This window comes from Pseudogulbenkiania sp. AW2-16 (assembly GCF_056824575.1).
The window spans coordinates 2,464,019-2,521,027 of record NZ_CP157668.1 but is presented as its reverse complement, the minus strand read 5'-3'; the positions used below and the strand labels follow the sequence as shown (position 1 = coordinate 2,521,027).

Annotated in this window: 47 protein-coding genes, 3 tRNA genes, 3 rRNA genes and 1 pseudogene (2 of these 54 only partly in view); 15 read left to right on the top strand and 39 right to left on the bottom strand. The window is 62.8% G+C overall.

Annotated elements, in window-relative coordinates; all coding sequences use genetic code 11:
* Positions 1 to 631 (top strand): annotated as a pseudogene (locus ABKF58_RS12320) (IS3 family transposase) (it extends 504 nt beyond the left edge of the window).
* Positions 632 to 1,140: 509 nt separating this feature from the next.
* Here ABKF58_RS12320 and ABKF58_RS12315 read toward each other — a convergent pair.
* A complete protein-coding gene (locus ABKF58_RS12315) occupies positions 1,141 to 1,584 on the bottom strand; it encodes a winged helix-turn-helix transcriptional regulator (protein WP_482580961.1) in 444 nt (147 codons plus the stop codon).
* Between the two features lie 185 nt (positions 1,585 to 1,769).
* Between ABKF58_RS12315 and ABKF58_RS12310 the strand changes: the two genes are divergently transcribed.
* The 4 genes from ABKF58_RS12310 (at position 1,770) to ABKF58_RS12295 (ending at position 5,637) form a co-directional block, all read left to right on the top strand.
* Entirely contained in the window at positions 1,770 to 2,627 is an 858-nt protein-coding gene (locus ABKF58_RS12310) for an alpha/beta fold hydrolase (protein ID WP_482580959.1), read from the top strand.
* A 25-nt stretch (positions 2,628 to 2,652) separates the two neighbouring features.
* Complete coding sequence (locus ABKF58_RS12305; RefSeq protein ID WP_482580957.1) at positions 2,653 to 3,654, top strand: NADP-dependent oxidoreductase; 1,002 nt, start codon at positions 2,653 to 2,655, stop codon at positions 3,652 to 3,654.
* Between the two features lie 53 nt (positions 3,655 to 3,707).
* Complete coding sequence (locus ABKF58_RS12300; RefSeq protein ID WP_482580955.1) at positions 3,708 to 4,502, top strand: SDR family NAD(P)-dependent oxidoreductase; 795 nt, start codon at positions 3,708 to 3,710, stop codon at positions 4,500 to 4,502.
* Between the two features lie 67 nt (positions 4,503 to 4,569).
* Positions 4,570 to 5,637 (top strand): alkene reductase, encoded by a 1,068-nt coding sequence (locus ABKF58_RS12295; RefSeq protein ID WP_482580953.1) that lies wholly within the window; start codon positions 4,570 to 4,572, stop codon positions 5,635 to 5,637.
* 502 nt (positions 5,638 to 6,139) lie between these two features.
* Here the strand turns inward: ABKF58_RS12295 and ABKF58_RS12290 are convergent.
* The 8 genes from ABKF58_RS12290 to ABKF58_RS12255 form a co-directional block, all read right to left on the bottom strand.
* A complete protein-coding gene (locus ABKF58_RS12290) occupies positions 6,140 to 6,757 on the bottom strand; it encodes a hypothetical protein (RefSeq protein ID WP_482580951.1) in 618 nt (205 codons plus the stop codon).
* Between the two features lie 85 nt (positions 6,758 to 6,842).
* The gene (locus tag ABKF58_RS12285; RefSeq protein ID WP_150105023.1) at positions 6,843 to 7,217 is read right to left on the bottom strand and encodes a hypothetical protein; all 375 of its coding nucleotides are present in this window, start codon (positions 7,215 to 7,217) and stop codon (positions 6,843 to 6,845) included.
* Between the two features lie 63 nt (positions 7,218 to 7,280).
* Positions 7,281 to 7,565, bottom strand: coding sequence for a hypothetical protein (locus ABKF58_RS12280; RefSeq protein WP_482580949.1), 285 nt, complete (start codon positions 7,563 to 7,565; stop codon positions 7,281 to 7,283).
* Between the two features lie 753 nt (positions 7,566 to 8,318).
* Positions 8,319 to 8,394, bottom strand: a tRNA-Ala gene (locus ABKF58_RS12275).
* Between the two features lie 779 nt (positions 8,395 to 9,173).
* Complete coding sequence (locus tag ABKF58_RS12270) at positions 9,174 to 9,830, bottom strand: nucleotidyltransferase family protein (protein WP_482580947.1); 657 nt, start codon at positions 9,828 to 9,830, stop codon at positions 9,174 to 9,176.
* The gene (locus ABKF58_RS12265) at positions 9,785 to 10,789 is read right to left on the bottom strand and encodes an XdhC family protein (protein ID WP_482580946.1); all 1,005 of its coding nucleotides are present in this window, start codon (positions 10,787 to 10,789) and stop codon (positions 9,785 to 9,787) included. The genes ABKF58_RS12270 and ABKF58_RS12265 overlap by 46 nt, the downstream gene beginning before the upstream one ends.
* Positions 10,790 to 10,791: 2 nt before the next feature.
* On the bottom strand, positions 10,792 to 13,002 hold the full coding sequence (locus ABKF58_RS12260; RefSeq protein ID WP_482580944.1) for a xanthine dehydrogenase family protein molybdopterin-binding subunit: 2,211 nt from the start codon (positions 13,000 to 13,002) through the stop codon (positions 10,792 to 10,794).
* A 13-nt stretch (positions 13,003 to 13,015) separates the two neighbouring features.
* Entirely contained in the window at positions 13,016 to 13,474 is a 459-nt protein-coding gene (locus tag ABKF58_RS12255; protein ID WP_008953530.1) for a (2Fe-2S)-binding protein, read from the bottom strand.
* Positions 13,475 to 13,617: 143 nt separating this feature from the next.
* Here ABKF58_RS12255 and ABKF58_RS12250 point away from each other — a divergent pair, with 143 nt between their 5' ends.
* Both ABKF58_RS12250 and ABKF58_RS12245 read left to right on the top strand, forming a co-directional pair.
* Positions 13,618 to 14,112: an AraC family transcriptional regulator gene (locus tag ABKF58_RS12250; protein ID WP_482580942.1), complete on the top strand. Its 495-nt coding sequence runs from the start codon at positions 13,618 to 13,620 to the stop codon at positions 14,110 to 14,112.
* Positions 14,061 to 14,621 (top strand): AraC family transcriptional regulator, encoded by a 561-nt coding sequence (locus ABKF58_RS12245; RefSeq protein ID WP_482584369.1) that lies wholly within the window; start codon positions 14,061 to 14,063, stop codon positions 14,619 to 14,621. Before ABKF58_RS12250 ends, ABKF58_RS12245 begins: the two co-directional genes overlap by 52 nt.
* 70 nt (positions 14,622 to 14,691) lie before the next feature.
* Here ABKF58_RS12245 and ABKF58_RS12240 read toward each other — a convergent pair whose 3' ends face one another.
* The 4 genes from ABKF58_RS12240 to ABKF58_RS12225 all read right to left on the bottom strand — a co-directional run bounded on the left by ABKF58_RS12240 (position 14,692) and on the right by ABKF58_RS12225 (position 17,144).
* A complete protein-coding gene (locus tag ABKF58_RS12240) occupies positions 14,692 to 15,024 on the bottom strand; it encodes a hypothetical protein (RefSeq protein ID WP_482580941.1) in 333 nt (110 codons plus the stop codon).
* Positions 15,021 to 16,070 (bottom strand): NAD(P)-dependent alcohol dehydrogenase, encoded by a 1,050-nt coding sequence (locus tag ABKF58_RS12235; protein WP_482580939.1) that lies wholly within the window; start codon positions 16,068 to 16,070, stop codon positions 15,021 to 15,023. Before ABKF58_RS12235 ends, ABKF58_RS12240 begins: the two co-directional genes overlap by 4 nt.
* 110 nt (positions 16,071 to 16,180) lie before the next feature.
* Entirely contained in the window at positions 16,181 to 16,549 is a 369-nt protein-coding gene (locus ABKF58_RS12230) for a carboxymuconolactone decarboxylase family protein (protein WP_482580938.1), read from the bottom strand.
* A gap of 49 nt (positions 16,550 to 16,598) precedes the next feature.
* On the bottom strand, positions 16,599 to 17,144 hold the full coding sequence (locus ABKF58_RS12225; RefSeq protein WP_482580936.1) for a flavodoxin family protein: 546 nt from the start codon (positions 17,142 to 17,144) through the stop codon (positions 16,599 to 16,601).
* 136 nt (positions 17,145 to 17,280) lie between these two features.
* Here ABKF58_RS12225 and ABKF58_RS12220 point away from each other — a divergent pair, with 136 nt between their 5' ends.
* Entirely contained in the window at positions 17,281 to 18,234 is a 954-nt protein-coding gene (locus ABKF58_RS12220) for a LysR family transcriptional regulator (RefSeq protein WP_008953523.1), read from the top strand.
* A gap of 102 nt (positions 18,235 to 18,336) precedes the next feature.
* On the opposite strand, the gene ABKF58_RS12215 is transcribed toward ABKF58_RS12220, so the two are convergent.
* From ABKF58_RS12215 to ABKF58_RS12150, 14 genes are all read right to left on the bottom strand, one after another.
* Positions 18,337 to 19,335, bottom strand: coding sequence for a transketolase family protein (locus ABKF58_RS12215; protein WP_008953522.1), 999 nt, complete (start codon positions 19,333 to 19,335; stop codon positions 18,337 to 18,339).
* Positions 19,336 to 20,190: a transketolase gene (locus tag ABKF58_RS12210; RefSeq protein WP_482580934.1), complete on the bottom strand. Its 855-nt coding sequence runs from the start codon at positions 20,188 to 20,190 to the stop codon at positions 19,336 to 19,338.
* A gap of 54 nt (positions 20,191 to 20,244) precedes the next feature.
* Positions 20,245 to 21,573 (bottom strand): MFS transporter, encoded by a 1,329-nt coding sequence (locus ABKF58_RS12205; protein ID WP_482580932.1) that lies wholly within the window; start codon positions 21,571 to 21,573, stop codon positions 20,245 to 20,247.
* A gap of 82 nt (positions 21,574 to 21,655) precedes the next feature.
* On the bottom strand, positions 21,656 to 22,408 hold the full coding sequence (locus ABKF58_RS12200) for an SDR family NAD(P)-dependent oxidoreductase (protein WP_482580930.1): 753 nt from the start codon (positions 22,406 to 22,408) through the stop codon (positions 21,656 to 21,658).
* 186 nt (positions 22,409 to 22,594) lie between these two features.
* Positions 22,595 to 23,485: a LysR substrate-binding domain-containing protein gene (locus ABKF58_RS12195; RefSeq protein WP_482580928.1), complete on the bottom strand. Its 891-nt coding sequence runs from the start codon at positions 23,483 to 23,485 to the stop codon at positions 22,595 to 22,597.
* Between the two features lie 122 nt (positions 23,486 to 23,607).
* Positions 23,608 to 23,757, bottom strand: coding sequence for a hypothetical protein (locus ABKF58_RS12190; RefSeq protein ID WP_236261557.1), 150 nt, complete (start codon positions 23,755 to 23,757; stop codon positions 23,608 to 23,610).
* Positions 23,758 to 23,874: 117 nt separating this feature from the next.
* Complete coding sequence (locus ABKF58_RS12185) at positions 23,875 to 24,615, bottom strand: 4'-phosphopantetheinyl transferase family protein (RefSeq protein WP_482580926.1); 741 nt, start codon at positions 24,613 to 24,615, stop codon at positions 23,875 to 23,877.
* Positions 24,616 to 24,691: 76 nt separating this feature from the next.
* The gene (locus ABKF58_RS12180) at positions 24,692 to 25,933 is read right to left on the bottom strand and encodes an NAD(P)-binding domain-containing protein (protein WP_482580924.1); all 1,242 of its coding nucleotides are present in this window, start codon (positions 25,931 to 25,933) and stop codon (positions 24,692 to 24,694) included.
* 53 nt (positions 25,934 to 25,986) lie between these two features.
* Positions 25,987 to 26,196 carry a YgaP family membrane protein gene (locus tag ABKF58_RS12175; RefSeq protein WP_294866255.1) on the bottom strand — a complete coding sequence of 70 codons (210 nt, stop codon included), beginning with the start codon at positions 26,194 to 26,196 and terminating at the stop codon, positions 25,987 to 25,989.
* A gap of 68 nt (positions 26,197 to 26,264) precedes the next feature.
* Positions 26,265 to 27,689 carry an efflux transporter outer membrane subunit gene (locus ABKF58_RS12170; RefSeq protein ID WP_482580923.1) on the bottom strand — a complete coding sequence of 475 codons (1,425 nt, stop codon included), beginning with the start codon at positions 27,687 to 27,689 and terminating at the stop codon, positions 26,265 to 26,267.
* 31 nt (positions 27,690 to 27,720) lie between these two features.
* Complete coding sequence (locus tag ABKF58_RS12165) at positions 27,721 to 29,316, bottom strand: DHA2 family efflux MFS transporter permease subunit (RefSeq protein ID WP_482580922.1); 1,596 nt, start codon at positions 29,314 to 29,316, stop codon at positions 27,721 to 27,723.
* An 8-nt stretch (positions 29,317 to 29,324) separates the two neighbouring features.
* Positions 29,325 to 30,458 carry an HlyD family secretion protein gene (locus ABKF58_RS12160; RefSeq protein ID WP_482580920.1) on the bottom strand — a complete coding sequence of 378 codons (1,134 nt, stop codon included), beginning with the start codon at positions 30,456 to 30,458 and terminating at the stop codon, positions 29,325 to 29,327.
* A gap of 145 nt (positions 30,459 to 30,603) precedes the next feature.
* On the bottom strand, positions 30,604 to 34,602 hold the full coding sequence (locus ABKF58_RS12155; RefSeq protein WP_482580918.1) for a non-ribosomal peptide synthetase: 3,999 nt from the start codon (positions 34,600 to 34,602) through the stop codon (positions 30,604 to 30,606).
* 754 nt (positions 34,603 to 35,356) lie between these two features.
* A complete protein-coding gene (locus tag ABKF58_RS12150) occupies positions 35,357 to 36,940 on the bottom strand; it encodes an ABC transporter substrate-binding protein (RefSeq protein ID WP_482580917.1) in 1,584 nt (527 codons plus the stop codon).
* A gap of 465 nt (positions 36,941 to 37,405) precedes the next feature.
* Between ABKF58_RS12150 and ABKF58_RS12145 the strand changes: the two genes are divergently transcribed.
* On the top strand, positions 37,406 to 37,885 hold the full coding sequence (locus ABKF58_RS12145; RefSeq protein WP_482580916.1) for a hypothetical protein: 480 nt from the start codon (positions 37,406 to 37,408) through the stop codon (positions 37,883 to 37,885).
* Between the two features lie 144 nt (positions 37,886 to 38,029).
* Here ABKF58_RS12145 and ABKF58_RS12140 read toward each other — a convergent pair whose 3' ends face one another.
* Positions 38,030 to 38,257 carry a hypothetical protein gene (locus ABKF58_RS12140; RefSeq protein WP_482580915.1) on the bottom strand — a complete coding sequence of 76 codons (228 nt, stop codon included), beginning with the start codon at positions 38,255 to 38,257 and terminating at the stop codon, positions 38,030 to 38,032.
* A gap of 575 nt (positions 38,258 to 38,832) precedes the next feature.
* On the opposite strand from ABKF58_RS12140, the gene ABKF58_RS12135 reads away from it, so the two are divergent.
* Positions 38,833 to 39,507 (top strand): glutathione S-transferase family protein, encoded by a 675-nt coding sequence (locus tag ABKF58_RS12135; RefSeq protein ID WP_482580913.1) that lies wholly within the window; start codon positions 38,833 to 38,835, stop codon positions 39,505 to 39,507.
* A 133-nt stretch (positions 39,508 to 39,640) separates the two neighbouring features.
* Here ABKF58_RS12135 and gcvA read toward each other — a convergent pair whose 3' ends face one another.
* Positions 39,641 to 40,549 carry a transcriptional regulator GcvA gene (gene gcvA, locus ABKF58_RS12130; RefSeq protein WP_482580911.1) on the bottom strand — a complete coding sequence of 303 codons (909 nt, stop codon included), beginning with the start codon at positions 40,547 to 40,549 and terminating at the stop codon, positions 39,641 to 39,643.
* Positions 40,550 to 40,735: 186 nt separating this feature from the next.
* Between gcvA and ABKF58_RS12125 the strand changes: the two genes are divergently transcribed.
* Complete coding sequence (locus ABKF58_RS12125) at positions 40,736 to 42,055, top strand: NAD(P)/FAD-dependent oxidoreductase (protein ID WP_482580909.1); 1,320 nt, start codon at positions 40,736 to 40,738, stop codon at positions 42,053 to 42,055.
* A gap of 475 nt (positions 42,056 to 42,530) precedes the next feature.
* On the opposite strand, the gene rrf is transcribed toward ABKF58_RS12125, so the two are convergent.
* From rrf to ABKF58_RS12090, 7 genes are all read right to left on the bottom strand, one after another.
* Positions 42,531 to 42,644, bottom strand: a 5S ribosomal RNA gene (rrf, locus tag ABKF58_RS12120).
* 118 nt (positions 42,645 to 42,762) lie between these two features.
* Positions 42,763 to 45,653: ribosomal RNA gene (locus ABKF58_RS12115) — 23S ribosomal RNA — on the bottom strand.
* Between the two features lie 304 nt (positions 45,654 to 45,957).
* Positions 45,958 to 46,033 (bottom strand) — tRNA-Ala (locus ABKF58_RS12110).
* A gap of 11 nt (positions 46,034 to 46,044) precedes the next feature.
* A tRNA-Ile gene (locus ABKF58_RS12105) sits at positions 46,045 to 46,121 on the bottom strand.
* A 92-nt stretch (positions 46,122 to 46,213) separates the two neighbouring features.
* Positions 46,214 to 47,748 (bottom strand): 16S ribosomal RNA (locus ABKF58_RS12100).
* The 16S, 23S and 5S rRNA genes sit together here with 2 tRNA genes alongside, the layout of an rRNA operon.
* A 441-nt stretch (positions 47,749 to 48,189) precedes the next feature.
* Positions 48,190 to 48,330 carry a bifunctional ornithine acetyltransferase/N-acetylglutamate synthase gene (locus tag ABKF58_RS12095; RefSeq protein ID WP_482580907.1) on the bottom strand — a complete coding sequence of 47 codons (141 nt, stop codon included), beginning with the start codon at positions 48,328 to 48,330 and terminating at the stop codon, positions 48,190 to 48,192.
* A gap of 13 nt (positions 48,331 to 48,343) precedes the next feature.
* Complete coding sequence (locus tag ABKF58_RS12090) at positions 48,344 to 49,336, bottom strand: bile acid:sodium symporter family protein (RefSeq protein ID WP_482580905.1); 993 nt, start codon at positions 49,334 to 49,336, stop codon at positions 48,344 to 48,346.
* 120 nt (positions 49,337 to 49,456) lie between these two features.
* Between ABKF58_RS12090 and ABKF58_RS12085 the strand changes: the two genes are divergently transcribed.
* From ABKF58_RS12085 to ABKF58_RS12070, 4 genes are all read left to right on the top strand, one after another.
* Positions 49,457 to 50,368 carry a LysR substrate-binding domain-containing protein gene (locus tag ABKF58_RS12085; protein WP_482580904.1) on the top strand — a complete coding sequence of 304 codons (912 nt, stop codon included), beginning with the start codon at positions 49,457 to 49,459 and terminating at the stop codon, positions 50,366 to 50,368.
* A gap of 379 nt (positions 50,369 to 50,747) precedes the next feature.
* Positions 50,748 to 52,343, top strand: coding sequence for a phospholipase D family protein (locus ABKF58_RS12080; RefSeq protein ID WP_482580902.1), 1,596 nt, complete (start codon positions 50,748 to 50,750; stop codon positions 52,341 to 52,343).
* Positions 52,344 to 52,369: 26 nt separating this feature from the next.
* Positions 52,370 to 52,711 (top strand): YfeK family protein, encoded by a 342-nt coding sequence (locus tag ABKF58_RS12075; RefSeq protein ID WP_482580901.1) that lies wholly within the window; start codon positions 52,370 to 52,372, stop codon positions 52,709 to 52,711.
* A 167-nt stretch (positions 52,712 to 52,878) separates the two neighbouring features.
* Complete coding sequence (locus ABKF58_RS12070) at positions 52,879 to 53,772, top strand: transporter substrate-binding domain-containing protein (protein WP_482580899.1); 894 nt, start codon at positions 52,879 to 52,881, stop codon at positions 53,770 to 53,772.
* A 173-nt stretch (positions 53,773 to 53,945) separates the two neighbouring features.
* On the opposite strand, the gene tcuB is transcribed toward ABKF58_RS12070, so the two are convergent.
* From tcuB to ABKF58_RS12055, 3 genes are all read right to left on the bottom strand, one after another.
* The gene (gene tcuB, locus ABKF58_RS12065; protein WP_482580898.1) at positions 53,946 to 55,103 is read right to left on the bottom strand and encodes a tricarballylate utilization 4Fe-4S protein TcuB; all 1,158 of its coding nucleotides are present in this window, start codon (positions 55,101 to 55,103) and stop codon (positions 53,946 to 53,948) included.
* Entirely contained in the window at positions 55,090 to 56,493 is a 1,404-nt protein-coding gene (gene tcuA, locus ABKF58_RS12060; protein ID WP_482580896.1) for an FAD-dependent tricarballylate dehydrogenase TcuA, read from the bottom strand. The genes tcuB and tcuA overlap by 14 nt, the downstream gene beginning before the upstream one ends.
* A 78-nt stretch (positions 56,494 to 56,571) precedes the next feature.
* On the bottom strand, positions 56,572 to 57,009 hold the end of the coding sequence (locus ABKF58_RS12055; RefSeq protein WP_008954562.1) for a LysR family transcriptional regulator. Its footprint extends 489 nt past the window's final position; only the last 438 of its 927 coding nucleotides appear in the window; its start codon lies beyond the right edge, outside the window; its stop codon occupies positions 56,572 to 56,574.

The following is a 57,009-nucleotide window of genomic DNA, read 5'->3' as shown; positions in this document are numbered from 1 at the left end:
GCGAGCTATGTGGCAAACACCGTGTCGCCAGAATCATGCGGCAACACAGTATCAAGGCCCAGCGCGGTTATAAGGCGCCACGACCTATTGCAGGTCGCCCTTCCTTGTTGGCCCCAAACCATCTAAATCGCGAGTTCACGACGTCACAGCCTGACCAAGCCTGGGTGACGGACATTACTTACATCCGTACCTGGCAGGGCTGGCTTTATCTGGCGGTGGTGATCGACTTGTTCTCACGCAAGGTGGTGGGCTGGTCGATGAAACCGACATTGAGCCGCGAATTGGCGTTGGACGCTCTGCTGATGGCACTGTGGCGGCGCAAACCTACTGGTCGCGTGCTGGTCCATTCAGATCAGGGCTCGCAATATGTAGTGATGATTTGCGCCGTTTCTGCCTCTCCCACGACCTTGAACCCAGCATGAGCCGACGTGGCAATTGCTGGGATAACGCCGTGGCAGAGTCCTTCTTCAGCAGTCTGAAGAAGGAGCGTATCCGCAAACGGATTTACAAAACCCGCGACTTGGCCAAGTCAGATGTATTCGATTACATCGAAGCTTTTTACAATCGAACCCGCCGCCACAGCTACCTGGGCGGCATCAGCCCCGATGCCTTTGAACGGGCGTCGGCGTGAGGCGGGAATTTGTCTACGGTACCCAGGGCAGTCCACTTTCGTATCGGAAAGCAGCCATTCGTTATAGAAGGAACGAACGTCCGCTTCGGCCGAGTTGCACGCGTAGGCGGTCAGGCAGGTGTCTGACCCAAGCAGTCATCCGCATGGCGGCTCCAACTGTCCCGGTAATGTCTGCTCCTGGCCGATAGCAGTCATGCTATCGCAATGGCATGAACGTCCGCTTCGGCCGAACTTCTGCCTGCGTAGCTAACGCATCGGCTATTGGTCGGCCGAAGCGGTCTGTCGCCCCATCGGGCCTGAGCGTTTGTTCAGGGCCACATACCGACCATTCCCTTGCTCCGTTGCTGGAGGACTGCTTTCTGGCTTGGGAACGCGAACAGGCGACCCAAGGCGGGATTTGGGCCGCCAATAATTCAATGCGTAATTGCATATACTTGCACGCCCAATTGCATCATCTCTGAGCAGTCAGCTGTAGTGGCTTACACACCTAGTCGTAAGCTTCTCACCTGTCAGCTTTCATCAGGCGTGACCATGCGTATGGGGCGAGTCCCGATCTTCGCCCCGGTGACCTCATCCACGGCGACAGCTTTAATTTCCGTGCCTGTTTCCGCGTCGAAGAAACGAATCAGCTTGCCGCCGCCCCGGTATTGACGCCCCCACGCACCAATCATGAACAGCACCGGCAGAAAATCGCGACCGGCAACGGTCAGCAGATACTCCTCTCGCGGCGGGTGCTCCGAGTAGCGCCGTTTCTCCAGCAATCCCTCCTCCGTCAGTGTCGCCAGCCGGCGGGTCAGCATCGTTGGTGCAATGCCCAGGCTTTTCCGGAATTGGTCAAAGCGCGAGAGGCCGGCATGGGCATCCCGCAGGATCAATATGCTCCACGCGTCACCAGCGACAGTCAGGCTGCGCTCGATCGGGCATGGGTTATCGCAACTATTTTCGCTGTCCATACTGTTTTGATAGTGACTTACCAGGAAATTGGTAGTATTGTTAGTATCACTTTGATACTAACACTTCGGCGACCAGCAATCCACTCGCCACGGAGATTTCATTAATGGGCACGAACAATACAGGTATCGCTCCGGTAACCGGGGCACCCTCAAGCATCGGCGGAGCCGCCGCCGCGAGGGGGGCGATGGGCAATGTGAAATGGAGAGATGTACCGACCCGCACGATTGACGTTGGCGGGGTGGCTTTCGCCTATCGGGAGCTCGGCCCCGATTCCGGCGTGCCGGTGATCTTCCTGCACCACCTGATGGCCGTACTCGATGACTGGGATCCGCGGGTTATCGACGGCATCGCCGCACAGCGCCGGGTCATCGCCTTCGACAATCGCGGGGTCGGGGCTTCCGGAGGCGCGGTCCCGCACACCATCGAAGAGATGGGGCGCGATGCCATCGCCTTCATCCGCGCCCTGGGGTTCACGCAGGTCGATCTGCTCGGGTTCTCGATGGGCGGTGGCGTGGCACAGACGGCGGCTCTGCAGGCGCCTGACCTCGTACGGAGGATGATCCTCGCAGGAACAGGCCCACGGGGTGGCGGAGGCATCGACGAGGTCACCAAAGTCGCTGTCCTTGCCTACATCAAGGCGGCGTTGACCTGGAGCGACGCGAGGAATTTCCTGTTCTTCCCCCGTACCTCGGAAGGCAAGCGCGCGGCGCGGGATTACTTCGCCGCACTGAACGAGCGCACCCAAGGCCGTGACAAGCCCATTTCCCTGCAGGCCCGACGTGCGCAACTGCAGGCGATTCGTCACTGGGGCTTGACCCCCCCCATGATCTCTCCGCCATCAAACAACCTGTATTCGTGGCTAACGGCGACAACGACCTCATGGTCGACAGCAGCCTGTCCGCCGATATGGCGCGCCGGTTGCCGAATGCCCGACTCACGATCTACCCCGATTCCGGTCACGGCGGCGTGTTCCAGTACTACCGGGCCTTTGTCCCCGCCGTGCTGGACTTCCTCGCCGACTGATCCGCTCCGACCAGAATGAAAAACCAAGGATGGAAAATCACCATATGAAAGCCCTTATTTTCAAACGCTACGGCAAGTCACCTGAGATCGGGCTCAGCGAGGTGCCGCACCCCACGCTCAAGGACGACGAACTGCTGGTACAGGTTCACGCTGCCGGCCTGAACCCGATCGACTACGTAGTTCCGACCGGGATGTTCAAACCGGTTCTGCATTTCCAGCTTCCGGCCACATTGGGCAGCGATCTGGCCGGCGTGGTGACCGAGGTTGGCCGCAACGTGACTCGCTTCAAGCCAGGCGATGCCGTCTTCGCCAGCATATTCGACCTTGGCACGGGGTCGATTGCCGAATTCGCGGTGGTACCGGAGCGCGCTGCCGCGCTGAAACCGGCCAATCTGGACTTCGTGCAGGCTGCCTCGATCCCGATGGTCGGCCTCACCTCGTGGCAAGCGTTGAAGGAGCGCGCCAATCTTCAGGCCGGCCAGAAGGTGTTCATCCCGGCCGGCTCCGGCGGGATCGGCACCTTTGCGATCCAGCTGGCCAAGCACCTTGGCGCCAGGGTGGGCACCACCACCAGTACCGGCAACGTCGAACTGGTGCGCAGCCTTGGCGCAGACGAGGTGGTCGACTACAAGCAGCAGGCATTCGAAAACCTGCTGCATGGGTACGACGCGGTGTTGGGCACCGTGCGGGGAGACACCATTGAAAAATCCCTCACCATCCTCAAGCCGGGAAGCAAGGTCGTCTCGCTCATCGGCCCGCTGGATGCCGCATTCGCGCGCGCCAGAGGCTTGAACGTCGTGCTGCGCTTTGTGTTCGGGCTGATGAGCCGCAAGATCATGCGCCTTGCCAAGCAGCGGGGCGTTAGCTACTCGTTTCTGTTCGTGCGCCCGGACGGCGGCCAACTTGGCCACATTGGCCAGCTCCTCGAGACGGAACGCATCCGGCCGGTGATCGACAAGGTGTTCCCGTTCGAGCAGGCCAAGGAGGCGCTTGAGTACCTTGCCCAAGGACGATCCAAGGGCAAAGTGGTCGTCAAGATGCGCTGAACCGTCGCTATTAACCCCCCAGTTTTCCCCCACCAGACAGATAGAAGAAAACCATGAACGCATCCAGAAAAATTGCCGTTATCACCGGCGCGTCATCCGGCATTGGCGCCATCTACGCTGATCGTCTGGCCCGGCGCGGCTATGACCTGTTGCTCGTCGCCCGCCGTGGTGAGCGCCTGCAGACACTCGCCGCACGGCTGGAGCAGGCTTACGACGTCAAGGCCGAAACGCTGGTGGCCGATCTTGAGCAAGACGCCGGCCTCACTGCGCTGGAAACCATTCTCGCCACCAACCCTGCCATCCGGGTGCTGGTGAACAACGCCGGTATTGCCCGACTGGCCCCGGTTACCGATGCCCCGTCGCAGGACTCGCTGTCGCAGATCGCGTTGAACATTACCGCGCTGACGCGCTTGACCCATGCGGTACTGCCGGCATTCAAGGCACGCAACGATGGCGTCATCATCAATATCGCCTCGGCGCTGGCGCTGCATGCGCTGCCGGTAAGCGCGGTCTACAGCGGCACCAAGGGCTTCGTGCTCAACTTCAGCCGCGGCCTGCAGCAGGAGCTGGCGGAGACCGGTATCCGGGTTCAAGTGGTGCTGCCTGCCGCCACCGCCACCGATCTTTGGGATATCTCCGGCGTGCCGCTGGCGGCGTTGCCGCAAGAAACGGTGATGTCTGCCGAGCATCTGGTGGACGCGGCGTTGGCCGGTTTCGACCAGGGCGAGTCGGTTACGTTGCCGTCCATGGCGGATACCGGCCTCTGGGCGCGATACGACACGGCACGCGCCGAACTGTTTGCCGCGATGCAAACCGGCCAGCCAGCGCCGCGACTACTTGCCCTCTGAGCGCTGCCGGTCGCTGCGCCCTTGTTGCAACCCGACTTGATCCAAATCCGACATCCTGGAGATTCTCATGAGCAGCCCGCTATTCACCCCCACCCGACTCGGCAGCCTGTCGCTGAAGAACCGCATCGTCATGGCACCGCTGACGCGCAGCCGCGCGACCGGCAACCTGCCCAATGAACTGATGGAACAGTATTACCGCCAGCGGGCGGAGGCCGGCCTGATCATTACCGAGGGCACCTCGCCATCGCCCAACGGCCTGGGCTATGCGCGCATCCCAGGACTGTTCGACGATGCGCAGGTGCAGGGCTGGCGGCGGGTGACCGATAGCGTCCATCAGGCTGGCGGCAGGATTTTTGTGCAGTTGATGCACACCGGGCGGGTGAGCCATCCCGCCAACATGCCGGACGGCGCCAGCGTGCTGGCACCCTCGCCGATTGCCGTTCCCGGCGAGATATGGACCGACAGCGATGGCATGCAGCCCTATCCGGTACCCCGCGAAATGAGCGAGGCGGATATTGCCCACAGCATCGCCGAATATGCGGCGTCGGCCAAACTGGCGATAGCGGCCGGTTTTGATGGCGTCGAACTGCATGCGGCCAACGGCTACCTGATCGACCAATTCCTCAATACCGCTTCCAATCAGCGCCATGATCGCTGGGGTGGCTCGGTCGAGAACCGCATCCGCTTCGCGGTCGAAGTCGCCAAGGCGACCATCGCCGCCATTGGTGCCGAGCGCGTTGGCATACGTATCTCGCCGTACGGTGTCTTCAATGCCCAAGCGCCGGATGCCGAGATGGATGCGCTGTACCTGCGTCTGATCGACGAGTTGAATACGCTCGGCCTGCTCTATATCCACACCGTGGATCACAGCGCCATGGGGGCGCCTGAAGTGAGCCCCGAGTTGAAAGCCAAGCTCCGTGCCGCGTTCAACGGGCAATACATTCTCTCAGGTGGCTACGATGTCGCCCGAGCCGAGGCTGATCTCGATGCGCAGCGTGGTGACCTGGTAGCTTTCGGTCGTCCGTTTATCTCGAATCCGAATCTGGTAGCCAAGCTGAAGTTGGGACAGGAACTGGTGGCACCTGATTTCTCTACCTTTTACACGCCTGGAGAAAAGGGCTACACCGATTATTGAAGTCTGACATAGGTTACATACCTGCCATTGAGGCGACGGGTGTGAAACTGTCGGCGTTAGAGTCGGAAGTGGACAACTAGCCTCTCTGGGGAAGTTGACCGCTTTGGCCGAAGAGCACTCAGCAAAGATAACAAGCGGTGATTCAGAGCTGAGTGGCGGCATTCCCACGCGAATGCGTTGCGGATTTGAAATGCGTGATGGCGATGGCCTTCAGGTGCGAAGGCATGCTGGTTTTGAAGTAAGAATTACTGGCGGAATTCATGCGAATACTCAGCCAGATAGGCCACGTTGGTCGCACCGGTGGAAAATCGAATGACCGCTGCCGGCAACGCCCATCAATGGGTGCTCCCGGCCAATTGCGGACATACCAAAGCTCCAACTACTCAGTAGCTGAACGGCCGTTGTTTATCGCAAAGCTGCCATAAACATTTAAGGTAAGTGGCGCCGAAAAAGCGGAGCTTTTTTGGCGTCCCGCTTGACCACAATGTTAGGTGTGCAGCTCTCAGTTTGTGGTCGAGTGATTTGCATAAAGCTCCGTAACTTTGTTTTTGTGAATCCTCAAAGCCAGAATACTGCTTATATCAGACTCACCGTCTTTCCCTTCATACAGATAGTAAATTACCGATGCAGACGCTCTGTTTGGAGCACCCAGTATGCTTTTTATTCTCTCAACGGTCTCGTCAAGCCAGATGCCGTTGTCTATGGAGGCGACCGCCGCTTTGTTGGCTGGAATTGGGCACAGAGAATTTTCTGTTTCTGCACGTTCGAGTTGTTTTGCAACCATGCCGTCAATGTACTCTTGCCCACCAAGCTCACTTGATGTAAGCCAAATACGCACATGCGCAACCGGCACTGTATAGCAGACCCACATTAGAAATTCGCCGGCATCACCTTGCTGTCCGATGGGGGCCTTGCCCAAAGCGCCGAGGATGTCATTGAACGTGGTTTTTTCAAAAGTGACGTGAAATGAGCCTAGCGTTACACCTGTGACAGGCTGAATTCGCGTTCCGCTGGACTTGATGTCCGGTACTGGCCACGCTGGAGGTGGGAGAGAACTTTCGCCTTGGGCCGCACCCGCGACTAGTAGGATAAACGCTATGGCGGTTTGAGAAAGTTTCATGTGCACCTAACGTAGAGCTAACCGGCTCGCCAAAGCACAGCTTTGGCGAGTCCAGCGACCGAAGGGAGCGAGGTTAAGCGCCATGTTAGGGTCGCTTTTTAACCTGAACATTTGAAACTTCCTCCACACACACCAATTGCATTTGCCCAGGCTTTGATTTGGTAAATGGGCAAACCAAGAAGTCTCCGGAAATGTCTTTGCCAAAGCCAACTTCGTTTCTAATGCTCTCAGGAATAGCCAAAGGGTCTTCGTCTTTAATAATCCCAAGTAATCGATGCGGACCTATTGGCCAGATGCGTAAGCCGGGCGTGCCATTGTAGGCAGACAACCGACCATGCACGGTAAAACAGGCCGCGACAAGCTGTGGGTTGCTTTTACAACCAGCCTTCATATCTATTTCAGCACCAAAACTCTTGGTGCTCGCAAAAAGAACGATGAAGGTCACAAGTGCGAAACGCATACGCCCCTAACGTTGGAATTCAGCCGCGCCGAAGGCGTAGGCTGCAATGCACTGTTAGACCGATTAACGCCACTGGTAAGATGCGGCCCTAACGATTGCTTCAATTGTTTCTATTTTTAACTGAGGAAAATTAGCAGCCAAATCTGCTTTCGCAATTTGAGAGCAGGCGGAAAGATCTGCATCTTTCCAATACTTTTCCTCAAGTGCTTTATTCCAGACATCCAACAGGACGTCTATTGCTGCGACAGACAATGACGGATTACTTAAAATATTTTCCATAAACAACCAAGGCATACTCCATTCAGAGAATTCTTCAACAGCCAGGTTAGTTTCTTCAAACGCATCCATATACCTGTCTAACAGTGTATATACAGACACACGGGCCCGTATATTAATAGTTATTGCTGACATCCATTATTGTACTCAAACACCATATTTTTCAAGGTGTTCGTCATAGGCTTGTCCGTATATCAACCCGCAATACGCTGGATGCCTTGGCCGTGTCCCCGTCGACCGCTACAACGGCGGCATGATAACTCTAAGCTGTCGTTTCCGTTATGACCAGGAAACGGCAGCTTGGGGTCGGAAGTTCGCGTTCGCTAGATTGAGAGCTGTCGTTCAGCACAACTTGGCCTTGAATGGCAGGTAACCGGTCCATTGCAGACCAATCAGGTCGGCAAGCCGAAGGGCGGGAATGGCCGAACTACTGTCCGTAGGTAGCCGAGCCAGGCGTCTGTTCCACTCAGATGCCGGCCACAGAACCTTTAGCAGATTGACCTGTAGCAGTGGGTCGGGAGCCATCGTCGGTTTCCTTGAAGGGAAATGGCCGCTCTGGTCGAACTTTCATCCATGGGTAGCAGTACTGGGCGACTACTCCACTCGGATAAGCGTGCAATAGAAACGACAAACCCGCCATTCGGCGGGTTTGCATTGATGGTGATACGCAGTTCAGTGTTATGTGCATGGCTCTTGGCAAACGCTTACGAAGCAACACGTGTAGGGCCCGATAGCATATCTTTGCAGTTTGTCTGGGTAGCATATCTTTGCAGTAGCTGCAAAAAAATGCTTCCTGTTTCACAACAAAACAGGAAATCGGGGGAATGGTGGACCGAAGGAGGATCGAACTCCCGACCTCTGCATTGCGAACGCAGCGCTCTCCCAGCTGAGCTATCGGCCCTTTGGATTGTCATGAGCAGGTGTGACTTCGCTTGTATTAAAGGCGAAGGGTCACGACATCAAGGTGTCCCGTTATTATGTGATGTCTCGTTTTGCGCGGCAAGAGGGGCTTGGCAAGTTATGACTTCGCAATAAACGCGGGCCGTGGATGCGTAACGGAGTTCCGTTCTTCAGCATATCGGGTACGAGGTGCCGGCTATGCGGCCGCCGGTTTCTGGTATCTGCTTCAAGGCGTGCGCCCACCAGGGATATCAGGAAACGGCTGACAGTGAGGGGGCAGCCTGGCTGGGCCTATCGGATGAAGCCTCCGAGACTCTCCCGTCTTGCTGCCGTGCCCGCGTTCTCATGGCCCGAACCGGGCGGTTATGGGCCGCACAATCAGGGGCTCGGCGCGACATCTTTCCATGCCGGAGCCGCAAGCGGCTGTGTGACCGGCAGCATAAAGTGGCCAAACGGCCAGCTTATGCTTCCGATGAGCGGCGGATTCCATCGGTTTTTCTGATCGACTCCGGCCGTTTGAGTTTTCCCATCGCCTGAAACCCTTGCCACGCAAGGATTTGATCCGCCAATTCGTTTGACGCAGCCACCCCAGATCGAGGCCCGCTTATGCCTCCTGCCTTGCTTTGCTTGTGTTTGCGCACCTCCAGCCATCATGCCCCGCCTTTGCCTAGACAGCAGCCCAAGAGCAGAGGGCCGGGCTGTTCGTTATCCGCTTTCAGCGATAATGACGCCATGCCGAAATGCCTTCCTGAAAGCGGTGACGTGCTTGGCACGATCAAGTCATTCACAAGGGCTTGTCCCCGAACCGGCATCGATCAGGTCTCGCGGATAATCGATATCCCGGACCACGCCAGGATCATCGACGGGGCACAGGGTTAGCTTCTGATGGTGCTGTTCCAGCAGGGTTTTGCCCCCTTGGTCACCGGTCAGTCCAGCCAATGGGTTCTGCCAGGCGCGGGCAAAGCCTACCGGGTGGCCGCGTCGCCCTCGGTATTGCGTGGCGGCCAGGCTGGCGCCGGCCTGCAGGGCGGCGGCGACGGCGGCATGGCTGCTGCTGGCGATGAACGGCATGTCGGCCAGCGCGACGATCCAGCCGGCCGCCTCGGCGGTGGCGCGCACGCCGGCGGCCAGGCTATACCCCATGCCGCCCTCGGCCTCCGGGCAAAGCACGATTTCGCAACCTACCGCCGTCAACACTGCGGCCAGTTCGTCCCGGCCGGGCCGCAGCACGGCGACGACTCGTGCACACACCGGCAGAAGACTGGCGGCGGCAGCGACTGCCATCGGCGTGCCGTCCGGCAGCCTATGCGATAACTTGTCGCTTCCGAATCGACGGCTGGCCCCGGCCGCCAGCAGGATGCCGACGATCGGGTACGACTTGGGCGAGGCGCTCATGCGGCGCGACAGCCGGCTTCGGCGGCAGCGCGTTTCGGGCACAAGCCATCCGGCGACCACACGCCGTTGCGCACCGCGGTCATTTCAGCCAACACGGCCAGGGCAATCTCGGGCGGCGTGCGGCTGCCGATCGGCAAGCCGACCGGCCCGTGCAAGCGGGCGACTTCGTCCGCCGCCAGGTCGAAATGCTCGAGCAGCCGTTCGCGCCGGCGCCGGTTGTTGAGGCTGGAGCCCAGCGCGCCGACGTAGAAGGCCGGCGCCTTGAGCGCCTCCAGCAAGGCCATGTCGTCCAGCTTGGGGTCGTGCGTCAGCGCCACCACGGCGGTGTGCGCATCGGGGTTGAGTTCCAGCACCGCGTCGTCCGGCATGCCGGGCAACAGCCTTGTACCCGGCACCTGCCATTCCGCCGCGTACTCGCTGCGCGGGTCGCAGATGAACACCTGGTAATCCAGCGCCTGCGCCATCTGCGCGAGGTAACTGGAAATCTGTCCGGCGCCGATGATCAGCAGACGCCAAGCCGGGCCGTGCACGGTGCTCAGCGTGTGGCCATCCCAGCTCAGCGAGTCCGCTGCCGAAGCCGCAGTGATCGTACAGCCCTCCTGGCCCATGACGACGGTGCGTCGGGCCAACTCTCCACGCTCGACCACAGCACTCAAGGTTTCAAGTGCGGCAAGATCGGGCCAAGGCTCGATGACCAGTTCCATGGTACCGCCGCAGGGCAGGCCGAAGCGTCGCGCCTCGTCCTGCGTGACGCCATATTTCACCGCATAGGGCTCACTCGAAACGAAGCCTTCCCGCAGCAGGCGTTCGATCAGGTCCGCTTCGATACAGCCGCCGGACACCGAGCCCTGCACCTGCCCGTCGTCACGCAGCGCCATCCAGGAGCCTGGCGGGCGCGGTGCCGAACCCCAGGTGCGGGCCACGGTCACCAAGGCGAAGCGGTGCCCCTCCGCCGCCCACCTCAGGGCCGCGTCCAATACCTGCCGGTCGGTGCTGTTCATGGCTACACCTTCAGCAGTTCGGCGCTGATCGGCAGCTTGCGGGCGCGCTTGCCGGTCGCTGCCGCGAGCGCGTTGGCCACCGCCGGCGCCAACGGCGGCACGCCCGGTTCGCCGATGCCGGTCGGCTTGTTGGCGGAGGGTACGATATGCACCTCGACGCGTGGCATGTCCGCCATGCGGATCGGCGGGTAGTCGTGGAAGTTGGACTGGTCCACCTTGCCGTCGCTCAGCGTGATGGCGCCGTACAGCACCGGGGCCAGAGCGAAGCCGATCGCACCTTCCACCTGCGCCCGCACCACGTCCGGGTTGATGGCGATGCCGCAGTCCACCGCGCATACCACGCGGTCCACGTGGAAGCTGCCGTCCGGCTGTACCGTCACTTCGGCCACCTCCGCCACCACGGTGTTGAACGACTCATGCACCGCTACGCCGCGCCCGCGCCGTTCGCCCGGCTTGCCGGGGGCCAGCGGCGTGCCCCAGCCGGCCTTGTCGGCTGCCAACTTGAGCGTGGCGGTATGGCGCGGGTGTTCGGCCAACATGGCCAGGCGCCAAGCCACCGGGTCGTGCCCCGCCGTATGCGCCAGCTCGTCGAGGAAAGTCTCGGTCGAAAACGCGGTATGGGTCGAGCCGACCGAGCGCCACCACAGCACCGGCACGCCGATATCGGTCGGGGTATGCAGATCCACCAGGATATTGGGGATGGTATAGGGCAGATTGGCCGCCCCCTCCACCGAGACCGGGTCGATGCCGTCCTTGACCATGGCGGCGAAGGGCGAACCGCCCAGGATGGACTGCCCCACCAGACGATGCTGCCAGCCGGTCAGACGGCCCTGGCTGTCCAGCCCGGCGCGCAGGCGATGGTGGAACATGGGGCGGTAGTAGCCAGCACGCGTGTCGTCCTCGCGCAGCCAGACCAGCTTGACCGGAACGCGCCGGTTGAGCGCCTTGGCGATATGGGCGGCTTCCAGCACGTAGTCCGCGTCCTTGTTGGCGCGGCGGCCAAAACTGCCGCCGGCATACAGCGTGTGGATGCGCACCTGCTCGGGCTTGAGGCCGAACAGCTTGGCCAGCGCCATCTGGTCGCCGGTCTGCATCTGGTCGCCGTTCCACACTTCGCAACCGTCCTGGCTCCAGTGCACCACGCAGTTCATCGGCTCCATCGCCGCATGAGCGAGATAGGGAAAATCGTAGGACGCTTCCAGCGTGTGGGCGGCACCCGCCAGGGCCTGTTCGGCATCGCCGGCCTTGCGGGCGACGGCTCCGGGCTGGCCGGCCAGTTCGTGGTAGCGCGCCAGAATCTGCGCCGAGCCGAGCTTGAACGCCTGGCTTTCGTCCCATTCGACCACCAGCGCATCGCGCCCCTTCTTGGCGCTCCAGGTATCGCGGGCGAGCACCGCCACCCCGGTGGGGATGGCCAGCACGGCCACCACGCCCTTGACGGCTTTGGCCTTGGCGGCGTTGAACGACTTCACCTTGGCGCCGAAGCGCGGCGGGTGGGCCACCACGGCGGTGAGCATGCCCGGCAGGTGGATGTCCTGGGTGTACACGGCCTTGCCGGTGGTTTTGTCGATGTTGTCCTTGCGCGGGATGCGCTGGCCGATCAGCTTGAAATCCTTCGGGTCCTTGAGTTTCACCTCTGCCGGTGGCGTCAGCTCGGCGGCGGCACGCGCAAGTTGGCCGAAGCTCGCCTTGCGGCTCGATGCGGCATGCCGTACTTCGCCGTTGGCGACGGCAATCTCGCCGGCCGGCACGTTCCACTGCTTGGCCGCCGCCGCCACCAGCATGGCGCGGGCGGTGGCGCCGGCCTTGCGCAGTTGCTCCCACGAGTTGGCGATGGCCGTGCTGCCGCCGGTGCCCTGGGCGGGCCCCCAGAACAGGTTGTTGAAGCGCTTGGCGTCGGCCGGTGCGCTTTCCACCCGCACCTGGTTCCAGTCTGCGTCCAGTTCTTCCGCCACGATGGTGGCGAGCCCGGTGTAGGTGCCCTGCCCCATTTCGAGATGCTTGGAGATGACGGTGACGCTATTGTCCTCGCCGATGCGCAGGAAGGCGTTCGGTTCGAAGGCGGCATGTGCCGCATTGGCGCCGGCCGTGCTTGCCTTAGCCGCTGGGGCGGCGCTGGCGGCCTTGGCTGCCGGCAGGTAGATCGCCAGCGTCAGGTCGGCTGCGCCTTGCAGGAAGCGGCGGCGGCTAACATTTTCGATACTGCTGGTCATGGTGTTCTCCCGGTCAGGCCAGCAGCTTGGCTGCTTCGTGGATGGCGGCGCGGATGCGCACGTAGGTACCGCAGCGGCACACGTTACCGCCCATCGCATTGTCGATATCGGCGTCGCTCGGGTTGCGGTTACTGTGCAACAGCGCCACCGCGCTCATGATCTGGCCGGACTGGCAGTAGCCGCACTGGACCACGTCGAGCTGCTGCCAGGCTTGCTGCACCGCCTGGCCAACCCGGTCGTGGCCCACGCCTTCGATGGTGGTGATCTTCTTGCCCTTGGCGGCGGAAACCGGCGTGCTGCAAGAGCGGATCGGCTGGCCGTCGAGGTGCACGGTACAGGCGCCGCACAGCGCCATGCCACAGCCGAACTTGGTGCCGGTCATCTGCAGCGTGTCGCGCAGCACCCAGAGCAGCGGGGTGTCCGGTGCGGCGTCGACACGCATCGCCTGGCCGTTTATGTTGAGAGTGATCATGACGTGGCTCCGAGTGAACGCAAACAATTCAAGGTATTGTCCTGACTGTCCGCAGGCGGGGGATAGTCGGATTCTGTGACTTTCTAGCCTAATCCTCCGTCCTCCATGCAGAATGAAAGATAGTACGAAACAGCTGATGTAGCATGGCCGCCAACAGCGTTGAGGAGTGGAAATTGAAACAGCAGGCCCGCGAACAGGAACAGCTCAAAGCCGTACGTCAGGAACTGGCCGCCGCCATCGCCAATTGGGTGGACAGCGACGCGGCCCCCTACGTCACCCCCATCCAGAGGCTGACGCTATACCGGCTGCAAATGCCGTCCGAACCAATCCGCTGCATTTTCGAACCCGGCATTGCGCTGATCGTCCAGGGCAGCAAGCGGGTATTGCTCGGCGAGGAAACGCTCTCGTATCACGCGGGCCAGCTTCTGGTCACCGCGGTAAATGTGCCGACCATTGCGAACATCACGACAGCAAGCCCGGAGCAACCCTATCTGGCGCTGTGGATGCCCATCGATCTGCAGGCGATGGCCGAGTTGATGGTGGAGGGCAATCTGTCTCCCCGCGCCCACAGCCGACCTCGCGCGGCATCGCGGTCGGCCAGGCCAACACGGCGATTCTCAAATCGTTTCTGCGCCTGATCGAATTGCTCGATGAGCCGGAAACCATCCCGGTGCTCTCTCCGCTGATTTTGCGGGAAATCCTGTACCGCCTGCTGATGAGCGATTTTGGTGCCCATCTGTGGCAAATCGCCACGGCCGGCAGCCAGAGCCACCGCATCGCGCGCGCGATCGACTGGCTGCAGGCCAATTTCGCCAAGGCCTTGCGGGTCGAAGAACTCGCCGCCTCGGTACAGATGAGCGCCTCGACCTTCCATCACCACTTCAAGGCGCTGACGGCGATGAGCCCGCTGCAATACCAGAAGAAACTGCGCCTGCACGAAGCGCGCCGGCTGATGCTCAACGACCGGCTGGACGCGGCGACCACCGCCTTCCGCGTCGGCTATGAAAGCGCGTCCCAATTCGGGCGCGAATATCACCGGATGTTCGGCGCGCCGCCGGCTCGCGACATCATGGGCTTGCTCCAGGCCATGGGTGTGGAGGCCTCGGCCGACGAAAACATGCAACGGATCGATACGCTTTCGGCGTGAAACTACGGCGAGCAGGCGGCCTTCCCCGCCTGCTTCGCGGCAATGATTACGTCAAGCCATACAGATAGCGTTAGATCAGCGCCGTGGCCCCATGCGTGCCGACGACGCCGGCCGTGCCAAGGGCCAGCATCATCCCGGTCAGCGTCATCAGCACATGACGGCGGTCGAAGCGCCCGACGATGCTGGCGATCAACAGGCTGGTGACGACGGCAAACAGGCCGGAGATCGAGATCGCCTGTCCGGCCATGCCTTGGCTTGCGTGCAAATCGGCCGCAATCGGGGTCAGCAGGCTGACCGGCATGAACTCCGCGGCGATCAGCATCGCCACGCACAGCGCCATCGAGCCGACGGCGCTCCACACCTGCCGCCGCGAGACGGCAGGCGGCATCGCCAGCGACGTCATGCCAGGCTCGCCATGTCGATCACGAAGCGGTAGCGCACATCGCTCTTGAGCATCCGCTCGTAGGCCGTGTTGATATAGGCCATCGGAATCTGCTCGATATCGGAAGTGATGCCGTGTTCGGCGCAGAAATCCAGCATCTCCTGCGTCTCGCGGATGCCGCCGATCAGAGAACCGGCGATGCGGCGCCGCTTGAAGATCAGCCCGAACACGTTCGGCGCCGGGTGCGACTCGGCCGGCGCCCCCACCAGCGTCATCGTGCCGTCGCGCTTGAGCAATTCCACATAAGGGTCCAGCGAGTGCGGTGCGGCGACGGTATTGAGGATGAAGTCGAGCTGGCCGGCATGGCGCGCCATCTGCTCGGGATCGGTGGAGACGCACACGTCATCCGCGCCCAGGCGCTTGCCGTCGTCGATCTTGCCGGCCGAGGTGGTGAACAGCACCACATGGGCGCCCATGGCATGCGCGATCTTGACGCCCATATGGCCGAGGCCGCCCAGGCCGACAATGCCGACCTTCTTGCCCGGGCCCGCACCCCATTGGCGCAGCGGCGAATAGGTGGTGATGCCGGCGCAAAGCAAGGGGGCGACTCCGGCGAGATCCTGCTCCGGGTGGCGAATGTGCAGCACGAAGGACTCCTTGACGACGATGCCCTGCGAGTAGCCGCCGTAGGTGTTCTCCCCGCCTAGCAGCGGACCGTTGTAGGTGCCGGTGAAGCCGTGGTCGCAGAACTGTTCCTCGCCGTCGTGGCAGGACGGGCAATGCCCGCAGCTGTCGACCATACAGCCGACACCAGCCAGATCCCCGACCTTGAAGCGGCGCACCTGCTCGCCCACCGCGACGACGCGGCCGACGATCTCGTGGCCCGGCACGGACGGGTACAGGGTGTTGTGCCATTCGTTGCGCGCGGTATGCAGGTCGGAATGGCAGACGCCGCAATACAGGATCTGGATCTGCACGTCGTCCGGACCCGGGGCGCGGCGCTCGATGTCAAAGGGCACCAGTGCGCTGTGGGCGTTCAATGCGGCATAGGCTTTGGCTTTGCTCATGGCGATTTCTCCGTTGAGTGGCTGAGGTTGCGATGCCCGCTATTGTCCCGAGTACCGAGTGCCCACCCATAGCCGGATCCGGCGGATTGCTTGCCTAAAACTCTGGAATTTTACTCGCCAAAGCCGGCAACCGTGCCCGCGGCAAGGTCAAAACCAGCCGAAGACAACGGGTCGAAGGCGATGCCCCGCTGGGCAAAGATGTCCTTGATCGCCATCACCGCGGAAAAGGCGTTCGGCCAACCTGCATAGAACGCCAGGTGCGTGACGATCTCGGAAATCTCGCCAGGGCTAACGCCGTGCTCGAGCGCGAGATTGACGTAATGCGGCAAGCCCAGGGGCTGGTTGCACGCGATCAAGGCGGCCAGCGTCACCATGCTGCGCTCGCGGGCAGGCAAATCGGGCCGCTGCCACAGCTTGCCGACGATCGCGTCCTGAGTGAGCTGGGCCAGCGCCGGAGAGACCGAGCGCACATCGTCCATGGTGATGGCGGCATGGCATGGATTCGGAGTGGACATTGCCGAGCCCTCCTTATTTGAATTGGCGCGTGATCTCGGCGACACGCTGGCCAAGGTCGGCTGCGGTCTGCAGGTCGCTAGGGATTGGCGACAGTTCGGGCGACACGTCGTCGGACTGCGCCATTGCGCCAAGCCAGCCGCCGATGCGGTTGCGTTCATCCGGCGTGCGGCCGGGGAACAGGTCGAGCCCGACCCAGATCATGCCGTGCTGGGCCGCGAACAACGCCATGGTGATCAAGCTGTTGAGCTTGTCGCCGTGCAGGGCGCCGGAGTTGGTGAAGCCGGCCGCGATCTTGTTGCGCCAGGTCTGCGGCACCCACGCCGGGCCCGTGGAATCTTCCATGACTTGCTTGAGGCGGGCGCTGACCGTGCCGTTATAGGTGGGCGAACCGAAGATGATGGCGTCGCTGGCGGCCAGCGTTTCCCACTGGATCGGGCCGTCGGCCACGGCGATCAGTTGCGCTTCGGCTCCGGGCACCTGGCCTACGCCTTCGGCCACGGCCTGGGCTTGTTTGGCGGTATGGCCATGGACACTGTCGTAAACGATCGAAATCAGCATTGCGTTCTCCTTGTCGGATCGGGTGATGGATGTCGCCGATTATGGACAAGTCGATTCACGAACAGAACTCATGGCCTGGTTGATGATTCAATAACTTCAAGTTGATAATGCAGCATTCAACACCGGTTGAGGCACCATGGATTCATCGCAGCGCGTGCGCGCCATCCTTTCCTTTGTACAGGCCGCCCAGAGTGGCAGTTTTGCCGCCGCGGCACGTAGCCTGGGCATTTCCTCGGCGGCGGTGAGCAAGAATGTGGCCAGCCTGGAACAGGGACTCGGCGTGCGCCTGATGAATCGCACCACCCGCTCGCTCAAGCTCACGGCCGAGGGCCTCGCCTTCCTGGAACAGGCGCGCATCGCGCTGGATGCGCTGGATGCCGCGGTGGATACCGTGGCCGCGCAGCGCGTGGTGCCGGCCGGGCGCGTGCGCATTTCGACCAGCGCCGCCTTCGGGCGCGACCAGGTGATGCCCGCCCTGCCCGGCTTGCTGGAGCGCCATCCCGCGTTGAGCGTCGAGGTGGACTTCGACGACCGCCGGGTCGACCTGGTGCAGGAGGGCTACGACCTGGCGGTCCGGGGCGGTCAGCTCGTCGACTCCGCCTTGGTGTCGCGCCTGATTTGCCGCCTGAACATGGTACTGATCGCGTCTCCCGCCTACCTGGCCCGGTACGGGGTTCCCCGCACGCCGCAGGACCTGCCGCAACATCGCCTGATCGCCCGGCGTTTTCTTGGCGGACGGCTCTCGCCGTGGTGCTTCCGGCTGGCGGACGGCAGCCTGGACGAGCGGGAGCCGGCCCCCGCCGTCATCACCGTATCGGCACCCGAGGCCCTGGCGCAGGCGGCGCTGGCCGGCCTCGGCATCGCCCAGGTGGGCATCCATCACGCCTGGCCTCATCTGCGCGCCGGCTCGCTCAAGGTGGTCTTGGCCGACTGCCACCACCCCGGCACCTACGAGATGGCGCTGCAATACCCGCATCGCGCCTTGCTTGCGCCACGGGTGCGCGCCACCGTCGACTACCTGCTCGAGGCATTTGCCCGTGACGAAGCCCTGCATGTGCCGTTGACGGCCTTGCGCGCATTCACCGCCTGATTGGGTGCCGACATTTCCTGGCGATCACGGGCATGACGCCAAGCAACGACAAAGGCTCCCAACGAGCCGGGAGCCTTTCGATCAGAGATCACTAAACAGAGCCTATAGCCAACTCTTGATCCGGGTCACCATGGCCTCGACCGAGATGCCGTACCGGTCGTGCAGGGTCGGCAAGGCGCCGGCGTCCAGGAAGGCATCCGGCAGCGCGATCTGGCGGAACGCGGCCGGTCGCACGCCAGAGCACAGCAGCAGACGCGCCACCGCTTCGCCCAGCCCGCCGATCTCGGAATGGTTTTCTGCCACCACCACGAGACGGCCCGGTTTCGCCACTTCGTGCAAGATGGTTTCCGCATCGAGCGGCTTGATGGTCGGGCTGTGCAGCACCGCGGCGTCGATAGCGTGCTTGCGCAATTCTTCCGCGGTTTCGAGCGCGCGCATGGTCATGAAGCCGGATGAGAGGATCAGCACGTCGCGGCCGTCGCGCAGCATCTTGGCCTTGCCCAGCTCGAACCGGTAGTCGTACTCGTCCAGCACCAGCGGCACGTTGCCGCGCAGCAGGCGCATGTACACCGGCCCGTTGTGCGCCGCGATGGCCGGCACGGCCTGCTCGACATCGAGCGCATCGCAGGGGTCGACGATGGTGAGGCCGGGGACGCCGCGCATCATGGCCAGGTCGTCGGTAGCCTGGTGGCTGGGGCCGTAGCCGGTGGTCAGGCCAGGTAGCGCGCAGCAGAGTTTGACGTTGAGGTTTTCCTCGGCGATGACCTGATGGATGAAGTCGTAGGCGCGCCGGGTGCCGAATACCGCGTAAGTGGTGATAAACGGCAACAAGCCTTCTTTGGCCATGCCGCCAGCGGCGGCCATCAGGAGTTGTTCGGCCATGCCCATCTGGAAGAAGCGCTGCGGGTAAGCCTTGGCGAACAAGTGCAAATCCGTGTACTTGGCCAGGTCGGCCGTCATGCCGACGATGTCGGGGCGAGAGGCGGCCAGCTCGACCAGCGCGTTCCCGAATGGTGCGCTTTTGACACGCTGACCCTCGGCGGCAATGGAAGCAATCATCGCCGAGGTGGTCAGACGCGGTTTCTTTTCGGCGGTGTTCATTTATACGGCCTCCTGTTGCTGGGATTGGTCGAGAATCGCAATGGCCTGCTGCCATTCGGCGGCCTCCACCCGGATGAAGTGGTTCTTGTCGCGCTGTTCCAGGAACGGAATGCCTTTGCCCATGAGGGTATCGAACAGGATGACGCGCGGCTGGGCCGTTTGCAGGTTGCGGGCGGTATCGAAGGCCTCGATCACGGCGGGCAGATCGTTGCCGTCGATGCGCTGCACGTGCCAGCCGAAGGCGGCCCATTTGTCTGCCAAGGGCTCGAAGCCCAGCACCTTGCTGGAGGGGCCGTCGGCCTGCTGGTTGTTGATGTCGACCAGGCAGATCAGATTCGACAGGCCGTGATGGGCCGCGGACATCGCCGCCTCCCAGGTCGAGCCTTCGTCCAGCTCGCCGTCGGACATCGAGTTGTAGACGAAGGCCGGGTTGTTCTTGAACCGCAGCCCCAGTGCCATCCCCACTCCGATGGGCAAACCTTGCCCCAGCGAGCCGCCGGATATTTCCATGCCGGGGGTGTAGGTGGCCATGCCGGACATGGGCAGGCGGCTATCGTCGCTGCCGTAGGTTTCCAGCTCGGATTCGGGGATGATGCCGGCTTCGATCAAGGCTGCGTAAAGGGCAATGGCGTAGTGGCCATGCGAAAGCAGGAAGCGGTCCCGGCCTTCCCATTCCGGCTCTTCCGGCCGGTAATTCATGGCGTGGCCGTAGGCGACGGCGAGCACGTCGGCCCAGCCAAGGGCCCGGCCCACGTAGCCCTGGCCTTGCACTTCCCCCATCTGCAGGGCGTAACGGCGAATTCGATAGGCGCGATCAGCCAGAGTCGGCGTCGGCTTATGCGACGGACTGTCCATGTTGGTCTCCAGTGATAGAGGAGGCGGGCGAATGCCCGCCTTGGGTTCGAGTGATTAGCGGTTGACGGTCTTGGCAGGGACGCGGAACACCAAGGCCACACCGAAGAAGACGACCAGAGAGATAAACACCAGGCCCGCGGTGGAATGACCGGTCAGATCATTGAGCCAGCCGACGATGGCCGGCGAAAAGAAGCCCGCCAGGTTGGCGATGCAGTTGATGGCGGCAATGCCGGCGGCAGCGGATACGCCACCCAGCATGGCGCTCGGCAAGGCCCAGAACATCGAGGAGGCGGACAGGATCCCCGCGGCGGCCACGCTCAGGCAGGCAATCGAGGCGCTGACGGAAGACAGCTGAGGCAGCAGCAAGAACGCCGCGGCGGACAAGATCATGGGAACCGCCAGATGCAGGCGCCGCTCGCGGCGACGGTCCGCGCTCATGCCGATCAGCGGCAACGCGATGATGGTGCAGATGTACGGCAGCGCGGTGAGCACGCCGACCCAGAGCGGGTCTTGCACGCCGGCTTTCTTGACGATGGTGGGCAGCCAGAAGGTGAGCCCGTACTGGCCGAGCACGACACAGAAGTAGATGGCCGCCATCAGCCACAAGCGGCGGTCTTGCACAAAGGCGGCAATCGACAGGTGCTCGACCTTGTTCGCACCCTCGCTGGCGATATTGTGCTTGAGCAGCGCCTTTTCCTGATCGTTGAGCCACTTGGCCTCATCGATGCCGTTTTCCAGATAGAACAGGATCGCCACGCCGAGCACCAGGGACGGCAGCGCCTCCAGCATGAACAGCCATTTCCAGCCGGCCAAATCGTGATAGCCCTGGAAGGCTTGCATGATATAGCCGGACAAGGGGCCACCGACGATCCCCGCCAGCGGAATGGCCATGAAGAACATCGACAAGGCCTTGGCACGGCGCACCGACGGAAACCAGTAAGTCAGGTAAAGGATGACCCCTGGCGCAAAGCCCGCCTCGGCCATGCCGAGCAGGAAGCGCATGACGTAAAACGAGGTCGGGGTTTTGACAAACACGAAGCTTGCCGAGATCAACGCCCAGGTGAGCATGATGCGGGCGAGCCATTTGCGCGCCCCCACTCGATGCAAAATGATGTTGCTGGGCACCTCGAACAAGAAATAGCCCAGGAAGAAGATGCCGGCACCAAGGCCATAAATGGTCTCGCTGAACTTCAGGTCGTTGAGCATCTGCAGCTTGGCGAAGCCGACGTTGACGCGATCGAGATAGGCGCCCAGGTAACACAACATCAGGAACGGGATCAGCCGCCACTGCACCTTGGCGTACAGCCCGGCCTCGGCATCCGCCGATTGATGAGGCATCGTGATGCCGCCGGCGCTGGGCGCGACAATGCTTTTTGACTTCATGGTTTTCTCCTCCAGGGATGCTCCGGTTTCATTCCGGGCATAGCGGCCCGCCGTTCATGGCGACGGGCTCGTTATCGGTTTATTAGTGGATCAACATGCCGCCATTGACGTCGAGTGTCACCCCGGTCAGATAGGAAGAGAGATCGCTGATCAGATACAGGCAGGCATTGGCCACATCCTCGGCGTTGCCGAGCCGGTTGAGCGGGATGCCCTTGATGATCTCCGCGCGCATTTCCGGCGTGAGCTTGTCGCCGGTGATATCGGTCTGGATCAGCCCCGGAGTAATGGAGTTGACGCGCACGTTGTCGCCGCCGAGTTCGCGCGCCATCGCGCGCGCCAGGCCCAGCACGCCGGCCTTGGCGGCGCTGTAGTGCGGGCCGCCGAAGATGCCGCCGCCGCGCTGCGCGGACACCGACGACATGCAGACGATGCTGCCGCTGCTCTGCTTCTTCATGTGCGGGATCACGGCCTGCGACATGTAAAGGGAGCCGCGCAGATTCACATCGACCACGGCGTCGAAATTCTCCGCCGCGATGTCCATCACTCGCAGCGGCTGGGTAATGCCGGCATTGTTGATCAAGCCATCCACCCGGCCATACTTCTGCAGCACGGCCTCCACGGCCACCAGGCAGTCTTCCTTGCGGGTGACGTTGCAGGCGAGGCCGAGGTGGCCTTCGCCCAGGTCGCGCGCCGCCGCCACGGCATCCTCTTCGCGCAGGTCCAGAATCACAACGCGCGCACCGTTGGCGGCCAGCACTCTGGCGGTCGCCTTGCCGATGCCACGCGGAGAAGCCGCGCCAGTTACGATCACTACCTTGTTTTCGAGCAACATCATTGTCTCCAGGTGACTTTGTTGTGGCTCAACTTTGCATCCGGCAACGAAGAGGATCAACGCAGTCCCGTTCAACTATTGCTGAGAAATTTTCAGATGTGAAATCGGTTGTCGGATTTGCTCGCGACAGAAAACACGCCCCCGACCAGGAAGCGTGTTATGGCAGAAAAGAGCGGAAAAGGCGAAAGCTCAGATTTTTTTGGGGCCCAACTGCTTTTCAATCCACTCGATGAATCGGGCCACGCGGGGCAGATCGGCATTCTGCGGCGGACAAACCAGATGGTGTGCACCCACTTCGACGGCATAGTGTTCGTCAAACACGGGAACCAGGGTGCCGCGCTGCAGATGCACCGAGGCCAGCAGCGTGCTCTCCAGCGCGATGCCGATGCCCAGCGCGGCCGTCTCCAGCGACATGTAGGAGCGGTCGAATGAAAAGTCGAACGTGGTATGCGCCGCCGCTACGCCATGGCGGCCGAACCATTGTTGCCACTTCACTAACGGTGTCTCGGAAAAAATCAGGCGCTGGCCGAGCAAGTCCTCCGGCGTCTTGATCGGGTATTTCGCGAGGTAATCCTTCGAGGCCAGCGGAGTGATGTATTCATTGCGCAGCGTCCTGACTTCGACGTCTTTCCAGTATCCATAGCCATAACGGATATCGACGTCGTAATAGCCGCCCGTGAACGAGACATCCTCGTACGAGCAGGCCAGGTTCAACTGGATGTCGCCGTTCATCTCCTGAAACGAGGTCAGGCGCGGCAGCAGCCACATCAGCCCGAAGCTGGGACTGGAATGCACCCGCAGAATGTCGACCTCGCTCTGATTGGCCGCGCGTTCCGTGGCGCGGCTGAGATCGGCCAGCGACCCCGTTACCTCGGAGAGATACTGTTCACCGATGGGGGTCAGCACCAGGCCTCTTCCCATACGGGTAAACAGGGGGCGACCAATCTTCGATTCGAGGTTGGCAATCTGATGGCTCACGGCGGATGCCGTCAGGCCCAGCTCTTCGGCCGCGCGATTGACGCTTTTTGTTCTTGCAACGCTCTCGAACGCAATAATGCTTTTCAGCGGTGGGATACGCATAGGGCTTAACGGGGGCCTGAATGAGGCAATTTTTCGGTGAATGGCTCACTTTAGCGAACAAACCAGCGACTGGGTATCGCCAGACGAAGCCCTCTCCCCTTGGAACAACGCAACGGATGCCCTCAATAGCCACGATCCCGGATGAGACGATCGAGCGCATCCAGGGCGGCACGGGAACGCTTCGATCCGCGCTTGATTTCATAATTCATCAGCGCTTCCGCACGGGACACGTCGCCATGTACGGCGCGCAGCAGGCGGGCGTAGGCATCCAAATGCGGTTCGTTGGAGCGCCCCGGTTGGTAGGCCGAATGCCGGTAGGACGTTTCCCCTTCCCGCAAGCGCCGGCGCATGTTTCGGCAACCGCAGCGGAGGTTTCCGCCTCGCGGCAGCTAGACCGCGATGACGGCCACCACGCGGCCGCCCTCTTCCACGAAGCGGCCTTCGAGGACGGGCAGGCCGTTGCGCGTCGCGGGGTTGGACGCCGGCATGACGCGAAACGTCTGGCGGCCGGGCTCGAGCGGGGCAAGTTCGACGTCGAGAAAGCCCATAGGCCCGCTCAGCACCGGGTGCACGGCCTTGTAGTAGGCTTCCTTGGCCGAGAAGCGCAGCGTTGCTTCTGCCGCCGGCCGCCGGGCCGCCGCCAGCCAGCGGCGCTCGCGAGGTGTCAGGCAGGCATGGCGTACCGCCTCGCAGCCGGCCTCGTCGAGCAGCGGCTCCACGTCGATACCCAGCCAGCGGTAATCGCCCCGGTACGACAGCAGCACCAGCGCACCGTGCGCATCGTGAGTGATCGAGCCCAGCACGCCGGCCGGCCAGCAGGGTGCGCCGTCGGGCTGCCGGCCCACCGAGTGGTAGCGGCCGGTGAGCGCGAACAGCGCCGCTTCGGCGCACAGCCGTCCGGCCAGATGGGCCAGTTGGCAGGGGCGGATGGCATGCGCGCAGGCGGGCACCACGCCGGCCAGCGCCAGCCCGTCCAGCAGCGTATCCAGCCGCCGCAGCGACAGCTGGCGCAACACGGTTCCGGGCCAAGCCGGCACGGCTACGGGCTGCGGCCCGGCGAATAGCTGCTGCCCGATGCCCGGGCGCAGCCGCTCCAGGCGCAGGCTGACGGGGGTGTCATCGATCAGCATCGCCCCGCCCCCTTCGGCTCAAGCTTGCCGCGCAGCCCGTCGGCCGGGCCGCATGAGGCCCGGCCGACGGCGAGGCTCACGCGGCGCAGACCGGCTCGGCGCAGATACTCTGGACGATGTGAGCGGCGTCCTCTGCCACGCCGGCCAGGAGTCCCGATTTCTGCTTGTGCAGCCACGGCAGGCCGACGAAGTACAGCCCCGGCTGCGCGGTCCGGCCGCGCTGCTGGATGGGGTAGCCGTCCTCGTCGAAGATCGGGAATTTCACCAGACCGAAGTCGAAATCGTAGCCAATCGCCCAGATGATGGTGCGGATGCCGCTCGCCACAAGGTCGAGCTCGCGGAGCGCCTCCAGCGCATAGCCGTCCTGCCAGCGCGGCACGGCTTCGACCGGCGCCTCGATGCTGGCCTGGGCGATGTAGGCGTCGATGCCCTGCAGCATGTCGGCCTCGAACTTGTCGGCCTTGGCCAAGTTGTCGTGCAGGTCGCCGGCCAGCAGCGCCTTGCCGTCCTGCACGTCCTGCAGACGCCCCAGCAGGCGGATGCCATCGCGCGCGAACTGGTGCAGGTTGAGGCTGCCGCCGTCGGTCTTGCCGGCCATGTGCGGGTTGGCGGCGAACTTGGCCTTGGGGCTCGGCAACTGGTCGACGGTGCGGTCGGAAAAGCCCATCTGCGCCGCCCAGGCGAAGATGTCGCGGCCGCGATACGTGCGCGGAATGCGCCCCGCCCCGCTGGTGCACAGGTAGACCGGGAGGCCGCTCTGGTGCAGTTCCTGGGCGATCTGGCAGCCCGACTGCGAGCTGCCAACCACCAGGACGCCGCCCTCGGGCAGCTGGGCCGGGTTGCGGTAGTCGCCCGAATGCAGCTGGACGACGCCGGCCGGAACGTGTTCGGCCAACCTTGGGATACGCGGCGTCTGGAACAGCCCGGTGGCCACCACCACGTGGCGGGCCCGGTAGGTGGCGTCCGCAGTGCGCACCCAGAAGCCGCCCTCCGGGCAGGCGTCGACCGCGCTCACCCGGGTGTTGAGCCGCAGCGGCAGGTCGAACTTCCCGGCGTAACCGGCGAAGATGTCGACCACTTCATCGCGATGGAGAAAGCCGCCCGGCGCGTCGCCGCTGTACTCCGCTCCCGGCAGGCGGAACGCCCAGTTCGGAGTGACCAGCGTGAAGGAATCCCAGCGCCCGTCGCGCCAGGCCGAACCGGCCTGGTCGGATTGCTCGAGGATCAGGTGCTCGCGGCCCTGCTGCTTCAGGTAATAGCTGGTGGCGAGGCCGCCCTGCCCGCCGCCGATGATGATGGTGTCGATGGTTTGAATCATAGTGTGTTGCTCTGTATGAGGGTAACGGGCCGCATCGGCCCGGTAGCCGACGGTTATTTCTTGGCGTCCAGCTTGCGGCCGACGAGGGCGCAAGCCGGGCAGAAGCCGATGAAGCCGAAGAACAGGAAGGCGGCGGCGCTGGCGATGATCAGCGTGCGCAGCCAGCCCGCCAGTGGCAGAGACAGGGTCACGGCAATCACGACGATCCCGGCGAGGACGCGCAGCACCCGCTCCCAGAGCGGCAGATTTTTCTGATAGAACATGGTTTCACCCGTTAAAAAATAAACACAAGCAAGTAGTTTGGGTACGGATTCCTGTAGGGTGCCGCCGCTCAGTGCGTCGGCGCCGCCTCGTCTTGCCAGCCGCCGCCCAGCACGTACACCAGCTGGGTCGAGGCCAGCAGCCCCTTCAGCTGGTTGCGCCGGAACTTGAGCTCGGCCGTCGACAGGTCGCGCTCGGCCTGGGTCACTTCCAGGTAGTTGACCGCGCCCTTGTCATAGCGCGCCCTGGCCAGCAGGGACACGCGCCGCGCCGATTCCAGCGCCGCGTCGAGCAGCCCGGCCTGGGTGCGGCACGATTCCACCTCGGTCAGCGCATCGTCGACTTCGCGCAACGCGATCAACAGCTGCACCTTGTGGACGTTGAGCGCCTCCTGGTAGCGCGCGTCGGCGATTTTCTGGTTGGCGCGGATGCGGCCGCCGTCGAGAATCGGCAGCGAGATGGCCAGCGGCCCCAGGGTGAACTGGCGCGAATCGCTGTTGGTGAGGTTGCGCAGCTCCATCGAGGCGAAGCCGAAGTTGCCGGTGAGGGTGATCGACGGGTAGAACGCGGTGTCGGCGATTTCCTTCTGCGCCAGCAAGGCGCGGATGTTCTGCGCCGACTGCGCCAGGTCCGGGCGCTGGCGCAAGATGAACGCCGGCAGGCCGGGGCTGATCGCGGGCACATCCGGCAGACGGTAGGCCGCATCGCGCGGCACGCTGAATGCCGCCACCGGCTTGACCGTCAGCGTGGCCAGCTCGTGCTCGGCCAGGCTCAGGCGCTTGCGGGCGTCCTCGATCTCGACATCGGCATTCTTGAGTTCGAGGCGCGCCCGCGCCAGGTCGAGCTCGCTGCTCAGCCCGGCGTCGAAGCGTCCGGCCTGCACGCTCTCGGCCTCGGCACGCTGCTTGCGGATGTCGGTCAACAGCGTCAGATCGGATTCGGCCAGGCGGTACTGCCAGTAGGTGGTCGCCACCTCCCAGCTCAGCGTCTGCTCGACCATGCGGGCGAAGGCCTGCTCTGCCTCTACCCCGGCCTTGGCCGCCGCCACGGCGTAGCCGACCCGGTTCCACACGTCGATCTGCCAGGCGGCGTCGAAGCCGGCGGTGATCTTGTCGCCGCTGATGGTCTGATGGCCCAGGATCTGGCCCAGCGCGGTATTGGTCGAGGTGCGCGAATTGCTGAAGCCGACGCCGGCGTTCAGCTGCGGCAAGCGGTCGGCGTTGGCCAGCCGGGTCTGCGCCTCGGCGGCGATCTGGCGCAGGTGCGCCACCTGGGTATAGGGGTTGTCGCGCAGCGTGGTTTCCACCAGCTGGTTCAGGGTGGCGTCGTGGTACAGCCGCCACCACTGGCGCGGCAGGTCGTGCGCCGCGGGCGCGCCGGCGTGCTGGTAGCTCGCCGGCACCAGTTCCGTCGGCGCCGGCGGTTGCAGCGCCGGAGTGGCGCAGCCCGCCAGCAGCGAGGCCAGCGCCGTACAGATCATGGTTTTTTTCAACATGGTCTTTCTCTTGAATCGTTACGCCAGGCGGTCATTTGCCGCCGGCGACCACCCGGTCGGCCAGCCACATCACGGCAATCGAGGCCAACAGCACGCAGCCCAGAATGAAAAAGCTGTCGGTGTAGGCCAAGACGTAGGCTTCGCGGCGCACCAGGTGATCGAGGGCGGCAAGCGCCTGCTGCTGGGCGGCCACCGGGTCGCCGCTGCCCGCCAGGAACTGGCTGGTGAGCTGCCCCAGGCGCTCCTGCACGGCGTCGGAAAACAGCGATACCGACTCGCCGATACGCGCCGAGTGGAAGTGCTCGCGCCAGGTGATGGTAGTGGCCAGCACCGCGGTACCGACCGCGCCGCCGAGAATCCGTGACATGTTGTACAGGCCGGACGCCGACGACAGGTTGGCCGCCTCGATGCGGTGGATGGCAAAGTTGGACAGCGTCAGCACGATCAGCGGCTGGCCGAGCGCGCGCAGCACCTGCGAGAACACCAGCTGGTCGTAACCGGTGGTGGCGTCCATGGTGGCGTTCATGAAGCAGGAACCGGCGAACAGCAGCAGCCCGAGCGAGCAGATCACGCGGTTGTCGAAGCGCTTCGCGAACGCCGCGGCCAGCGGCATCATCACGATCTGCGGCAGCCCCATCCACATGATCACCTCGCCGATCTGCAGCGAGTTGTAACCGGCAATCTCGGACAGGAACAGTGGCAGCACGAAGGTCGAGCCGTACAGCCCCATGCCGGCCGCCGCGCCGACCAGCGACGACACGCCGAAGGTGCGGCGCGCGAACAGCGCGAGGTTGACGAAGGGTTTGCTGCGGGTCTGCAGCATGGCCACCCACGCCACGATGCCCAGCAGCGCCGCCAGCGCGCAGACGAGGATCAGTTCGGACGCGAACCAGTCCTTGCTGTTGCCTTCTTCGAGGAACACGATCAGCGACCCCAGCCCGACCGTCATCGCCGTGATCGCCAGCCAGTCGGCCTCGCGCAACAGCTTCAACTGCAGCGGCTCGCGCTTGAGGCCGTAGGCCAGCCCGGCCAGCATCAGCACGCCCGGCGCCCAGTTGATGAAGAAGATCGACGGCCAGCCGTAGAAGTTGGTCAGCACACCGCCCAGCGTCGGGCCGAAGGCGGGCGCCATGGTGCTCGACAGCATCAGCCACGCCAGCCCGATGGTGCGCTTGGAGGGCGGCAGCCGGGTCAGGATCAGCGTCATCGCCGTCGGGATCAGGGCGCCACCGGTGAAGCCCTGCAGTGCGCGGAACACGATCATCGACGGCAGGTTCCAGGCGTAGCCGCACAGCGTGGAAAACACCAGGAACAGCACGACATTGCCAAGCATGTAGACGCGCGCGCCGAATACCCGCACGAAGAAGGCGGTGAGCGGAATCACCACCACTTCGGCCGCCAGGTAAGAGGTGGTCATCCACGACCCCTCCTCCACCGTGGCCGACAGCGCGCCGCGAATCTCGCGTAGCGACGCGTTGGTGACCTGGATGTCCAGGATCGCCATGAACACCCCGAGAATGGCGGCGAAAATGGCGATCCAGGTGCGCGTGTCGACCGCCGGCTCGGGCAACGGCAGCACGGCGGCGGGCTGCGTCATGGGCCGAACGGCGGCAGTTTTTTCAGCCATGGCCGCCATCAGCGCACCGTGCCGGCTGGGGCGCCCTGACGCAGGTCGACTTCCACCAGCGCCGACATGCCGGGCGCCAGACGCCCGCCCATCGCCTTGACGTCGTTGGGATCGAGCAGCACTTTCACCGGGATGCGCTGCACGATCTTGGTGAAGTTGCCGGTGGCATTATCCGGCGGCAGCAGCGCGAACTGCGCGCCCGACGCCGGCGCGAAACTGTCAACCTTGCCGCTGAACGCCTGCCCCGGGAAGGCGTCGATCTTCACCGTCGCCTGCTGGCCGGGGTACAGGCCGTGCAGCTGGGTTTCCTTGAAGTTGGCGTTCACCCAGACACCGTCCTGGACGATCGCCAGCAACTGCTGGCCGGCCTGCACCCGCGTGCCCACCTCCACGCTCTTCTTGCCGATGCGACCGTCGACCGGGGCGACGATGCGGGTGTACTTGAGCTGGAGTTCGGCGTCGCGCAGCTGGGCGGCGAGCACCTTTTTCTGCGCCAGGGCGGCGGCGCGGGCGGCTTCCACCGATCCGCTCTTGGCGCTGGCGGCCTTGGCCTGGAACTGCTGCGCCTGCGCCTCGGCTGCGGCGCTGTCGCGCGCGGCGATGGCGCCTTCCAGCTCGGACTTCGACACCGACTTGAGCTGCACGTCGTGCAGTGCGCTCACCCGCCCGGCTTCGGCGTCGTTGCGCTGGAACTGCGCCGCGGCGCGCGCCACCAAGGCCTGCGCGGCCTGCGCTTCGGCGCGGGCCTGTTCCAGCTGTTCGGCGATCTGGCGCACCTGCTCGTCGGTCTGGGCGATCTGCGCCTTGATCTGGGCGATCTTCACTTCCTGGTCGGCCGCATCCAGTTCGAGCAAGGGGTCGCCGGCGCGTACCAGCTGGTTGTCGCTCACCAGCACCTTGTGCACCACCCCGGCAATGCGCGGCGAGATGGTGCTGACGTGGCCGGCCAGGTAGGCGTTGTCGGTTTCTTCGAAGTAATGGCTGCGCCACCACATGCGGCCGGCCACCGCCGCCGTCGCCAGCAGGATCAGGGCCAGAATCAGGCGCCCCTTGCGAGCGCCGCGGCCGGAAGCCGCGGCTTGGGACGGGACATGTCCCGTTGACAAGGGCGAGCCGGGAGAAAGCTCAGTTTTGTTGGTCATGCAACAACTCCGTAGGGTATCCGGTGGGCCGCCCACCAGAGCGGCGGGCAGCCGTGTCCGGCACGGTCACACCCCGGCGCCGCCAGTGGCGGGCGCCGGGATTGAGCGGCAGGGTTCGTATCGCGTGGTTTATCGGGAGGCGTGCTCAGCGCAGCGGTTGTTCGGCCAACGTTTGGTCCGATCCGCTGCCCTGGCGCAACACGTGCGCCACGATCGCGCGCAGCGCCTCGCCCTGAACGATGGAGAAGTGATCCTCGTCCATCGCCACCACCTCCAGGTGGCCGCCATCCGGCATGGCGAAGGGGGTCAGCAGCGGGAACTGCTGCTTGCGGGTGGCGCGGAACAGGCGCGTCGGCGTGCTGATCGCGTGCGGCGCATGGCGTACCAGGGCGTTGTAGTTGGCCTGGTATTCGCCGAGCAGCGTGACGAACTCCGGCAGCGAGAGCTGGCCTGCGCTCGTCACGGTGTCGCGCAGCAGGGCCAGGGCGGCCTCGGGCTGCAGGCGCGCGTCCAGGGTTTCGATGGCGGCAAAGGCCTCCGGCACCGGGGTGCTGCCCAGAAGATCGCGCACGAAGTTGCGCAGCAGCGCGTAGCCTTCCAGACGGCTGGCGGTGCGGCTGTCGGCCGATTGACAGCTGTCGATCAGGGTCAGGCCGAGCGGGGCGATGCCGCTGGCTTCCAGCTGGCGCGTCATTTCCTGGGCGATGACACCGCCCATCGACCACCCCAGCAGATGCAGCGGCCGCCACGCTCCAAGCTGGCCGGACAGCGCCTCGATGTAGCACGCGGCCAGTTCGTCGACCTCGCGCTCGCTACCGTCGCCCGGCGACTGCAGCGCCAGCACGGCCATGCCGTCCGGCACCAGCGCGGTCAGTTCGCGGTAGCACAGCACGTTACCGCCCACCGGGTGCACCACCACCAGCGTGCTCTCGCTGCCGTCGCGCAGCACGACCAGCGGACTGCGCCCGGACGAAGCCGCCGCGTCCTGCGCCAACAGCTCTGCCTGGGCGGCGATGGTGCCGTGGCGCAGCAGGGACGCCAGCGGCAGGCTCTTGCCGAACTCGGCGGCGATGGCGTTGAGCAGGCGCACCGCCAACAGCGAGGTGCCGCCCTGCTCGAAGAAATTGTCGTCGATGCCCGGCGCGTCGATGTTGAGCAGTGTCTGCCAGATGCCGGCCAGGCGCTGTTCGTCTGCGTTGCGCGGCGCGCGCTTCTCGCGTTCGGCCGGCGGCAGCGCGGCGGCGATGTCGGCCAGCGCCTTGCGGTTGACCTTGCCGTTGGCGGTCACCGGAATCTGCTCCAGAGCGATGAACTGCGCCGGCACCATGTAGTCGGGCAGCGTGCGCGCCAGATGCTCGCGCAGCGCCGCCTCGCCGACCTCTTCGTGTTCCGGCACGTACAGCGTCACCAGCTGACGCTCCTGGTTGTGGCCCTGGCGCACGATGGTGGCGGCGCTGCGCACGCCCGGACAGCGGTCGAGCACGGCGTCGATTTCGCCCAGCTCGATGCGGAAGCCGCGGATTTTCACCTGGTCGTCGTTGCGACCGAGGAACTCGAGGTAGCCGCTGTCGTGGTAACGCCCCATGTCGCCGGTGCGGTACAGCCGCTCGCCGGTTTGCGGATGGGTGATGAAGCTGGCGGCGGTGCGTTCCGGGTCGTTGTAGTAGCCCTTGGCCACGCCGATGCCGCCGATGTACAGCTCGCCCGGCACCCCGATCGGCGCATGGCGCAGGTCGCGGGTCAGCACGTGGAAGTGCTGGTTGGCCAGCGGCCAGCCGTAGGGAATGCTCTTCCAGCTCGGATCGACGCGGTCGATCATGAAATAGTTGGACCAGATCGACGCCTCGGTGGCGCCGCCCATGCCGATCAGCACGGTGTGCGGCAGCTGCGCAGCCAGGCGCCCCGGCAGGCTGACCGGAATCCAGTCGCCGCTGAGCATCACCAGGCGCAGCGACGCCAGATCGCTGGCCGCGCGCGCGCCCAGGTACTCGATCTGCATCTCCAGCAGCGCCGGCACGGTGTTCCATACCGACACCTGGTGCTCGCGCACCATGCGCGCCCAGTCGTCCGGCGACGGGGTTTCGCTGTACGGCGGCAACACCAGCGCGGCGCCGCTGCCCAGGCTGGCGAAGATGTCGTACACCGACAGGTCGAAGTTGAACGCCGAGATGCCGATCACGCGGTCTTCCGGCGTCAGGCCGAAACGGTCGGTGATGTCCTGGATGGTGTTGACCGCGCCGCGGTGGTCGATCATCACGCCCTTGGGCTGACCGGTGGAACCGGAAGTGAAGATCACGTAGGCCAGGTCCAGCTCGTCCTGCACCGATGCCAGTTCCATCGCCGGGCCGGGCTCGCCGTCGGGCAGCACGTCTTCCAGAATCAGCATGGTGACGCCGGCCGGCAGCTCGAAGCCGTCGGCCAGGTCGCGTTCGACCAGCGCCACCTTCACGCCCTGTTGGCCGGTCAGCCAGGCCTTGCGCTCGGCCGGCAGTTCGCTGGACACCGGCAGGTAGGCACCGCCGGCCTGCACCGTGGCCATCGCCGCCGATACCTGGCGCCAGCCGCGCCTCGCGACGATGGCCACCAGGTCGTTTCGGCCAACGTTGTTGTCGCGCAGCTGGGCGGCCAGGCGGGTGGTCAGGCGCCACAGCTCGTCGTACGACAGGGTACGCGCATCGCTGATGATGGCCGCGCGCTGCGGATGCTGACGACAGGCGGCGGCGAAGAAGTCGTGCAGCAGGCCGGTCGGCAGCGGTTTTGCCGAGGCGTTGGCGGCCTGGCGCGCGGCCAGGTTCCGCTGCGGCACGCACGGCAATTGCGGGGTGTCGGCGGAGCTGCCGTTGATCAGATCCAGCAGCTGATCACCGAAGGACTGGAACATGTCCTCCACCACGCCCGGTTGGAAGGCCTCGACCACGTAGTCCCAGTTCAGGGTCAGCTGCTCGCCGTCCATGTACACCTGGCAGTCGAGCAGCACCTGCGGGGTTTGCAGACCGCCGGCGCGGATTTCCCAGCCCAGGTCGACCGGGCTCAGCAGCTCGCCCATCGGCAGGCCCAGCGAGCTCGCGAACACCACCGGCATGGCCGGCACGACGCTGCCGCTGCGGCCCATGGCGCGGATCACCTCGACGCCGGAGACCTGCATGTGTTTTAGGTCGCGGAACATCTTGCGCTGCAGCGCGCGGGCGCGCTCGCGCAGGCCGCCCTCCACCTCCACCGCCTCGACCGGCATGGTGCTGCCGAAGTTGCCGAACACGTGGGCAAAGCGGTCGTCGTCGTTCGGCCGGTGGGTCGCCAGCATGTTGATGATGAACGCGGCGTTTTTCGACCACAGCCGCAGCACGTCGGCGTACATCGTGCACAACAGGCTGTTGACGCTGACGCCGCAGCGGCGCGCCTGCTCGTACAGCGCCTCGACCTGGCGGGCGTTGAGGCTGATGCGGATGCGGCGGAACTCCGACTTCTCCGGAATCGCGTCGTGATCGACCAGCGGCAGCTCCGGCGCGTTGGGCAGTTCCTTGGCGCGTTCCTGCCAGTACTGCAGCGAACGCTGATAGCCCAGCGTGCGCGTCTGCTGGCGGCGCAGCTGGACGAAATCGGCAAAGCTCGCCTCTTGCGGCTGGGGAGCGGGACGCCCGAGGTAGACGCCGCACATATCGTTCAGGAACAGCCACATCGACATCGCGTCGAAGGCGATCAGGCGGAACAGGAAGTGGACGTAGTAGCCGTCGGCCACCTGGTCGATGAAACAGGAAAACTGCAGACCGCGCCCAAACGGCAGCAGCTCGGACTCCAGCGTGGCCTTGCGCTCGGCCAGGTAGGTCCTGGCCCCGTCCGGCGATACATGGCGGTAATCGTTGAGCGGCAGCGCGATGCGCTCCGGCGGCGGCAACGGGCGCTGGGTGCCGTCGCTCAGGATTTCGACCGTGAGCGAGGGCTGCGAGCGCACCACCGCGAGAATCGATCGCTCCAGCAAGGGAACGTCCAGTGTCGCGGTGAAAAAGCAGCGATGCAGGAAGGCCGGCGTATGCAGGCGGTAGGCATCCTGCTCACCGAGCCAGTAGGCGTGCTGCAGTTCGGTCAGGGGAAATGCGGAAACAGGGGAGTGACAGGTATCGGGCTGATGGTCTGGCAGGTGTGTCATGACTTAAGCGATTCCGGGTGGGCTGGTTTATTCAGTATGCATTTTGTAAGTTACAGCCAATGTATTTGCCATTATTTGCTTGTAACACTTATAAGCCGGCGCCGGATTATGCCATCCTTATGAAGCTTGATCTAGCTCAACCTATAACATTTCAACATCTAGTATCACCGCGATGCCGGACGCCCGATCCGGCTATCGCCCCAGCGCCAGGGACTGCCGGGTACCATGGCGTGTGGCAACGCAGCGGGGCTGCCTCCAATCGCCCGGCATTGTGCCTCTCCGGCAAAACGACGGTCTTCGACGGAAGCGACACGTAAGCGTCATTGCCCGCCACCGCCGACCATCGCCCCACCCTACCTCGAGAGCAGGTGGGTTTCATGACACGGCCCACCAACGGATGGCGCGCGGCGGCTTACGAGCAGAGGTGGCCGACAACGGGAGGATGAAAACGGATGCAGATAGCGGCCGCAGTAGCGGCCGGCCTAGCGATTGCCGCCGGCTTGGACCTGGGTGTTGGGAGGAAAAGGTCTGCCTGGGGGCGGGATCAGCGGCCGGCGTGACGCGCCGGCGCTGGGCGTGGAGGTCCTGTTGCCACCTCCGAGGTCGGGGCGTTCGCCCAAGCGTTGTCGCCCTCGGAAGCCACGGCCGAAGGCGCATGAGAAAGCCCGCCACCGTGGCGGGCCGGAGCAGAATGAAGCGGGTGTGACCCGCCGCGCCGGCGGCGGGTACGGCGCGCGGCGCGTCGTGGCCGGGGTTATTTGAGGTAGACGTCCTCGAAGTCGAACGAGCCATTGGGGTTCATCACGAAGCCCTCCACGTCGTTGCGCAGCGGAATGTAGATCTTGGAGTGGGCGACGGTGATCCACGGCCGTTCACGCTTGAAGATTTCCTGCGCCTTGAGGTAGTAGGCGCTGCGCTGGCGCTGGTCACTGGTCTGGCGCGCTTTCAACAGCAGCTCGTCGAACTCCTTGTTGCAGAAGCGCTGGCCATTCTTGCTGACGCTGCACGACAGCGTGCCCCACAAAAAGTCATCCGGGTCGCCGGCGTCGCTGGTCCAGCCGCTCATGTAGACATCGTGCTCACCCTGCGCGGCGCGCTTCAGGTACTCGCCCCACTCGAAGCTCTGGATGGTCGTCTTCACCCCGATCTTGGCCCAATCCTGCTGGATCATCTGCGCCATCAGCTTGCCGTTGGGATTGGTCGGCCGCTGCACCGGCAGCGCCCACAGCGTGATGGCGAAGCCGTCCGGATAGCCGGCCTTGGCCAGCAGTTGCCGCGCCTTCGCCGGGTTGTACTCGTTCCGGTTCTTGCCGTTCCAGCTCCACACCGACGGCGGGAACGGGTTGATCGCCTGGATGGCCCCGCCCTTGGGGAACATCACTCGGAACAGCGCATCACGGTCGATGGCGATGTCGAGCGCCACGCGCACATCGCGATTGGCCAGTTGCGGCCGCTGGAGGTTGTAGGCGAGGTAGGAGATGTTCATCGCCCCGGTGGAGGTGACCTTCACCCCCGGCGCGCCGTTGAGGCCGTCCAGGTCGGCCTCGCGCACCGCCGCCGCCACCTGGCACTCGTTGCTCTTCAGCTTCTGCAGCCGCACCTGCGGGTCGGTGACGATGGCAAACACCAGGCTCTGGGTTTTCTGTTTCTTGCCCCAGTAGCCGGGGTTGGCGGCATAGCGTACCGCCGCGTCCTTGGCATAGCCCTTGAACAGGAAGGGGCCGGTGCCGATCGGCTTCAGGTTGATGTCGGCGGCTCGCCCTTCGGCCAACAGCTTGGCGCCATACTCGGCCGACTGCATGCCGGCAAACCCCATCGCCAGGAAATTGACAAAGGTCGAGTTGCGCTCCTTCAGCCGCAGCGTGACGGTGTAAGGGTCGACCTTCTTCACCGCGGCCACGCTCTGCGCGATACCGTTGGCGTTGGGGCCCAGCAGCTGGGTTCGGAACGCCTTGTTGAACGGCGCCTCCGGATTGATCCAGCGGGTGATGGTGAACACCACGTCGTCGGCGTTGAAGTCGCGGCTGGGCTGGAAGTAGTCGGTGCGGTGGAACTTGACGCCGCGGCGCAGGTGGAAGGTGTACTCCAGACCATCGTCCGACACCTCCCAGCCGGTTGCCAGGGCCGGCTGCAGCGCCGTGCCGCCGTGCTTGAATCGCACCAGGCCCTGGAAAATCTGCCGCGTGACGTTATAGGTCAAGGCGCTGTCCCACAACGCCGGATCGAAACCCTCGGGTGCCGCTTCGGCACAGAACACCAGCGGTTTGGCCGCCATGGCCATGGGGGCGGCCATGCTGACAGCACACGCTGCCATCAGGGTGGCAAAGCGACGCTTCATCCGATTTCTCCTTATGTTTTCTTGGTGGCCACTGGTCGCCGCTGAATCGATTTGCGGAAAGCCATCGCCAGGCCCAATGAATGGTGGTCAGTCCGGCATAGCCTCGAATCCGGCTCGTGCGTCACAGCGAGCTTAACAGCCTTGGTCTTCACCGCGTAATCCCCTACCCTCGCCGCCCGCCAACCGAAGCGCCCCCGCCGCAAGCGTTTCATGGATAGACGGTACGCACCGCATACCGATTGGAACCCGTGCACGCAGAGGGAATGGATGTGGGCATGTAACGCTCCTGTTTTTGTCCGATCCTAACGCAAGAGCAGCCGCAGCTCACTTACTCGACATGCCATACGTCGACAGGCCTTACCGGGCGCGACATGGCACCCCTGCCATGTTGATTTTCCGAGGTTGACAAGGACGGGAGCGGCAAATAAAAGTTTTAAGGAGCAACCGATTTGACGAGGAGGAGGCATGAACAACTGGAGAAGGAACTGCCGTTGGTTTGTTGCCGCCTGCGGGCTGGGCCTGAGCACAGCGCTTTGGGCGCAGACTGACGTGTCGGCAGAGACACCGCCTGCCTCGAAGGAGGTCGCCGAATCCGCCACGCTGGTGGTCATGAACATCAGTGGCCCGACCCTGGTGTCCAACAACCAGGATATTACTGACAACGGATCTGAAATCGCCAGTCTGCCACGCCTCACCTACAAAACCCTGCCGATCGGAGCAGGCCATCACGAATTCCGATTCAAGGCCTTCCCACAAGGGAAACGGGTCGCCACGTTGGAAGCCGAATCGGGCAAAACTTACTACCTGGTGGTGGGTTACAGCCCGGGACGCTCCTGGGCATTCCCTTTCGCGGGGGACCCGATGACGATCAAGATCGTCGGACAGGACGAGGCATTCACCTTGATGAAGGAGATGAAACCCAGCCAACCCGAAGCCGCGCCATGACCCGGCTCACCTGGCGTGTCTGAGGGACTGAATTTCCCCTCCTTGCAAGGAAAAAGGCCGAGCCGGGTGGCTCAGCCTTTTGACAACTCACGGCCCGATCATCGAGCCTGGAGACAGGCAGCGGGGGCTGACGCCCCACGAAACTTAACGACTGGCCTGGTTCTCTTTGACCCAACGTGCGGACCAATAGGCATTCTGCTGACTGAGGCGGGCTTGCTCGGCCGGCGGCAGCTGGGCATAGCTGGCCTTGATTTTACCCTGTTCCGCCTGCCAGGCCTGAACCTGGGCGTCCGTGGGCGCAACGTAGCTGTCCTTGGCGAAAACCGAGCAGGCCACCAGCAGCCCGGCAACAACGAATGCAACTTTTTTCATATGAACTCCGATGTGTTAATAAGCCAGGAGGGAAATCCCCCCTTTGCAAATTTCATATGCAAAATTTATCGCTTCGGAGAATTCAGAAAAACCATGCTATGAGAAAGAATTTGTTTACTATCGGTAAACAATGCAGCATCCCGGCACGACCTGCCTCGCCCTAACCCCCATCCCAACACCGGGCGGAGAGAGAAAGACGGGGACCGTTTTCTTGCAATCCACCCCACCAGCAACTAGCGTCCAATCAGGATGAAACGGCCCCTCAGCCATGTCATTTTTCCAGGGCATGCTGACCACGGCGGACCGCACCGAAAAAGCGCGCCACAACGCCCCGGCAGGATGATCGGCGCACGAGATCGTCGCCTGGCTGGCCGGGCTAAATGCCGGCGCGGTGGCGGCGCGGACAGGAGGTTCGGCCACGCCGCGCAGCAAATCGCACATGATCGATCACCTGCGCATTTGATGGGGGTTGCCCGCCTCCGTGGCGTCATCCTCCAGCAGCAACCCATGCCCTGCGGTGAATGCGCCTAGAACCAGGCCCTGAGACGCCCACGTCCGCCTTTGGAGAATTCGCGATGAAACTCTATTACCACCCCGCCTCGACCACGAGCCGCATCATCATGATGTTCGCGGCCGAAGAGGCGATCCCACTGGATTATCAGCTGGTCGACCTCATGACCGGCGAACACCTCAAGCCCGAGTTCCAGGCCATCAACCCCAGTTGCCTGGTCCCTGTGCTGGATGACGACGGCTTTGTGCTGACGGAAAGCGGGGCCATCATTCGCTATCTTGCCGGCATGACCCAGTCGTTGGCCTACCCCGCCGACCTGAAGCAACGGGCACGCGTCGACGAGGCCATGGAGTGGTTCTACAGCAACTATTACAAGGACCATGGCTACGGTCTGGTCTACCCGCAATTGTTCCCTCACCACAAACGTCCAACCGAGGAGGCCCATGCTGGGACCATTGCCTGGGGCAAGCAAAGAGCCCAACACTGGCTCGGCATCCTCGACAAGGACTTGATCGGCCCCGATAGACGGTTTCTCTGCGGCGACACGATCACCCTCGCCGACTACGTCGGCGCCGAGATGGTCGCGGTGGGCGAACTGGTACGCTGCGAATATCTGGACTACCCCAACGTGCGACGCTGGTTAAACCGAATGAAGGCCCTGCCGAGCTGGGGCAAGGTGCACGAGGTCGTCGAGGGGTTCAAAGCCTCGCTCAAAGACCGGCCCTTCGTGTCGATCTGACCCGGCATCCCGGCGAGGCGCCGCCAAGGCCCCCCAACACATCCTGCATCGCACGCCCTCCGATCAGAAGCGTGCCGGCGCAGTGGGCTTGTCTGTTGGCACCTGGCGGGCTCGCCCTGGACGAAGCCCGGCGCTACGGCTGAAGCTGTAAACGATACTGCTTGGCTTGCTCGAGCAACCAGCCGACAAAAGCCTGAAGGACTTTGGCCTCCTGCTTGCTTTCCGGGTAGACCAGAAAATAGCCCATCTCGCTCTGCATCGGGATATCGAAGGGTGTCACCAGCGAACCCGAGCGGATCTCTTCCTGCACCAGAAAACGCGGCACCAAGGCGACCCCCATTTGCGCCCGGGCCGCCTCCACCAGCATCGAAAACAGCTCGTAGCGCGGGCCGACCATGGCGTTCAGGTCGCTGGCCCCGGCCGCGGCAAACCATTTATGCCAGGCATCGTGCCGTGCCGACAGGTGCAGGAGCTTCAGCTTGACCAGGTCCTGCGGCTGCGGACAAGGATGCCGCGCCAGCAGCTGCGGGCTGCAAACCGGGATCATTTCCTCGCCAAACAGATGATCGGCATGGGCGCCGGGCCAGACCCCCGTCCCGAAATGAATGGAGGCGTCGAAAACGGTGTCGGCAAAAATGAAGGTATCGGAACGGGTGGTAATATTGATCGTGATATTGGGGTGCTCGGCGTAAAACCCGGGCAGGCGCGGGATCAGCCAGCGCGTGGCGAAGGTGGGGATCGCCGCCAGTTCGATAACGCCGCCCGAACCTTGATGCGCCATGATGGACAAGGTGCTGCGCTCCAGTCGGTCGAGATGCTCCCGCACCTCCCGGGCATAGACCTGGCCCGCCTCGCTCAGACTGACGCGCCGCTTGATGCGATTAAACAGGGCAATCCCCAGCATTTCCTCCAGCGTCGCGATCTGCTTGCAGACGGCGCTTTGTGTCAAAGCCAATTCTTCCGCGGCCCGGGTAAAGCTCTGGTGCCGTGCCGCCGCTTCAAACGCCTGCAGCGCCTCGATGCTCGGTATCTTCCGCCTCACCTATTGTTCCCATCACTCACAATGTACTGAATTTATATCGTTTGCCGAAGGTGGCACACACCGGGCAAATTAGCCGCTAACGGCCTCATTTCAGGCCATTCTAACGGCCCTTCCGCATTACCGCCAACAAGGCAAATTGTGCATACGAGGAAGCATGGCCAGGCAAACGCACCTCAGGAGACACCGATGCCCACGTCCAACATGCAGAAAATCGTCATTGTGGGAGGAGGCGCCGGCGGGCTGGCGCTAGCAACGCGGCTAGGTGACACCCTGGGACGCCGGCAACAAGCCGAAATCACCCTGGTCGACTGCTCCCGCACCCATATCTGGAAACCCCTGCTGCACGAAATTGCAGCCGGAAGCATGACACCGGCCAAAGAAGAACTCGACTACCTGGCTCAAGCCCGGTGGCACGGCTTCCGTTTCTGTCTGGGCCGCATGGATGGACTGGACCGTAACGAGAAGGTCATGCATGTCGCTCCCACCCTGGATGGCGACGGACAGGAGCTGATTCCGCGCCGCCGGATTTCCTACGACACCCTGGTGCTGGCCGTCGGCAGCGGCACCAACGATTTTGGCACCCGGGGCGTTGCTCAGCATGCCATCAGTTTGAACACCCCGGAACAGGCCACGCATTTCCATCAGCGCATGGTCAACGCCTGCGTTCGGGCCAGCCTGCAAAATGCGCCATTGCGCCCCGAACAACTGCAAATCACCATCATTGGTGCCGGGGCCACCGGTGTCGAACTGGCGGCAGAACTGCGCAACACCACGCGGGAGCTGGTGGCGTATGGGCGGGAAAGTATCGATCCCGACCGGGATATCCGCCTGACCCTGATCGAAGCCGGGGATCGCATCCTCCCTGCCCTGCCCCCTGAACTGTCGCACAATGCCCGGCGCCTGCTGGAAAAGCTCAATGTCACGGTGTTGACCGGAGAAAAGGTCACCGAGGTGACCGAGACATCCGTGCTAACCGCGAGTGGCAAGCTCATCCCGTCGGAATTGGTGGTCTGGGCCGCGGGAGTCAAGGCACCCGACTTCCTCTCCCGGCTGGACGGCCTGGAAACCAATCGGCTCAATCAACTGGTGGTCACCCCCACCCTGCAGACCACCTTGGATCCGGCTATTTTCGCCCTTGGGGATTGCGCTGCTTGCCCGTGGGAAGAGAAGCAAGGCTGGGTACCGCCTCGCGCCCAGGCTGCCCACCAGCAAGCCACCCTTTTGCTCGCGAACCTGAAACGGCAACTACAGGGCAAACCGCTGCGGACATTTGCCTATCGCGACCTGGGCTCGCTGATCTCGCTGGGCAAATACAGCACGGTGGGTAGCCTGATGAGTTCCCTGTCACGCAAGAGCCTGTTCATCCAGGGGCAGTTTGCGCGCCTGATGTACTTGTCGCTCTACAGCAAGCACAAGATGGCCTTGTATGGGCTGGGAAGGACGTGTCTGGCGACGATAGGCCGGCTGCTTTCCAAGCGCGCCGAACCCCAAGTAAAGTTGCACTGACATCCCCCGATCGGAGTGAGGGGGCCGATCATCTGCCCTTCCCCATGTCCGCCCCCCTTCAGTGACGGGCTTCTCTTTACTTCCGAATGGTATGGCCTGTGGGGAGTAGGCTAGGACGCCACAGCCAGCTCTTCAGCCAAGCCGTCAGTGGGAGAGGGAGAACGCGGAGCCAGCGCCGCCGCCAAGCGCCAGCTCGTCGGCGCCCCGACGGGCGGTTCGGGCTGTAAACACAAAAACCCCCAGTGCATGTGCACTGGGGGTCTGCATGTTCAGCAAGCCTGCGGCATACGGGTTCTCCCCAGGACACAGGCTGATCGAATTGTCGGGAAGATTAAGAATGTACAACTAAAAGCGGCATCTGTGCCATCCTCAGCCACAAACACCCGTAATGCATCAGCCAGAGGAGCCATTGCGGCATGGCGACGCCATAAAAACACAAAGCCCAGCTCGGATGAGCTGGGCTTTTGTAAGGGGAGTCTGGCGGTGTCCTACTTTCACACGGCAATGCCGCACTATCATCGGCGCTAAGGCGTTTCACGGTCCTGTTCGGGATGGGAAGGGGTGGGACCACCTCGCTAAGGCCGCCAGACATAAACTGTCAACAAACTGGAAGAAGCCTGGAAGCCTCTCAGCTTCCATTTCGAATTGGGTAATCGATTGTACGTCGCACACTCTATTCACCGCGTGGCCCAAGCCACTCAAATGATAGGATCAAGCCTCACGAGCAATTAGTATCGGTTAGCTTCACGCCTCACAGCGCTTCCACACCCGACCTATCAACGTCCTGGTCTCGAACGACTCTTCAGGAGGGTCAAGCCCTCAGGGAAGTCTCATCTTCAGGCGAGTTTCCCGCTTAGATGCTTTCAGCGGTTATCTCTTCCGAACTTAGCTACCCGGCAATGCCACTGGCGTGACAACCGGTACACCAGAGGTTCGTCCACTCCGGTCCTCTCGTACTAGGAGCAGCCCCCGTCAAACTTCCAACGCCCACTGCAGATAGGGACCAAACTGTCTCACGACGTTTTGAACCCAGCTCACGTACCACTTTAAATGGCGAACAGCCATACCCTTGGGACCGGCTACAGCCCCAGGATGTGATGAGCCGACATCGAGGTGCCAAACTCCGCCGTCGATGTGAACTCTTGGGCGGAATCAGCCTGTTATCCCCGGAGTACCTTTTATCCGTTGAGCGATGGCCCTTCCATTCAGAACCACCGGATCACTATGTCCTGCTTTCGCACCTGCTCGACTTGTCGGTCTCGCAGTTAAGCCACCTTATGCCATTGCACTATCAGCACGATTTCCGACCGTACCTAGGTGACCTTCGAACTCCTCCGTTACACTTTGGGAGGAGACCGCCCCAGTCAAACTGCCTACCATGCACTGTCCCCGATCCGGATCACGGACCAAGGTTAGAACCTCAAACACACCAGGGTGGTATTTCAAGGACGGCTCCACCAGAACTAGCGTCCTGGTTTCATAGCCTCCCACCTATCCTACACAAGTCTGTTCAAAGTCCAATGCAAAGCTACAGTAAAGGTTCACGGGGTCTTTCCGTCTAGCAGCGGGGAGATTGCATCTTCACAAACATTTCAACTTCGCTGAGTCTCAGGAGGAGACAGTGTGGCCATCGTTACGCCATTCGTGCGGGTCGGAACTTACCCGACAAGGAATTTCGCTACCTTAGGACCGTTATAGTTACGGCCGCCGTTTACCGGGGCTTCGATCAAGAGCTTGCACCCCATCACTTAACCTTCCGGCACCGGGCAGGCGTCACACCGTATACGTCCACTTTCGTGTTGGCACAGTGCTGTGTTTTTGATAAACAGTCGCAGCCACCGATTCTCTGCGACCTCTCGAGGCTTCGAACGCGAGGTCCTACACCTTAAGAGGCATACCTTCTCCCGAAGTTACGGTATCAATTTGCCGAGTTCCTTCTCCTGAGTTCTCTCAAGCGCCTTAGAATTTTCATCCTGCCCACCTGTGTCGGTTTGCGGTACGGTTCTCGTATAGCTGAAGCTTAGTGGCTTTTCCTGGAAGCGTGGTATCAGTCACTTCGGTTCCGTAGAACCTCGTTATCACGTCTCGGTGTTAACAAAGGAGCGGATTTGCCTACTCCTTCCACCTACCGGCTTGAACCAGGGCATCCAACACCTGGCTGACCTAACCTTCTCCGTCCCCACATCGCACTATACGAAAGTACGGGAATATTGACCCGTTTCCCATCGACTACGCTTTTCAGCCTCGCCTTAGGGGCCGACTCACCCTACGCCGATGAACGTTGCGTAGGAAACCTTGGGCTTTCGGCGAGCGGGCTTTTCACCCGCTTTATCGCTACTCATGTCAGCATTCGCACTTCTGATATCTCCAGCATGCCTTACGACACACCTTCACAGACCTACAGAACGCTCCCCTACCATCTGCACTTGCGTGCAAATCCGCGGCTTCGGTTATCAGTTTGAGCCCCGTTACATCTTCCGCGCAGGACGACTCGACCAGTGAGCTATTACGCTTTCTTTAAATGATGGCTGCTTCTAAGCCAACATCCTGGCTGTCTAGGCCTTCCCACTTCGTTTACCACTTAACTGATCATTTGGGACCTTAGCCGGCGGTCTGGGTTGTTTCCCTCTTGACGATGGACGTTAGCACCCACCGTCTGTCTCCCATGCTCGCACTTTCCGGTATTCAGAGTTTGCCATGGTTTGGTAAATCGCAATGACCCCCTAGCCATAACAGTGCTTTACCCCCGGAAGTGATACATGAGGCACTACCTAAATAGTTTTCGGGGAGAACCAGCTATCTCCGAGTTTGTTTAGCCTTTCACCCCTATCCACAGCTCATCCCCTAGTTTTGCAACACTAGTGGGTTCGGACCTCCAGTGCGTGTTACCGCACCTTCATCCTGGCCATGGATAGATCACTCGGTTTCGGGTCTACGCCCAGCAACTAAAGCGCCCTATTCGGACTCGGTTTCCCTACGCCTCCCCTATTCGGTTAAGCTCGCTACTGAACGTAAGTCGCTGACCCATTATACAAAAGGTACGCAGTCACCCCTTGCGAGGCTCCCACTGTTTGTATGCATCCGGTTTCAGGTTCTATTTCACTCCCCTCCCGGGGTTCTTTTCGCCTTTCCCTCACGGTACTGGTTCACTATCGGTCGATCACGAGTATTTAGCCTTGGAGGATGGTCCCCCCATCTTCAGACAGGATTTCGCGTGTCCCGCCCTACTTCTCGTACGCCTAGTCCTTGGAATGCGTTTTCGTGTACGGGGCTATCACCCACTATGGCGGCCATTTCCAGGGCCTTCCACTAACACAATCCATAACACGTACAGGCTGTTCCGCGTTCGCTCGCCACTACTGACGGAATCTCGGTTGATTTCTATTCCTGCGGGTACTTAGATGTTTCAGTTCTCCGCGTTCGCTCTACCTTGCCTATGTGTTCAGCAAGGAGTACCTATTGCTAGGTGGGTTTCCCCATTCGGATATCTCCGGATCATCGCTCTATTGCCAGCTCCCCGAAGCTTTTCGCAGGCTTACACGTCCTTCATCGCCTGTGATCGCCAAGGCATCCACCAGATGCACTTAGTCGCTTGACCCTATCATTTCAGTGACCTGGGAGTCCCTTGCGGGTCTCTCAAGCACGTCCACGACAGTGAATGTTTGTGCGACGTACCACACCGCCCCTTTTGATATGGCGACATGGCACAGATACAATCAAATTACCCAAAGTCGACGATCCGTCCAAAGCAGACTTAACTGCTTCTTTCTTCTCGCCGTCTTGTTAATTCGGCTTCTTCAGTTTGTTAAAGATCGGGCGTTTTTGCTGAGCCGCTTGCGCGGCACGCGAACAACGCAAACAGAACCAAACTCATCGAGTTCGTTTTTGTTTGCACTGTCGAGTGGTGGAGGATGACGGGATCGAACCGACGACCCCCTGCTTGCAAAGCAGGTGCTCTCCCAACTGAGCTAATCCCCCAACAGGTCAAATGGTGGGTCTGGTTGGACTCGAACCAACGACCCCCGCCTTATCAAGACGGTGCTCTAACCAGCTGAGCTACAAACCCAGTTGCCTTCGTCGATCCGCTTTCGCAAACCAACTATGCCCTTAACGCGAATAACCGATAGGCTGTGAGTACTCGACTCGGCCCTTCTCTAGAAAGGAGGTGATCCAGCCGCAGGTTCCCCTACGGCTACCTTGTTACGACTTCACCCCAGTCATGAAGCATACCGTGGTAACCGGACTCCCGAAGGTTATCCTAGCCACTTCTGGTATCCCCCACTCCCATGGTGTGACGGGCGGTGTGTACAAGACCCGGGAACGTATTCACCGCAGCATGCTGATCTGCGATTACTAGCGATTCCGACTTCACGCACTCGAGTTGCAGAGTGCGATCCGGACTACGATCGGTTTTATGAGATTGGCTCCACCTCGCGGCTTGGCGACCCTCTGTACCGACCATTGTATGACGTGTGAAGCCCTGCTCATAAGGGCCATGAGGACTTGACGTCATCCCCACCTTCCTCCGGTTTGTCACCGGCAGTCTCATTAGAGTGCCCAACTAAATGATGGCAACTAATGACAAGGGTTGCGCTCGTTGCGGGACTTAACCCAACATCTCACGACACGAGCTGACGACAGCCATGCAGCACCTGTGTTCCGGCTCCCTTTCGGGCACCCTCACGTCTCTGCGAGGTTCCGGACATGTCAAGAGCAGGTAAGGTTTTTCGCGTTGCATCGAATTAATCCACATCATCCACCGCTTGTGCGGGTCCCCGTCAATTCCTTTGAGTTTTAACCTTGCGGCCGTACTCCCCAGGCGGTCAATTTCACGCGTTAGCTACGCTACCAAGGATTCAAACCCCCAACAGCTAATTGACATCGTTTAGGGCGTGGACTACCAGGGTATCTAATCCTGTTTGCTCCCCACGCTTTCGTGCATGAGCGTCAGTGTCATCCCAGGGGGCTGCCTTCGCCATCGGTATTCCTCCACATCTCTACGCATTTCACTGCTACACGTGGAATTCTACCCCCTCTGACGCACTCTAGCTGTGCAGTCTCCAATGCCGTTCCCAGGTTGAGCCCGGGGCTTTCACATCAGACTTACACAACCGCCTGCGCACGCTTTACGCCCAGTAATTCCGATTAACGCTTGCACCCTACGTATTACCGCGGCTGCTGGCACGTAGTTAGCCGGTGCTTATTCTTCCGGTACTCTCAGCTCCAGTGGATATTAGCCACCGGCATTTGCTCCCGGACAAAAGTCCTTTACAACCCGAAGGCCTTCTTCAGACACGCGGCATGGCTGGATCAGGCTTGCGCCCATTGTCCAAAATTCCCCACTGCTGCCTCCCGTAGGAGTCTGGGCCGTGTCTCAGTCCCAGTGTGGCGGATCATCCTCTCAGACCCGCTACTGATCGTCGCCTTGGTGGGCCTTTACCCCACCAACTAGCTAATCAGACGTCGGCCGCTCGAATAACGCAAGGTCTTACGATCCCCTGCTTTCCTCCTCGGAGCGTATGCGGTATTAGCACAGCTTTCGCTGCGTTATCCCCCATTACTCGGTGCGTTCCGACGCATTACTCACCCGTTCGCCACTCGTCAGCGGGCCGAAGCCCCTGTTACCGTTCGACTTGCATGTGTAAAGCATGCCGCCAGCGTTCAATCTGAGCCAGGATCAAACTCTTCAGTTCAATCTCATAGCAATTTTTGGCACGCAAGATCAAAGAAATATCAGGTATTTCCTGTCTTGCAGTGCAAGTGTCGGCTTTGCCGAGCACTCACACCTATCGGTTATTCTGTTTGTTAAAGAGCGGTGCCAACTGCGTCGTTTCCGTCGCTGCGTCAGCTGAGGAGGCGAACTATACGCCCCGACCCCCACCCCGTCAACGCCTTTTTGCTGAAAAACACCAAAAAAAGCGCCTCCCCGCAAAAATCAGCATGCAAACACCTGAATAGAAACAACTTACCCGATAGACATTTTTTGCCACCCACCCGGCTCACCCGCCCGCCGCGCCGCTTCCGGCCCGCCGGCACCGCGCTGAAAATGCAAAAAGTCGGCGAAATCGCCGGCTTTTTCAGGGTGGGTGCCATTTCTGGCGGGTGGGCCGGGCTTCGGCCAACCTGCACCGCGTTCAGCTGCGGTAGTCGGCGTTGATGCGCACGTAGTCGTAGGAGAGGTAGCAGGTCCAGACGGTTGCGCTGGCCTGGCCTTGGGTTGGCTGAGCCGCCCCGTAAGCCCGCCCCGGGACTGTGCGATCGCGAGGGCTTGCCATCGATGCGCGAGGTTCAAATGGTCTGTTTGGCCGCCGCCGGGCTCTCCGTACGATGCCGGTAGCGTTGCGCCAGCACCGCACACACCATCAGCTGGACCTGATGGAACAGCATCAGGGGCAGCACGATTGCGCCTACGGCATGGCCGGCGAACAGCACGTTGGCCATCGGGATACCGCTTGCCAGACTCTTCTTCGAGCCGCAGAAGACGATGGTGATCTCGTCTTCCTTATTGAAACCGAGCTTGCGCGCCGCGGTGCGTGTCGCGAACAGCGCCAGCGCCAGCAACACGCCGTTGACCACCAGCAGCCCGGCCAGCGCCTTCACCGGGGTGTTGTGCCACAGTCCCTGGATGACGGCCTCGCTGAACGCCGTATAGACCACCAGCAGGATCGAGCCCTGATCGACGAAACGCAGCATCGCCTTGTTGCGCTCCACCCAGCCGCCGATCCAGCGTCGGGCCACCTGACCGGCCAGGAAGGGCAGCAGCAGTTGCACCATGATGTCGATGATCGAGTGCCACGAGCTGGCGCCGCCGGCGTGCGATACCACCAGCACGCTGACCAGCAGCGGGGTCAGGAAGATGCCGATCAGGCTCGACGCCGATGCGCTGCACACCGCCGCGGGGATATTACCGCGCGCCATCGAGGTGAAGGCGATGGAGGACTGCACCGTGGCCGGCAGCGCGCACAGGAACAGCACACCCAGGTAGAGGTCCGGCGTCACCAGCGGGGACAGGATGGGTTTGAGCGCAAAGCCCATCGCCGGGAACAGCATGAAGGTACAGGCGAACACCAGCAGGTGCAGCCGCCAGTGCGTCGCCCCGGCGATCACCGCTTCGCGCGACAGCTTCGCTCCATGCAGGAAGAACAGCAGCGCGATCGCGGCATAGGTCACCTTGCCGAATACCACGGCAGTCTGGCCTTCGCAGGGCAGGAACGTGGCCAGCAGCACGGTGATGACCAGCGCCAGCGTGAAGTTGTCGGGGAGGAAACGGGGTCGTGCCACGGGGTGCTCCTGATGATCGCTTGCGAGAGCAAACGCTGCCCTCCATTCAATGTCGTTATTTTTCTGCCTGCCGATATAGAATTCAAATGGATTTATCTGATCAATTCATTCAATTTCTGCATGAACATCTCTCTGCGCCAATTGCGCACCTTCCTTGCCGTTGTCCGGCACCGCAGTTTCAGTCGTGCCGGTGACGCGATCGGCCTGTCGCAACCGGCGGTCAGCCACGCGCTGCGCGAGCTGGAGGGCGAGCTGGGTCTGAAGCTGCTCGATCGCACCACCCGCGACGTGGCACTGACCGAGGCCGGGCAAAACCTGGCCGGCACGCTGGAACGGCTGCTCGATGAACTGGAAGGCTGCCTCGCCGAGACCCGCCAGTTGGGCGAAACCCGCCAGGGACGGGTGCGGGTGGCGGCCAGCCCGACCATTTCGGCCAACCTGATGCCCTCCTGCATCGCCCGCAGTGCCGAGCGCTACCCCAAGCTGTCGCTGATGTTGCGCGACCAGGTGCAGCAGCTGGTGCTCGCCAGCGTGCGTAGCGGTGAGGTCGATTTCGGAGTGATCATTGACCCGCTCGGTGCCGACGACCTGTATTGCGAGACCATCCTTCAGGAGCCGTTCTGCCTGGTCTGCCGGGCCGATCACCGTTTCGCCGCCGCCGGGTCGGTCGCCTGGAGCGAACTCGCCGCCGAGCCGCTGGTGCTGCTCGACTACGCCTCGGGCAGCCGGCCGCTCATCGACAAGGCATTCGCCCAGCAGCAGGTGAGCATGCGGGTGGCGCAGGAACTCGGCCATTCCACCACCGTGTACCGCATGATCGAGGCCGGCATCGGCATCAGCGTGCTGCCCATCCTGGCGCTGCCCTTGCCGGAAGCCAGCGATCTGGTGGTGCGGTCGCTCACCCCCGCCGTCGAGCGCTCGCTGATGCTGGTGCGCCGCAAGAATCGCTCGCTGTCACCGTTGGCCGAAACGGTGTGGGCGCTGATCCGCGAGGTGGCCACCGAGTTTGCCGCCAGCCGCGCCTGGCCGTGAGGCGGCGGGCTCCGCCCTCCTTGCGGATGCAGCCCGCCCCGAGGGACTGGGCCTTATTTGAACGGAGACCACAGGCGCTCGGCGGCCCTTTCGCGCCGCGCTACCGCAGCGTACTCGTCGTCAGCCAAACACCGGCCCGGCTCGATACGGTGGCGCGGAAATGCCATGCGTGACCAAGGAAAAACTACACTAAAAAACACTTGCCAAATAACTTCACCCCGCGGTTGCATCTACCGGTTGAGTCCGGAGTCATATACATCAATAGCCGCCCCGCCGGAGAGGTTCCGTCACGGTCCGTTTTCCAACCAGGCCGGTGACGATGGCGTCACCTGGCAACCAACCGGTTGGTTCTCTCCCGGGAGCGGCGGGGAGTAGTGTGATGATCCACCGGCTCCAGCTTGTGCTTGTCGTACTGATGGTCGCCATCCTCAGTGGCTGCCGTTCGCTGCCACCGGGGTCGGATGTTGCCAAAACCGCCTCCACGGCGCTGGCTCACCCCGAGGAGACCCGGCTTGGCCGGCTGTTTGACCAGGCGGCGCGGGCCCATGCCGGCCACTCCGGTTTTCGCATCATCCCAGTCGGCGCCGACGGCTTTCTGACCCGCATGCAGATGATCAACGCCGCCGAACGCTCTCTCGACCTTCAATACTTCATTTTCCGTGGGGATGAAACGGGCCGGCTGCTGACCGGAGCGGTGCTGCGCGCGGCAGATCGCGGGGTACACGTACGCGTGCTGATCGACGATGCGGAAACGGAGGCTGGGGACGAGCAGATTACCCGTCTGGCAGCCCATCCTTCGGTCGAGATTCGTCTCTTCAACCCGTTCACGTACCGCGGCCATTCGAAGCTGTTCCGATCCATCGAGTTCATGTTCAACGCCTCCCGCCTCGACTACCGGATGCACAATAAACTGCTGGTCGTGGACAACGCCATGGCGCTGCTTGGCGGGCGCAACATCGGCGATCAATACTTTCAGATCAACCCCGCATCCCAGTTCGCCGACGAGGACGTCTTTGCCGCCGGCCCTATCATCCCCCAGCTCTCGAGGTCTTTCGATGAGTACTGGAACAGCCCGCTGTCGATCCCGGTTGCGGCACTGGCCGGCAAGAAACCCTCGCATGCCGAATTGAATGAGCATCGCGACGCCTTGAACGAGCAGCATCAGGAGTTGAAAGCCAGTGGTGTCGACTACGTCAGGCGGGTCGCCACCGGAGAGCCCTTTGAGGGGATGATCTCCGGCCGCTTGCCGCTGACCTGGGCGCCGGCGCAACTGGTCTACGACAGCCCCGACAAGCGCAAGGTGGTGCAGGGCGCGATGGTAGGGCAGCTGATGCAGCGCCCGGTGGCCAACACGACGCTTGCGGTGCAATCCGAATTACTGATGGTGACGCCCTACCTGATCCCCGGGAACGAAGGCATGCGCCTGTTCGAACAGCTACGCCAGCGCAACGTCCGGGTGCGGATACTGACCAATTCACTCGAATCGACCACCGTATTGCTGGCTCATTCCGGCTATATGCATTACCGGGTGCCCCTGCTCGAGCAGGGTGTGGAGCTGTACGAGGTGCGATCGTTGCTGGGAAACGCCAAAGGCAGCGGCCAGAGCGCGGCGATCTCCCGTTTCGGCAATTATTCGCTGCACGCCAAACTGTTTGTCTTCGACCGCCGGAAGGTGTTCATCGGCTCGATGAATTTCGATCAGCGTTCGATGCATCTCAATACCGAGATAGGCTTGATCATCGACAGCCCCGCCCTCGCCCGGCAGATTGCCCAGCGTTTTGACGCCATGGTACAGCCGGTCAACTCCTACCGGCTGACACTGCGGCCAAGCGAAACGGGGAAGGCTCCCGGTCTGGTGTGGCACACCGAGGAAAACGGCAAGGCCGTTGAGTACGACGAAGAGCCGGCCCGCAACGCCGAGGAAAGAATCAAGGCCCATACCCTTTCTCTGTTGCCACTGGACAAGGAACTATGAAGTCGAGATACGCCGGGGCGGTATTGATGCTGGGGCTGCTATGGCAGCCCGCGGCGCGTGCGGAGCCCCCCGCCGCGGTGCAAATGGAAGTGAGTTTTCTGCTCGGCTATATCGAAGGCTCCGGCTGCCAGTTTTATCGCAATGGCTCCTGGCACGACGCCAAAACGGCGCAGGCGCATATACGCGACAAATACCGCTATTTGGTGGCGCGAAACCTGATCACGACCACCGAGGACTTTATCGAGCGGGCCGCCACAGCAAGCAGTCTGAGCGGCCAACCGTACCAGGTGCGGTGCAACGGCGGGACGACCGTGACAAGCCGGCAATGGTTGCACGAAGAGCTGCTGCGGCTTCGGACCTATCACTAAAACCAAACACTTGCGCTTCGTCAAACAAAGCTGTCCCGTAGCAGGCATCGCCGCCACGCCCACCTCTATAGTGATCTGGACTGCATCGGATTAGGAACCGTTGCTGTCATCCAGAGAAGGAGGAGCGCACCTCCATTGGAGCAGTCCATCCAACAGAAAGGAAAAACATGAAGACCAAGAAACTCATGACGACTGCTTTGATCGCCACCGGCCTGGCCTGCACCCTGCCGGCTGTTGCGGCGTCCACGCTGGAAAAGGTGGCCGCGAGCAACAAGATCACTGTGTCTTACCGTGAAGCCGCCGTGCCTTTCAGTTATTTGCCCGGCACGGACAAAGCCGTGGGGTTCTCCGTGGATCTGACCAACGCCATCGTCGATGATGTGCGCAAGAAACTGAAAAAACCGAACCTCGAAGTGGCCACCATCCCGGTCACCTCACAGAACCGCATCCCCTTGCTGGTGGACGGCACCTACGACCTGGAGTGCGGTTCGACCACCAACAACGCGGCGCGCGGCAAGGACGTGGCGTTTGCCATCAGCCACTTCTATGCCGGCACGCGCCTGCTGGCGAAGAAGACCGCCCATATCACTAGCTACGCCGACCTGGCCAAGAAGACCGTGGCCTCGACGGCGGGCAGCACCAACGAGAAGGTCATCCGTCAGTACAGCGCCGACAACCACCTCGACATGCAGTTCGTCCTGGGCAAGGACTACGGCGACGCTTTGCAACTGGTGGAAAACGATCAGGCGGTGGCGCTGGCGCTCGACGATATCTTGCTGTTTGGCCTGAAAGCGAACGCCAAGAACCCGGATTCGCTCGAGGTGGTGGGTGACGCACTGCAGGTGGAGCCCTACGGCTGCATGCTGCGCAAGGACGATCCCGAGTTCAAGGCGCTGGTGGACGGCACCCTCGCCCGCCTGATGAAATCGGGCGAATTCACGCGGCTCTACCGCAAGTGGTTCGAATCCCCGATCCCCCCCAAAGGCATGAATCTGAACATGCCGATGGGCGCGCAGCTGAAGGCCAACCTCAGCGCGCTCAGCGACAAGCCGGCGCAGTAGCGACTCCCCCGCGACGGGCAAGGCGGCGGGCGGGCACAGCCCGCCGCCGCCAGCCCAAACAGCCTGACGCCGCCTCGATCACCCGCATGCTCCGCCGGTACCGGCGAAGCAGCGAACCCCTCCCCTGCCTTCCCCGCCACGGCCGCACCAGGCCCGCCGCCATGAGCTGACGGTCAGTCCGACCCCAGTTGCAGCCGGTTGGGCTGGCGCTTTTCGATCGCCCATTTCAGCAAGGCCGCAGAGCGGTAGATGCCGTGCGCGAACTTGCCGTAGGGCAGCGTCGCGAACAGCGCCATGACGACCCCGAGGTGCGCGGCGAGCAGGACCCCCATGGCGCCGCTGTTGCGCCCGGCCAGCACGGCGAGGCCGGTCGCGCTGGTGAGCAGCAGCAAGGCGATGAAGCCGCGGTCCATCGGCTTTTGCGCGGCATCGCCCTGCGCCGGATGGCGCCGCAGGTTCAGCCACAGCAAGCCGGCCGGGCCGATCAGCAAGCCGACCCCGCCGATACTTCCCAGCAACACCGGCAGGCTGGTCAGGGCGTAAGGCGCCGGCATTCCCAGCAGGTAGTGGTAGAGGGTGGCGACGGCGGTGGCGGCAAAGCAGGCCATGAAGCCGTAGAAGGTGACATGGTGGAAGCGCCGGCGCCACAGGGTGAAGGCGTCGTCCGCGTTGTTGCAGCCTTCGCCGTGGCCGCCATCGAGATACTTCAAGCGCAGTACGTCGTGCGTGGCTTCGACCACGGCCGGGCCGGTGGCCTCTCCCGGCGTAATGCTGCACCAGAACTTCCTCACACCGATACCGAGCGCCAGCACCGCGAAGCCGAACACGCTGCCGAACAACAGCACCAGCGTGTTGTGCGGGAGGACGGCATAGAAGCCGCCGGCCAAGGGCTGGGCCGGCTGGCCGAGCAGCAGCATCAGGAACAACGCCAGCCCCCCTGCCAACGCCAGCGCCACGGTCAGCCCGGAGCGGCGGTAGAGCGCGCCCAGCGCGGGCGGCCAGGCGTAGTCACTGTAGGTCTGGCCGCGCACCTTGGCCATGGCCTGCGGGACGTTGACGGCGAACTCGTGCGGCGGCGCATATTGGCAGGCGTGCAGGCAGGCGCCGCAGTTGTGGCACAGGTTGGCGAGGTAATGGATGTCGGCCTTGCCGAACTCGATGCGATGGGTCATGGCCGGGAACACGGCGCAGAATCCCTCGCAATAGCGGCAGGCGTTGCAGATCTGCATGGCGCGGCCGACTTCGGCCTCGTTGTCGGTGAGCGTGGCACTGGCCGGCGTTGCCTGGTCGAAGCGGCCGGCTTCGCGGATCAAGACATCAAGCTGCTTCATGGTGTGTCCCTTGTCGTGCGGCCCGTGCCGCGTGAGTGCCGGCGATGCGGCCGAAGGCGGTGCCGATGGACATGCCGATACCGGCGAGATAGCCCTGGCCGAGCACGTTGCCGGCCATCATCTCGCCCGCCACGAACAGGTTCGGGCTGGGCCGGCCGTCGAAATGGACCGCGGCGCGCGCGTCGACCTTGAGGCCGAGGTAGGTGAAGGTGATGCCGGGCCGCAGCGCATAGCCGTAGAACGGCGGGGTGTCGAGCGGCCGCGCCCAGTGCGTCTTGGCCGGGGTGAGGCCGGTGGTGTGGCAGTCGTCGAGCACGGTGTGGTCGAAGCGGCCGACATGGCAGGCGGCGTTGTAGTCGGCCACGGTGCGCACGAAGGCCGCCTCGTCGAGGCCGAGCCGGCGCGCCAGTTCGGGCAGGGTGTCGGCCTTGACGCCGGGGAACACCGGCGGCATGAAGCGGCCGATGGCCTTGGCGTCGATGATGGAGTAGCCGATCTGCCCCGGCTGCCGCGCGACCAGGCGCCCCCAGATGGCGTAGCGCTTGGGCCAGAAATCCTCGCCCTCGTCGTAGAAGCGCTCGGCGTGGCGGTTGAGCACGATGCCGAGCGAGACGCAGTCGACGCGGGTGCAGATGCCGCCGTCGTAGAGCGGCGCGCGCGCGTCGATCGCCACGCAGTGCGATTGCGACGGCTCGCCCACGGTGTCGGCGCCGGCGTCGATCATGAACTTGAGCAGCGTGCCCTGGTTGAAGCGCGTGCCGCGGATCAGGAAGTTGTCGGCCGGCCATTCGCCGTTGTCGTTCTGACCCCAGGCTTCGCGCAGCCACTCGCGATTGGACTCGAAGCCGCCGGCGGCGAGCACGCAGGCGCGGGCCGGGATGCGTTCCTCCCCAAGGCGGACGGCGACGAAGCGGCCATCCTGCAACTCGAGCGCATCGACCGCTGCGTCGTAGCGGATCTGCACGCCGAGGCGCTCGGCGCTGCGGTAGTAGGCGTTCACCAGCGCCTTGCCGCCGCCCATGAAGAAGGCGTTGGTGCGCGCCGTGTGCAGCGCGCCGGACAAGGACGGCTGAAAGTGGACGCCGTGCCGGCGCATCCAGTCGCGGCAGTGGGACGAGGACTGGATCACCAGCCGCGCCAGCGCCTCATCGGTGAGGCCGCCGGTGACGCGCAGCAGATCCTGCCAGTATTCCTCTTCCGGATAGGCTTCGACCAGCACGTCCTGCGGCGCGTCATGCATGCAGCGCAGGTTGCGGGTGTGCTGGGAATTGCCACCGCGCCATGCGCGCGGGGCGGCTTCGAGCAGCAGCACCGAGGCGCCCGCCTCGCGCGCCATCAGCGCGGCACAGAGGGCGGCGTTGCCGCCGCCGATCACAACAACATCGAACATCGATACAGTCTCCCTGGTGATGGAGAGACTGTAGAGAGTGGCACGAGCGGTCGCCAGACCGGTTGCGGCAAGGGGTGTTTAGCGTTCGTGAAGGGTGGCGCCCGGCCAGCGCCCCTGCTCGACCAAGCCGCGCGCGACCTGCTCCAGCACCACGCGCGCGGCGAGGCCGGCCGGCGACAGCTCGTCGTCGCACAGGCTGACCAGCAGATTGGGGCGGCGCACCGTGGCGTCGTCGATCTCGATCAGGGTCAGCGCTTCGTGCCGCAGCCGGGCGATGGCGGCGCCGGGCTGGAGGGTGGCGCCGTAACCGGCGCGCACTGCGTCCATCAGCAGCGCCAGGCCGTCGATCTCGGCCACGATGTTGAGGTCGAGCCGGCCGTGGGCGGACGCGGCGTCGAGCAGCGCGCGCAGGCCGTGCGGCCCGCTCGGCAGGATCAGCGGCAGCGCGCCCAGCTGGTCAAGCCGCAGCGGGCCGGGCGCCGGCAGGCCCGGCATGTCGGGTGGGGCGATCAGGAA

Excerpts from the sequence above, each read along its gene's own strand:
- ABKF58_RS12260 (WP_482580944.1), bottom strand. The coding sequence starts at position 13,002 with ATGACCAGCAGTATCGAAAATGTTAGCCGCCGCCGCTTCCTGCAAGGC.
- ABKF58_RS12150 (WP_482580917.1), bottom strand. The coding sequence starts at position 36,940 with ATGAAGCGTCGCTTTGCCACCCTGATGGCAGCGTGTGCTGTCAGCATG.
- ABKF58_RS12175 (WP_294866255.1), bottom strand. The coding sequence starts at position 26,196 with ATGTTCTATCAGAAAAATCTGCCGCTCTGGGAGCGGGTGCTGCGCGTC.
- ABKF58_RS12170 (WP_482580923.1), bottom strand. The coding sequence starts at position 27,689 with ATGTTGAAAAAAACCATGATCTGTACGGCGCTGGCCTCGCTGCTGGCG.
- ABKF58_RS12235 (WP_482580939.1), bottom strand. The coding sequence starts at position 16,070 with ATGAGCAAAGCCAAAGCCTATGCCGCATTGAACGCCCACAGCGCACTG.
- ABKF58_RS12300 (WP_482580955.1), top strand. The coding sequence starts at position 3,708 with ATGAACGCATCCAGAAAAATTGCCGTTATCACCGGCGCGTCATCCGGC.
- ABKF58_RS12165 (WP_482580922.1), bottom strand. The coding sequence starts at position 29,316 with ATGGCTGAAAAAACTGCCGCCGTTCGGCCCATGACGCAGCCCGCCGCC.
- ABKF58_RS12240 (WP_482580941.1), bottom strand. The coding sequence starts at position 15,024 with ATGACGTCGCTGGCGATGCCGCCTGCCGTCTCGCGGCGGCAGGTGTGG.
- ABKF58_RS12310 (WP_482580959.1), top strand. The coding sequence starts at position 1,770 with ATGGGCAATGTGAAATGGAGAGATGTACCGACCCGCACGATTGACGTT.
- ABKF58_RS12180 (WP_482580924.1), bottom strand. The coding sequence starts at position 25,933 with ATGATTCAAACCATCGACACCATCATCATCGGCGGCGGGCAGGGCGGC.
- ABKF58_RS12210 (WP_482580934.1), bottom strand. The coding sequence starts at position 20,190 with ATGGACAGTCCGTCGCATAAGCCGACGCCGACTCTGGCTGATCGCGCC.
- ABKF58_RS12215 (WP_008953522.1), bottom strand. The coding sequence starts at position 19,335 with ATGAACACCGCCGAAAAGAAACCGCGTCTGACCACCTCGGCGATGATT.
- ABKF58_RS12195 (WP_482580928.1), bottom strand. The coding sequence starts at position 23,485 with ATGCGTATCCCACCGCTGAAAAGCATTATTGCGTTCGAGAGCGTTGCA.
- ABKF58_RS12285 (WP_150105023.1), bottom strand. The coding sequence starts at position 7,217 with ATGCGTTTCGCACTTGTGACCTTCATCGTTCTTTTTGCGAGCACCAAG.
- ABKF58_RS12255 (WP_008953530.1), bottom strand. The coding sequence starts at position 13,474 with ATGATCACTCTCAACATAAACGGCCAGGCGATGCGTGTCGACGCCGCA.
- ABKF58_RS12230 (WP_482580938.1), bottom strand. The coding sequence starts at position 16,549 with ATGGACGATGTGCGCTCGGTCTCTCCGGCGCTGGCCCAGCTCACTCAG.
- ABKF58_RS12080 (WP_482580902.1), top strand. The coding sequence starts at position 50,748 with ATGATCCACCGGCTCCAGCTTGTGCTTGTCGTACTGATGGTCGCCATC.
- ABKF58_RS12315 (WP_482580961.1), bottom strand. The coding sequence starts at position 1,584 with ATGGACAGCGAAAATAGTTGCGATAACCCATGCCCGATCGAGCGCAGC.
- ABKF58_RS12140 (WP_482580915.1), bottom strand. The coding sequence starts at position 38,257 with ATGAAAAAAGTTGCATTCGTTGTTGCCGGGCTGCTGGTGGCCTGCTCG.
- ABKF58_RS12155 (WP_482580918.1), bottom strand. The coding sequence starts at position 34,602 with ATGACACACCTGCCAGACCATCAGCCCGATACCTGTCACTCCCCTGTT.
- ABKF58_RS12280 (WP_482580949.1), bottom strand. The coding sequence starts at position 7,565 with ATGGATGCGTTTGAAGAAACTAACCTGGCTGTTGAAGAATTCTCTGAA.
- ABKF58_RS12085 (WP_482580904.1), top strand. The coding sequence starts at position 49,457 with ATGAACATCTCTCTGCGCCAATTGCGCACCTTCCTTGCCGTTGTCCGG.
- tcuB (WP_482580898.1), bottom strand. The coding sequence starts at position 55,103 with ATGAAGCAGCTTGATGTCTTGATCCGCGAAGCCGGCCGCTTCGACCAG.
- ABKF58_RS12250 (WP_482580942.1), top strand. The coding sequence starts at position 13,618 with ATGGCCGCCAACAGCGTTGAGGAGTGGAAATTGAAACAGCAGGCCCGC.
- tcuA (WP_482580896.1), bottom strand. The coding sequence starts at position 56,493 with ATGTTCGATGTTGTTGTGATCGGCGGCGGCAACGCCGCCCTCTGTGCC.
- ABKF58_RS12095 (WP_482580907.1), bottom strand. The coding sequence starts at position 48,330 with ATGGCAAGCCCTCGCGATCGCACAGTCCCGGGGCGGGCTTACGGGGCG.
- ABKF58_RS12220 (WP_008953523.1), top strand. The coding sequence starts at position 17,281 with ATGGATTCATCGCAGCGCGTGCGCGCCATCCTTTCCTTTGTACAGGCC.
- ABKF58_RS12205 (WP_482580932.1), bottom strand. The coding sequence starts at position 21,573 with ATGAAGTCAAAAAGCATTGTCGCGCCCAGCGCCGGCGGCATCACGATG.
- ABKF58_RS12290 (WP_482580951.1), bottom strand. The coding sequence starts at position 6,757 with ATGAAACTTTCTCAAACCGCCATAGCGTTTATCCTACTAGTCGCGGGT.
- ABKF58_RS12135 (WP_482580913.1), top strand. The coding sequence starts at position 38,833 with ATGAAACTCTATTACCACCCCGCCTCGACCACGAGCCGCATCATCATG.
- ABKF58_RS12295 (WP_482580953.1), top strand. The coding sequence starts at position 4,570 with ATGAGCAGCCCGCTATTCACCCCCACCCGACTCGGCAGCCTGTCGCTG.
- ABKF58_RS12070 (WP_482580899.1), top strand. The coding sequence starts at position 52,879 with ATGAAGACCAAGAAACTCATGACGACTGCTTTGATCGCCACCGGCCTG.
- ABKF58_RS12225 (WP_482580936.1), bottom strand. The coding sequence starts at position 17,144 with ATGCTGATTTCGATCGTTTACGACAGTGTCCATGGCCATACCGCCAAA.
- ABKF58_RS12125 (WP_482580909.1), top strand. The coding sequence starts at position 40,736 with ATGCCCACGTCCAACATGCAGAAAATCGTCATTGTGGGAGGAGGCGCC.
- ABKF58_RS12160 (WP_482580920.1), bottom strand. The coding sequence starts at position 30,458 with ATGACCAACAAAACTGAGCTTTCTCCCGGCTCGCCCTTGTCAACGGGA.
- ABKF58_RS12305 (WP_482580957.1), top strand. The coding sequence starts at position 2,653 with ATGAAAGCCCTTATTTTCAAACGCTACGGCAAGTCACCTGAGATCGGG.
- ABKF58_RS12145 (WP_482580916.1), top strand. The coding sequence starts at position 37,406 with ATGAACAACTGGAGAAGGAACTGCCGTTGGTTTGTTGCCGCCTGCGGG.
- ABKF58_RS12265 (WP_482580946.1), bottom strand. The coding sequence starts at position 10,789 with ATGAACAGCACCGACCGGCAGGTATTGGACGCGGCCCTGAGGTGGGCG.
- ABKF58_RS12185 (WP_482580926.1), bottom strand. The coding sequence starts at position 24,615 with ATGCTGATCGATGACACCCCCGTCAGCCTGCGCCTGGAGCGGCTGCGC.
- ABKF58_RS12200 (WP_482580930.1), bottom strand. The coding sequence starts at position 22,408 with ATGATGTTGCTCGAAAACAAGGTAGTGATCGTAACTGGCGCGGCTTCT.
- ABKF58_RS12075 (WP_482580901.1), top strand. The coding sequence starts at position 52,370 with ATGCTGGGGCTGCTATGGCAGCCCGCGGCGCGTGCGGAGCCCCCCGCC.